The sequence below is a fragment of the Occallatibacter sp. genome, assembly GCF_036502485.1.
Taxonomy (GTDB): domain Bacteria; phylum Acidobacteriota; class Terriglobia; order Terriglobales; family Acidobacteriaceae; genus Telmatobacter.
Genome location: NZ_DASXYM010000018.1, coordinates 1 through 57671, shown reverse-complemented (window position 1 = coordinate 57671; position 57671 = coordinate 1). Strand labels below are relative to the sequence as shown.

Annotated in this window: 47 protein-coding genes; 13 read left to right on the top strand and 34 right to left on the bottom strand. The window is 60.8% G+C overall.

Translation table 11 applies throughout. From position 1 onward, the window contains the following. Window positions 1-335 precede the first annotated feature (335 nt). The 3 genes from VGL22_RS03280 to VGL22_RS03270 all read left to right on the top strand — a co-directional run bounded on the left by VGL22_RS03280 (window position 336) and on the right by VGL22_RS03270 (window position 6424). Window positions 336-2171 carry a proline--tRNA ligase gene (locus tag VGL22_RS03280; RefSeq protein ID WP_465265450.1) on the top strand — a complete coding sequence of 612 codons (1836 nt, stop codon included), beginning with the start codon at window positions 336-338 and terminating at the stop codon, window positions 2169-2171. A 178-nt stretch (window positions 2172-2349) separates the two neighbouring features. Continuing rightward, a complete protein-coding gene (locus VGL22_RS03275) occupies window positions 2350-4782 on the top strand; it encodes a transglycosylase domain-containing protein (protein ID WP_465265449.1) in 2433 nt (810 codons plus the stop codon). 196 nt (window positions 4783-4978) lie between these two features. Further along, window positions 4979-6424 (top strand): alkaline phosphatase family protein, encoded by a 1446-nt coding sequence (locus VGL22_RS03270; RefSeq protein WP_465265448.1) that lies wholly within the window; start codon window positions 4979-4981, stop codon window positions 6422-6424. 563 nt (window positions 6425-6987) lie between these two features. Here the strand turns inward: VGL22_RS03270 and VGL22_RS03265 are convergent. The 14 genes from VGL22_RS03265 to VGL22_RS03200 all read right to left on the bottom strand — a co-directional run bounded on the left by VGL22_RS03265 (window position 6988) and on the right by VGL22_RS03200 (window position 24423). Then, window positions 6988-7827, bottom strand: a complete 840-nt coding sequence (locus tag VGL22_RS03265) for a tetratricopeptide repeat protein (RefSeq protein WP_465265447.1) — start codon at window positions 7825-7827, stop codon at window positions 6988-6990. Between the two features lie 214 nt (window positions 7828-8041). Further along, a complete protein-coding gene (locus tag VGL22_RS03260) occupies window positions 8042-8470 on the bottom strand; it encodes an ExbD/TolR family protein (RefSeq protein WP_465265446.1) in 429 nt (142 codons plus the stop codon). Between the two features lie 50 nt (window positions 8471-8520). After that, window positions 8521-8958 (bottom strand): ExbD/TolR family protein, encoded by a 438-nt coding sequence (locus VGL22_RS03255; protein ID WP_465265445.1) that lies wholly within the window; start codon window positions 8956-8958, stop codon window positions 8521-8523. A gap of 48 nt (window positions 8959-9006) precedes the next feature. Further along, the gene (locus tag VGL22_RS03250) at window positions 9007-9453 is read right to left on the bottom strand and encodes an ExbD/TolR family protein (RefSeq protein ID WP_465265444.1); all 447 of its coding nucleotides are present in this window, start codon (window positions 9451-9453) and stop codon (window positions 9007-9009) included. A 143-nt stretch (window positions 9454-9596) separates the two neighbouring features. Next, the gene (locus tag VGL22_RS03245) at window positions 9597-10343 is read right to left on the bottom strand and encodes a MotA/TolQ/ExbB proton channel family protein (RefSeq protein ID WP_465265443.1); all 747 of its coding nucleotides are present in this window, start codon (window positions 10341-10343) and stop codon (window positions 9597-9599) included. 242 nt (window positions 10344-10585) lie between these two features. Then, window positions 10586-11308: an energy transducer TonB gene (locus VGL22_RS03240; protein ID WP_465265442.1), complete on the bottom strand. Its 723-nt coding sequence runs from the start codon at window positions 11306-11308 to the stop codon at window positions 10586-10588. Between the two features lie 169 nt (window positions 11309-11477). Further along, window positions 11478-12464 carry a protein translocase subunit SecF gene (gene secF, locus VGL22_RS03235; RefSeq protein WP_465265441.1) on the bottom strand — a complete coding sequence of 329 codons (987 nt, stop codon included), beginning with the start codon at window positions 12462-12464 and terminating at the stop codon, window positions 11478-11480. Between the two features lie 160 nt (window positions 12465-12624). Beyond that, complete coding sequence (gene secD / locus VGL22_RS03230; RefSeq protein WP_465265440.1) at window positions 12625-14238, bottom strand: protein translocase subunit SecD; 1614 nt, start codon at window positions 14236-14238, stop codon at window positions 12625-12627. 88 nt (window positions 14239-14326) lie between these two features. After that, entirely contained in the window at window positions 14327-14656 is a 330-nt protein-coding gene (gene yajC / locus VGL22_RS03225) for a preprotein translocase subunit YajC (RefSeq protein WP_465265439.1), read from the bottom strand. 354 nt (window positions 14657-15010) lie between these two features. Next, on the bottom strand, window positions 15011-15640 hold the full coding sequence (locus VGL22_RS03220; RefSeq protein ID WP_465265438.1) for a hypothetical protein: 630 nt from the start codon (window positions 15638-15640) through the stop codon (window positions 15011-15013). 208 nt (window positions 15641-15848) lie between these two features. Further along, window positions 15849-17318 (bottom strand): Asp-tRNA(Asn)/Glu-tRNA(Gln) amidotransferase subunit GatA, encoded by a 1470-nt coding sequence (gatA, locus tag VGL22_RS03215; RefSeq protein ID WP_465265437.1) that lies wholly within the window; start codon window positions 17316-17318, stop codon window positions 15849-15851. Between the two features lie 45 nt (window positions 17319-17363). Further along, on the bottom strand, window positions 17364-17675 hold the full coding sequence (gene gatC / locus VGL22_RS03210) for an Asp-tRNA(Asn)/Glu-tRNA(Gln) amidotransferase subunit GatC (protein ID WP_465265436.1): 312 nt from the start codon (window positions 17673-17675) through the stop codon (window positions 17364-17366). An 83-nt stretch (window positions 17676-17758) separates the two neighbouring features. Beyond that, a complete protein-coding gene (locus VGL22_RS03205) occupies window positions 17759-22705 on the bottom strand; it encodes a choice-of-anchor D domain-containing protein (protein WP_465265435.1) in 4947 nt (1648 codons plus the stop codon). Between the two features lie 413 nt (window positions 22706-23118). Then, window positions 23119-24423, bottom strand: a complete 1305-nt coding sequence (locus VGL22_RS03200) for a deoxyribodipyrimidine photo-lyase (protein WP_465265462.1) — start codon at window positions 24421-24423, stop codon at window positions 23119-23121. 180 nt (window positions 24424-24603) lie between these two features. Here VGL22_RS03200 and VGL22_RS03195 point away from each other — a divergent pair, with 180 nt between their 5' ends. Together VGL22_RS03195 and VGL22_RS03190 are read left to right on the top strand one after the other, a co-directional pair. Further along, on the top strand, window positions 24604-24999 hold the full coding sequence (locus VGL22_RS03195) for a DUF302 domain-containing protein (protein ID WP_465265434.1): 396 nt from the start codon (window positions 24604-24606) through the stop codon (window positions 24997-24999). Between the two features lie 200 nt (window positions 25000-25199). Next, the gene (locus VGL22_RS03190) at window positions 25200-25580 is read left to right on the top strand and encodes a hypothetical protein (RefSeq protein WP_465265433.1); all 381 of its coding nucleotides are present in this window, start codon (window positions 25200-25202) and stop codon (window positions 25578-25580) included. Between the two features lie 8 nt (window positions 25581-25588). On the opposite strand, the gene VGL22_RS03185 is transcribed toward VGL22_RS03190, so the two are convergent. The 14 genes from VGL22_RS03185 to VGL22_RS03120 form a co-directional block, all read right to left on the bottom strand. Then, window positions 25589-26053 (bottom strand): hypothetical protein, encoded by a 465-nt coding sequence (locus VGL22_RS03185; RefSeq protein ID WP_465265432.1) that lies wholly within the window; start codon window positions 26051-26053, stop codon window positions 25589-25591. 151 nt (window positions 26054-26204) lie between these two features. Next, the gene (locus tag VGL22_RS03180; protein ID WP_465265431.1) at window positions 26205-26576 is read right to left on the bottom strand and encodes a cytochrome C oxidase subunit IV family protein; all 372 of its coding nucleotides are present in this window, start codon (window positions 26574-26576) and stop codon (window positions 26205-26207) included. 10 nt (window positions 26577-26586) lie between these two features. Next, window positions 26587-27339: a cytochrome c oxidase subunit 3 family protein gene (locus VGL22_RS03175; RefSeq protein ID WP_465265430.1), complete on the bottom strand. Its 753-nt coding sequence runs from the start codon at window positions 27337-27339 to the stop codon at window positions 26587-26589. After that, window positions 27329-28993 (bottom strand): cytochrome c oxidase subunit I, encoded by a 1665-nt coding sequence (locus tag VGL22_RS03170; RefSeq protein WP_465265429.1) that lies wholly within the window; start codon window positions 28991-28993, stop codon window positions 27329-27331. The genes VGL22_RS03175 and VGL22_RS03170 overlap by 11 nt, the downstream gene beginning before the upstream one ends. After that, complete coding sequence (coxB, locus tag VGL22_RS03165) at window positions 28990-30096, bottom strand: cytochrome c oxidase subunit II (RefSeq protein WP_465265428.1); 1107 nt, start codon at window positions 30094-30096, stop codon at window positions 28990-28992. Before coxB ends, VGL22_RS03170 begins: the two co-directional genes overlap by 4 nt. Window positions 30097-30100: 4 nt before the next feature. Further along, complete coding sequence (locus VGL22_RS03160) at window positions 30101-31036, bottom strand: SCO family protein (protein WP_465265427.1); 936 nt, start codon at window positions 31034-31036, stop codon at window positions 30101-30103. Window positions 31037-31076: 40 nt separating this feature from the next. Then, entirely contained in the window at window positions 31077-31733 is a 657-nt protein-coding gene (locus tag VGL22_RS03155) for a hypothetical protein (RefSeq protein ID WP_465265426.1), read from the bottom strand. Next, window positions 31720-33021, bottom strand: coding sequence for a hypothetical protein (locus VGL22_RS03150; RefSeq protein WP_465265425.1), 1302 nt, complete (start codon window positions 33019-33021; stop codon window positions 31720-31722). Before VGL22_RS03150 ends, VGL22_RS03155 begins: the two co-directional genes overlap by 14 nt. Window positions 33022-33039: 18 nt before the next feature. Then, on the bottom strand, window positions 33040-33801 hold the full coding sequence (locus tag VGL22_RS03145) for a c-type cytochrome (RefSeq protein WP_465265424.1): 762 nt from the start codon (window positions 33799-33801) through the stop codon (window positions 33040-33042). A 44-nt stretch (window positions 33802-33845) separates the two neighbouring features. Further along, window positions 33846-34388 carry a DUF3341 domain-containing protein gene (locus VGL22_RS03140; protein ID WP_465265423.1) on the bottom strand — a complete coding sequence of 181 codons (543 nt, stop codon included), beginning with the start codon at window positions 34386-34388 and terminating at the stop codon, window positions 33846-33848. A gap of 67 nt (window positions 34389-34455) precedes the next feature. Then, entirely contained in the window at window positions 34456-35886 is a 1431-nt protein-coding gene (nrfD, locus tag VGL22_RS03135) for an NrfD/PsrC family molybdoenzyme membrane anchor subunit (RefSeq protein ID WP_465265422.1), read from the bottom strand. Window positions 35887-35961: 75 nt separating this feature from the next. Further along, the gene (locus VGL22_RS03130) at window positions 35962-39120 is read right to left on the bottom strand and encodes a TAT-variant-translocated molybdopterin oxidoreductase (protein WP_465265421.1); all 3159 of its coding nucleotides are present in this window, start codon (window positions 39118-39120) and stop codon (window positions 35962-35964) included. 44 nt (window positions 39121-39164) lie between these two features. Continuing rightward, window positions 39165-40034 (bottom strand): cytochrome c3 family protein, encoded by an 870-nt coding sequence (locus VGL22_RS03125; protein WP_465265420.1) that lies wholly within the window; start codon window positions 40032-40034, stop codon window positions 39165-39167. Window positions 40035-40460: 426 nt separating this feature from the next. Continuing rightward, window positions 40461-41084, bottom strand: coding sequence for a YqaA family protein (locus tag VGL22_RS03120; RefSeq protein ID WP_465265419.1), 624 nt, complete (start codon window positions 41082-41084; stop codon window positions 40461-40463). Between the two features lie 219 nt (window positions 41085-41303). On the opposite strand from VGL22_RS03120, the gene VGL22_RS03115 reads away from it, so the two are divergent. Genes VGL22_RS03115 through VGL22_RS03105 form a run of 3 tightly spaced genes read left to right on the top strand, consistent with a single transcriptional unit; the run spans window position 41304 to window position 45184 of the window. Continuing rightward, the gene (locus VGL22_RS03115) at window positions 41304-42380 is read left to right on the top strand and encodes an energy transducer TonB family protein (RefSeq protein WP_465265418.1); all 1077 of its coding nucleotides are present in this window, start codon (window positions 41304-41306) and stop codon (window positions 42378-42380) included. A 50-nt stretch (window positions 42381-42430) separates the two neighbouring features. Continuing rightward, window positions 42431-42937, top strand: coding sequence for a DUF1697 domain-containing protein (locus tag VGL22_RS03110; RefSeq protein WP_465265417.1), 507 nt, complete (start codon window positions 42431-42433; stop codon window positions 42935-42937). A gap of 42 nt (window positions 42938-42979) precedes the next feature. Then, complete coding sequence (locus tag VGL22_RS03105; protein ID WP_465265416.1) at window positions 42980-45184, top strand: S9 family peptidase; 2205 nt, start codon at window positions 42980-42982, stop codon at window positions 45182-45184. A gap of 441 nt (window positions 45185-45625) precedes the next feature. Here the strand turns inward: VGL22_RS03105 and VGL22_RS03100 are convergent, their stop codons facing one another. Beyond that, the gene (locus tag VGL22_RS03100; RefSeq protein ID WP_465265415.1) at window positions 45626-46387 is read right to left on the bottom strand and encodes a hypothetical protein; all 762 of its coding nucleotides are present in this window, start codon (window positions 46385-46387) and stop codon (window positions 45626-45628) included. A gap of 231 nt (window positions 46388-46618) precedes the next feature. Here VGL22_RS03100 and rpmI point away from each other — a divergent pair, with 231 nt between their 5' ends. Then, on the top strand, window positions 46619-46816 hold the full coding sequence (rpmI, locus tag VGL22_RS03095; protein ID WP_465265414.1) for a 50S ribosomal protein L35: 198 nt from the start codon (window positions 46619-46621) through the stop codon (window positions 46814-46816). A gap of 179 nt (window positions 46817-46995) precedes the next feature. Beyond that, window positions 46996-47367: a 50S ribosomal protein L20 gene (rplT, locus tag VGL22_RS03090; protein ID WP_465265413.1), complete on the top strand. Its 372-nt coding sequence runs from the start codon at window positions 46996-46998 to the stop codon at window positions 47365-47367. Between the two features lie 95 nt (window positions 47368-47462). Here the strand turns inward: rplT and VGL22_RS03085 are convergent, their stop codons facing one another. From VGL22_RS03085 to VGL22_RS03070, 4 genes are all read right to left on the bottom strand, one after another. Further along, window positions 47463-49679: a diguanylate cyclase domain-containing protein gene (locus VGL22_RS03085; protein WP_465265412.1), complete on the bottom strand. Its 2217-nt coding sequence runs from the start codon at window positions 49677-49679 to the stop codon at window positions 47463-47465. 326 nt (window positions 49680-50005) lie between these two features. Next, complete coding sequence (gene infC, locus VGL22_RS03080) at window positions 50006-50653, bottom strand: translation initiation factor IF-3 (protein WP_465265411.1); 648 nt, start codon at window positions 50651-50653, stop codon at window positions 50006-50008. A 103-nt stretch (window positions 50654-50756) separates the two neighbouring features. Then, window positions 50757-51200, bottom strand: a complete 444-nt coding sequence (locus VGL22_RS03075; protein WP_465265410.1) for a hypothetical protein — start codon at window positions 51198-51200, stop codon at window positions 50757-50759. 772 nt (window positions 51201-51972) lie between these two features. Further along, on the bottom strand, window positions 51973-53376 hold the full coding sequence (locus VGL22_RS03070; protein ID WP_465265409.1) for a MiaB/RimO family radical SAM methylthiotransferase: 1404 nt from the start codon (window positions 53374-53376) through the stop codon (window positions 51973-51975). Window positions 53377-54276: 900 nt separating this feature from the next. Between VGL22_RS03070 and VGL22_RS03065 the strand changes: the two genes are divergently transcribed. Then, window positions 54277-55197 carry a methyltransferase domain-containing protein gene (locus VGL22_RS03065; protein ID WP_465265408.1) on the top strand — a complete coding sequence of 307 codons (921 nt, stop codon included), beginning with the start codon at window positions 54277-54279 and terminating at the stop codon, window positions 55195-55197. A gap of 130 nt (window positions 55198-55327) precedes the next feature. Beyond that, window positions 55328-56506, top strand: coding sequence for an MFS transporter (locus tag VGL22_RS03060; RefSeq protein ID WP_465265407.1), 1179 nt, complete (start codon window positions 55328-55330; stop codon window positions 56504-56506). Between the two features lie 23 nt (window positions 56507-56529). On the opposite strand, the gene VGL22_RS03055 is transcribed toward VGL22_RS03060, so the two are convergent. Continuing rightward, window positions 56530-57156, bottom strand: a complete 627-nt coding sequence (locus tag VGL22_RS03055; RefSeq protein ID WP_465265406.1) for a TetR/AcrR family transcriptional regulator — start codon at window positions 57154-57156, stop codon at window positions 56530-56532. Between the two features lie 62 nt (window positions 57157-57218). On the opposite strand from VGL22_RS03055, the gene VGL22_RS03050 reads away from it, so the two are divergent. Further along, the coding region (locus VGL22_RS03050) for a hypothetical protein (protein WP_465265405.1) at window positions 57219-57671 on the top strand (453 nt) is incomplete at its 3' end.

Genomic DNA, 57671 nt, shown 5'->3' with positions numbered 1-57671 from the left:
GCTCACACTGCGGGCGCTTCTCGGTATCGGCTTGGCAATCGGTTTCGTCTCTCTGTCGCTCGATTCCAAATTGATTCAGATCTTGGATGGCACAAATCTCGATGGCTCGACACAACTCAGACGGTACGGGACCGCTTACGTGGAGATCAGACCTGGTTCTTCCTGGATCTCTACTGCTTACCCAAACCGTCTCCCTCCTGAGCTTTCGACAAGCCGCCGCCCGCAAACGGAATCGCCCCAAACCCGCGACTGCCCAGCCCAACATTTAAAATAGGCACTGTCCTTCATCGCCCTGCGTCCGCCCAGCGCGGACGGGAAAGCCAGCACGCGCCCTTATGCATCGTTGGTCCAAGCTCTTTGTTCCCACTCTCCGCGAAGCCCCGTCTGACGCCGAAGTCGCCAGCCACAAGTTCCTGTTGCGCGCCGGCTACATTCGCCAGGTCGGCGCCGGCATCTACAGCTACCTCTTCCTCGCCCAGCGATCCATCAACAAGATCATCGCCATCGTCCGTGAAGAGATGGACAAGATCGGCCAGGAGTTCCTCCTCCCCGCGCTGCTCCCCAAGGAGCCCTGGGAAGAATCCGGCCGCTGGACCGGCATGGGCGACAACATGTTCCGTCTCAAGGACCGCAAGGGCGCCGACCTCTGCCTGGGCATGACCCACGAAGAAATCATGACTGCCATCGCCCGCGGCGAACTGCGCTCTTACAAGCAGCTTCCCCAGATCTGGTACCAGATCCAGACCAAGTTCCGCGACGAGCCGCGCCCCAAGTCCGGCCTCCTGCGTGTGCGCCAGTTCATCATGAAAGACGCCTACTCCTTCGACCTCAAACCCGAGGGTCTCGACGACAGCTTCAACAAGCACGATCAGGTCTACCGCACCATCTTCTCCCGCTGCGGACTCAAGTTCGTCGCCGTGGAAGCCGATTCCGGCGCCATGGGTGGCTCGCAGTCCCAGGAGTTCATGGTTTACACCGACGCCGGCGAGGACCTCATCGCCTCCTGCCCGGTCTGCCACTACGCGGCCAACGTGGAAAAAGCCATCTCCCGCCTCGAGCCCGTCACCGAAATGGAGCCCACCGGCGAGGGCACACCTGAGCTGGTCCACACCCCCGGCTGCGCCGCCATTTCCGACGTTGCCGCCTTCTTCAAAATCTCCCCTGCCTCCGACATCAAGTGCGTCGCCTACATGGTGATGAAGCGCGGCTCCGCTGACGCGAAACAGGGTGACGCGAAATCGAGCCCGAAGGAAACCTGGCACGGCGTCGCCGCCTTCCTCCGCGGCGACCACCAGGTCAACGAAACCAAGCTGCTGGGCGTTCTGGGCGGCGCGGAACTCCGCCCCATGGTTGCCGAAGAGCTCCAGCAGTACTTAAACGGTCCGGCCGGATACCTTGGGCCCGTTGGGCTTACGCCCTCTGCCGTCCCGCTCGGCGAAGGCGTGACCGTGATCGTCGACAAGTCACTCGAAAACCGACACAACCTCGTCTGCGGAGCCAACAGGATCGACTACCACCTCCGCAACGTTGTCCCCGGCCGCGACTTCTGCTGGACCCTCGCCGCCGATATTCGCAGCGTCAATGAAGGCGAAGCGTGTCCACACGTCGACGAATCGGGCGCAACCTGCTCCGGCCGCCTCGTGGTCGGCAAAGCCGTCGAAGTCGGCCACATCTTCAAGCTCGGTTACAAGTATTCCGAATCCATGGGCGCCCGAGTCCTCGACCCCAACGGCAAGGAAGTCACTCCCATCATGGGCAGCTACGGCATCGGCATCGAGCGCATCCTCACCGCCGCTGTAGAGCAGTCTCATGATGCCAATGGCTTCTGCCTTCCCGCCAGCATCGCCCCCTTCACCGCCGTGATCACCGTAACCAACCTGGCCGACGCCGCCCTCAGGGAAACCGGCGAAAAACTCGCCGCACTCCTCGACACCGCAGGAATTGATGTCCTGCTGGATGACCGGGACGAGCGTGCCGGCGTCAAATTTAAAGACGCCGATCTCGTCGGGATCCCCTATCGCATCAACGTCGGCAAAAAAGCCGCCGGCGGCGTGGTGGAACTCGTCTCGCGCGCCAAGTCCCAAAGCACCGACGTCTCCATCGACCAGGTGCTGCACGAGCTAAAAACAAGGATCGCTGAGGAGAATCTATTGGAGACCGCCGCAGAGTAGCGCATCAAGACAAGCTATCAAGTGTTCAGGTTCTCAGTGTTCAGGTGTTCAAGGAGACCTGACGAACCCGACCACCTGATCACTCGGTCACCTGATCACTCGGTCACCTGACCACCCGGCCACTTGATCCCATGACCACCTGGCACCTGAAATCACCCCTCCCCCAGGAGCAGCCGCAATGGCGCTAAAAATCAAATTCCGAATGCCCAACTTCCGCAACACTGGATGGGGCCCATGGCTGCTGCGTATCTTCCTTATCGTGGTCGCGGCCGGCGCTATCACCGTCCTCAGCGTGGGCGGCTACTTCTACTTCAAATACAAAGGCGTCGTCGACGCCCGCCTGCAGCAGCCGCTGTTTAAAAACACCGCCAAAATCTACGCCGAGCCCCGCGAAGTCCGCCCCGGCCAGAAGCTCTCTGTGCGCCTCGTTGCCGACGAGCTCCGCCAGGCCACCTACACCCCGCAAGGCCAAGGCAAAGCCTCGCCCATGGGCACCTACCGCGAATCCGCCAGTTCCATCACCGTGTTCCCCGGCCCGCAGTCCTACCACGCCGAAGACTCCGCCACCATCACCGTGAATGACGGCGTGGTCGATAACATCGCCGACGACAAAGGGCAGGCCCTCTCCAGCTATGAGCTCGAACCCGTCCTCATCACCGGCCTCAGTGAAGACGCCAACCGCACCAAGCGCCGCCTCGTCACCTACGACCAGATCCCTCAGAACCTGGTCCACGCCGTCCTCGCCATTGAGGACCGCCGCTTCTTCGAGCACTCCGGCGTCAACTACTTTCGCCTCGTTGAAGCCGTCGTCCGCGACATCGCCACCGGCCAGAAACAGCAGGGCGGCTCCACCCTCACCATGCAGCTCGCCCGCGGCTTCTTCCTCACGCCGGAAAAACGCATCAAGCGCAAAATCATCGAGATCGTCATCACCTTTCAGCTCGAACATCGCTTCAACAAGAAGCAGATCTTCGAGCTCTACGCCAACCAGATCAACCTCGGCCAGCGCGGCAGCTTCGCCATCAACGGCTTTGGCGAAGCCTCCCAGGCTTACTTCGGCAAAGACGTTCGCCAGCTCGATCTTTCCGAGTGCGCCCTTCTTGCCGGCATGATCCAGCGGCCTAACTACTTCACTCCGTTCCGCCACGCCGACCGCGCCATCGAGCGCCGCAACCTCGTGCTCGACTCCATGGTTGAAACCGGCGCCATCACAAAGGACCAGGCCGAACGCGCCAAAGCCGAACCCCTCCACCTCTCCCCCGCCTCCGTCGACGCCTCCGAAGCGCCCTACTTCGTCGACCTGGTCCACGACCAGCTCCTCCAGAAGATCGGCGAGCGCGACGCCAACCTCGAGGGTCTGCGCATTTACACCACCCTCGATCCCGACCTGCAGCGCATCGCCACCAACGCCGTCGATTCCATGGCGCACATGGTCGATGAGCAGGTGGACAAGCTGCACACCAAGCGCGTGAAAGTGAAGGGAGAGAAGGCCGCAGTCGTAGAGAAAACCGGCAACTACGTCTATCCGCAGATCGCGCTGATCGCCCTCAATCCCCACACCGGCCAGGTGCTCGCACTAGTGGGCGGCCGCAGCTATGGAACCTCCCAGCTCAACCACGCCGTCGCCCACCGCCCCACCGGCTCCATCTTCAAGCCCTTCGTCTACGCGGCCGCGTTCGCCACCGCCGTCGAAGGCACCCCCCTCGAGGGCCAGGACCACCTCTTCTCGCCCGTGACCATGCTCAATGACCAGCAGACCACCTATGAGGTCGGCGACCAGGAGTACACCCCGCGCAACATGCACGGCGAATATCACGATCAGGTCACCGCCCGGTACGCCCTGCAGTGGTCTCTGAACAATGCCACCATCTCGCTCGCGTCCATGGTGGGCTTCGATCGCGTCGCCGCCCTCGCCCGCCAGGCCGGGATCAAATCAGCGCGCGGAACCCCTGCCATGGCTATCGGCGCCTATGACGCCACTCCTCTGGACATGGCCGGCGCCTACACCGTCTTCGCCAACGGCGGCATGCACATCGATCCGTGGATGGTCGCCAGCGTCCGCACCTCCACCGGAGATATCGTCACCGACTACACCCCCACGACCCGCCAGGTCCTCGACCCCCGGGTCGCCTACCTCACCACCAACATGATGGAAGGCGTGCTCAACGGCGGCACCGCCGGCCGCGTCCGCACTACCTACGGCTTCCGCGCCCCCGCCGCCGGCAAAACCGGCACCAGCCACGACGCCTGGTTCGCCGGCTTCACCTCCAACCTGCTCTGCATCGTCTGGGTCGGCAATGACGACTACACCGACATCAAGTTGGAGGGCGCCCACGCCGCCGCCCCGATCTGGGCCGACTTCATGAAGAAGGCCACCGCCCTCCCCCAGTACTCCGATACCAAGCCCTTCACGCCCCCGGACGGCGTCCAGATGGTCAACCTGGACAAGACCACCAATCTTCTCGCCGACCAGGCCTGCACCGACGACTACCAGGCCGCCTTCCTCGACGGCACCGCCCCCACCGACACCTGTGACCACCCGCCCGACCACCGCAACGTTTTCCAGAAACTCTTTGGGCTGGGCAGCCCCACCCCCAAACCCGGCAACTAACTTAGCGCCAAGGCCAGCCGGGTGCCCGTCCTGACTTGTTAGGGCGGGAGGGATTCTGTCTCACGGAGGTAGCCCCGCCCTTTACCGCATTACCCCTGGTTCACTAACTGTTGATTCATCCGTTATCATTATGGGGTATACCATGTCTAAAGAGTTATACATAGCAAGCTAAAACCTTACAGGATGGCCTCCCCCAATGCCTTCGAAAGTCTCCTATCTCGTCGTGTCTCTGCTCGCCGGATTCGCCGGACTCGCAACCGCCCAGAGCGTCCCACGTTCCTCGCACGTCTGGATGATCACCGAAGAAAATCACAGTTACGAGGACGTCATCGGCAACACCCAGATGCCGTACTACAACCAGCTCGCCCAGAAGTACGGGCTTGCCACCCAGTTTTACGCCAACCAGCACAGCTCCCTTCCCGCCCTCATGTGGCTCGTGGCAGGCGCTCCCATCGAGCCGAACAACGACACCATCTCCTGCCACCACACCCAGGACAACATCGTCCGCGAGTTGCTCAACGCCGGCTACACCTGGCGCTCCTACCAGCAGAACCTGCCTTACGCCGGGTTCCAGGGCCTTTACGGCCCCGGCCTGCTCTACTACCGCCGCCACAACCCGCTCATTGACTTCAGCGACGTGTGCCCCGGCACCGGCCAGGCCATCAACTCCGTCCCCTATGCGCAGATGGCCGCTGACTGGGCCGACAACACCGCGGTCAATTACGCCTACATCACCCCCGACTCCGACGAAGACGCCCACAACGGCACCCTAGCCGGCGCTGATCAGTGGCTCCAGGCCAACGTCCCCGCCATCCTTGCCCGCCCTGAATTCCAGGCTGGCGGCGACGGCATCCTTTTCATCGTCTGGGACGAAGGCACCCTCTACACCGACAACCGCTGCTCCGCTACCGACGCAAACGGCTGCGGCGGCCGCACCGCCACTCTCGTCATCGGCCCCCGCGTGAAGCAGGGCTACCAGTCAGCCACCCTTTATCACAATGAGAGTGTGCTCAAAACCGTCTGCGTCGCCATGGGCCTGTCCACCTGCCCCGGCGCCGCCCAGAACGCCGCCCCCATGGCCGACTTCTTCACCACCACCAGCACTGACGCCACTCCCTCAGACAGCGTGCTCATCTCCACCCCCGGCAGCGGAGCCACCATCACCGGTGCCGTCCACCTCATCGCCAACGCCGATGAAAGCCAGCCCGTCAGCCAGGTCCAGGTCTGGGACAACGGTTCCAAGCTCGGCGTCTACGGCGCGCAGGTCGACACCATTTACAACCTCGCGCCCGGCAAGCACACCACCGTCGTCGCCGATTTCGACGCAAGCTACCAGCCCCTTCACCAATCCACCGTCACCTATACCGTCGAGGCGCTGGCAGATGGCGTGCAGATCATCTCACCCACCGCCAACCAGAACCTCGGCATGACCACCGTCAACGTCGTAGCCCATGCAAGTGAGTCGGTTCCCATCAGCCAGGTGCAGGTCTGGGATAACGGCGAGAAGCTCGGCTGGTACCCCGGGGCCGATGTCAACCAGTACTACTCGCTCACCCCCGGAGCCCACGTCGTCACCGTCCTTGACCTTGACAACCAGTTCAATCTCCTTCACCTCTCCACCGTCTTCTATATCGTGCAATAGCGGATCGAGGACGATCGGTTATCCACATCGTTCCTCCACCAAACCCGGGTGCCCCATCCTTGCCGCGTGTCGGTTATTGCGGCCTGGATGGGGATCCCGGCTCCCCACCCAGCCCTCCTCCCGCCGCCTGCTCTCGTTCCCCTGCGAAACACCGGTCAAGCCGCCAATCCCGCCCTACTACCTTCAAAATCAAATTCAAATATCGTCTCTTAGCGAGTTGGCCGAAGGAGCGAGTTAGCGAGTCAGCCTTAGCTGGGCATTGGCGGTGCGCCAGGGTTCGTGCCGAAGTTGACTTCAATCCCGCCCTGGCAGAGCCAGGGACGGGGAACCCGCAACCTTGGACGGAATGAAAGAAACGGCCCGCCGGTTTGAGGCCGGCGGGCCGTGGTTTTTCAGATCTAAAAGCAGGACGGCAGAACGCGTGGTTACTTTGACACGTTTCTCAGATATCGCGTCCAACTCCCACCTTCGCCCTTGGGATCGCACACCGTAAAAGCACTGTCCACAAACACAACGACCCCCGCCGAAGCGGGGGCCATTGGTGAAGCGAATTGTGGCGCGTCTTACTTCATGTTGCCGCCTGAATCCATGACGATGCCGCCAGCGTTCTTCTTTTCCTTGGCTTCTTCGTTGGCCTTGCGGGTGCCCATGGCCTTGGCACTCCACTCCTTGGCTTTGGCGACGTCATCCTTCACGGCGTTCGCATCCTGATAGTCCACGTCCGCCTTGCGGCGATAGGTCAGGTTCAGATACGCCATCGCATCGTCGTAGTTAGGACGGTTTGCGACTGCCTGGTTCAGGTATTGCAGGCCTTCGGTCACCAGCGGCTCGTTCACCTGCTTGATCTGCTCCAGGACTTTCTTCGGCGCTTTCACGTTGCCTTCGCCGTCGTCATTCACGCCTGCTGGAACCAGCAGCTTCAAAGTGTTTTCGTGCGCCTTGGTCCAGTCGATCACGCCGATTGTGTACGCAGCCTCAGGATCCTTCGGGTCCACCGCCAGAACCTTCTTCTGCCACTGCTCTGCGTCGTCAAGCTTCTTGACGCTGAAGTAAATGGCCGCGATCTGCTTCAAGCTGTTGACATCGTTGGGGTCCTTGGCCAGCACTTCCTGAAACATGCTGATGGCCTGCTGAGCGGTCTTCAGGTTGTCGGGAGTGTCCAGTCCAGGCACCACGTTCTGCGCGAGGGCGGTCGCCAGGTAGCTCTTCGCCATTGGAAGACTGGGATCAAGTTCTGTCGCCTTCTGAAAGTGGCCGATTGCCTCTTCGTAGCGAGCAGCCTTGTAGGACTCCACGCCCTTGTTCAGCTGGTCGCGAGCGGCAAGACGGTTGCACCCGCTCATGGAAATCACCATGCCGCCCAAGGTAACCGCGAGAGCAATAAGTCGTGCGGGTTGATTCATGTCTCTATCCTTCTCCTTCAGGTCGTGCCTCTACCTTGCGCGCCTGGAACTCGTTCACGCTTGCAACCGCCCACTCCCGCAGCCTGAGCCTGCCGCCGGTATTCCGGGGAGGTGCAGCAACATCCAAAACCAGGGTGAAAATGAATTGTACTCCTGTTGACGCCCACTTCGTGCACGCCGTGCTGCAAGACCGCGGAACACTTTCCCAACGATCCTACAGCCCTTGCATAGCCTTGGGCGTCATCAACCCAACACGTTCGATGCCGGCCGCATGGCTGATGTCCATCGCTTCAGCAACTTCACTGAAGCTCAGTTGATCGTCAGCCTTGATGAAAAGCACACGCTGCGCGCGGTTGGCGTAAATTTCCGCCAGCTTGGCGCGCAGGTCCCTTAACTGGATTTCCTGCTGGTTGATTCTGAAGATGGCGGCGTTCTGACCGCTCTTCAGAATTTCCAGCACAACCGTGCTCTCCAACTGCGGTGTGCCTTGTGTTGCCGGCTGCGGCACTGAAGCCGATTCGCCCCGCGGAGCGAGGGGAACGATCACCATGAAAATGATCAACAACACCAGCAACACATCAATCATCGGGGTTACGTTGATTTCCGATTGCATCGACCGCATGTCAGCATTGTCCATCGTCATGGCGCACACTCCCTTCTCCCGGTTAGGGGACTGCCGCACACCGCCGTACCTTACTGGCCCTGCATGATCTTGGGCGTCATGATCCCGATGTGATCCACGCTGGCCGAGTGCGCGATGTCAATGACCTCCGCAATCGCAGCGAAATTCACATCATCGTCACCCTTGACGAACATGACCTTCTCCGCGCGGTTCGCGTAGATCTCCGAGAGCTTCGCCAACAGGTCGTGCTTGGTTACGTCGGTCTCGTTGATTTTGTAGTTTAGATTGGCTCCGCCCTTGCCCAGTACCTGGACGACGATAGTGCGGTCGTTCGGCTGGGTTTGCTGCGGGTTCTTCGGGGGCTGCGGCACCAGTGCGTCCAGGCCCTTCGGCGTAACCGGCACAATCACCATGAAGATGATCAGCAGCACCAGCAGAATGTCGATCATCGGAGTGACATTGATGTCGCCCATCGCGCCAGCGCCACCACCTCCGCTTGTCATTGCCATGGCTTCAAACTCCTCGGTTGCTCAATCTCGTTTGTAGGCCGGTCGGGCTCATTCGCCCCCGGCCGCGGCTCCTGCGGCTTCGCGCTTCTGCGTCAGCAGACCCACTTCTTCCACACCCGCTGTCCGCACCGCGTCGATTGCATCCTCGACAGCGCGGAATTGGGCTCGGGCATCAGCACGGACATAGATCGTCTTCCCGGGCTTGTCAGCCAGTTTGTCGCGCACGCGGGAGCCAAGCTCCGACACCGCAACCTTGTCCTGGCCCAGAAACACGCCGCCGTCCCGTGTAATTGCAACTACGATAGCGTCTTCCTTGTCGGCATCCGGCATTGCGGTGGGGTTGTCCACCTTCGCCATGTCGACCTGGACTTTGTTCTGGAGCATCGGGGTGATGACCATGAAGATGATCAACAGCACCAGCATCACGTCCACCATCGGCGTCACGTTGATGTTGGAGTTGACCTTGGATCCTTCATTCCTAACTGCGATTGCCATAGTCTGGCTCCGTACTCAAGATTTTCTTCCGGAGGTGATCCGGCTTACCGGGGCATCAGGCTGCCAGGGCCAAACTCGCGGGTGGGAAGGTCGCACCCTCCCACCCTTCAGAAAGGATCCCCGCTCAAGCTGACGGCCGTTCGTTACCGCTTATGGCTCTGCTTGATGAAGTAGTCGATCAGTTCGCTCGAGGAGTTGTCCATCTCCACGTCAAACGATTCGACACGGCCGGTGAAGTAGTTGAAGGCCATAACCGCGGGGATGGCGACGAGCAGACCGAAAGCCGTGGTGACCAGGGCTTCCGAAATACCGCCGGCAACCGCGCCGATGCCCGAAGTCTTCTGGGTGGCGATGGCGTCGAACGCGTGCAGAATGCCGACGACCGTGCCGAACAGTCCGACAAACGGAGCTGTCGAACCGATGGTGGCCAGAACCGAGAGGCCCCTCTTCAGCTTCGCGTGCACAATCGCTTCGGCACGTTCCAGGGCGCGCTGCGAGCTCTCGATTGTCTCTTCAGTAGCCATGCCCTGAGAAACGCGGAACTCCTGCAGGCCGGCCGTCACAACTTCTGCCAGGTGCGACTTCTTGTTACGATCGGCGATCTTGATCGCCTCTTCAAGCTTGCTGTCCTTCAGCGCACCGGCAACCTTGGGCGCGAATTCACGCGACTGCTTGCGGGCGGCAGAGAAATACAGGTAGCGGTCGATCATCACCGCCAGCGACCAAATCGACTCAATAAAGAGAACGATCGCCACCGACCGGGCCATCCAGGCCATGTGGTTCCACAGCCCGATGGGGCTGAAGCTGACTGTGCCGCCTTCTTCCTGGAAAATTGCCAGGCTGGAGCTGACCGTATGCGAAGCAAAATGTGCGAGCTGAGCGAGAATCACTTGAATCGTTCCTCCTAAGGAGTTTGCTTGTGTACTGCGGCTGAACTACGTTGCGACGGCATTCAGAGCACGTTGAGATTAGGAGACCCTGAAGAGGTGCAGGACTGACGCCCTAAAAGCACCCGCTACACCCTCAACTGTTCCGGAAATGCTGATGTGAGGAATACGGTCGGATAGAACCGCATTCAGGCCAAAAACGTGCGGCCCTTTTACGTTAGATGGGTAAAAGGGCCGCGGAGTTCTCATCCACCGAGGCTGAAGATCACATTGATTGTGGTTTCGACCTCGACGGGCTCATTATTCAGCAAGTACGGACGATACCGCCAAGTCCGCACCGCGTCCATAGCCGACTGCTGCAACATTGCCGGACCGCTGATGACACGCAGGTTCTCAATCGTCCCACTCTTGGAAATAGTCGCCTGCAGAACCACCGTACCGGAAACGCGCGCCGCCTTGGCGATCGGCGGGTAAACCGGCTGCGTCTTCTGAAGAATCATGCCCTGGGCCACACCAGCCGAGATGTTGACCTTCTTGGGGGCCTCGGCCTTTACTTTGGGAGCCGGGGTACCGGAGAACAGACCGCCAATCACACCACCGGCTGCTCCGCCCAGACCTTCCATTCCGGCGACACCAAAGCTCGACGGCGGCGCTTCTTTTTCCGCCACGTTCTTGATGTTCTTGGGAATCTTGGTGGGGGCGACGAGTTGGTTGTTCATCATCTCCGACTGCACATGGACAACGTGCACCGGTGCGGCCGGCGGCGGCGGCGGGGGCGGGGGCGGCGGAGGTGGCGGAGCCACCAGCAGCGTCGTCATCATCGCCTTCGGCAGCGCCTCGGGGTAGATCAGCGGAATCAGGATCAGAAGCACGAGAATCGAGCCGTTGATCGCAAACGTCGCGACCATCCAGTACCTGCTCTTGCTCTTGATCCTGCCGCCGGATTCAAATGTGGAATCTTCAAACATGGCCAGCCTCGAATTCGGGTGTTGGTTTCCACTTATTTAGACACCGAGGAGACGGCTAATGTTCCCGGCGCCCAGACTGCCTCAAACCAGTGCGTTCCAGCTATATCAGAAGCACGCTCTGTGGTGCAAAAAACCGCGGGAGAAACAACTCTCAAAACGACTGCGGGCCCTAGGTGCGGGCCCGCTTTGCTGCCGGAAGAACTACTGCCTTGCCCTGGCTCGCCCGCGACTCCTGCCAGGCCACCAGCATAGGCGCGGCAATTGCGATGGACGAATAAGTTCCGATGAGAATACCAACTACCAGGGCGAATGAGAAACCTCTTAATACCTGCCCGCCAAAAATATACAAGGACAGCACCGTCAGAAATGTCAATCCCGAGGTCAGGACTGTCCGGCTCAACGTCTGATTAATGCTGCGGTTCACTACCTCGGGCAGCGTTTCGCGACGGCTCAACCGCAAATTCTCCCGAATACGGTCGAAGACCACGATGGTGTCGTTCATGGAGTAGCCGACCAGCGTCAGGATGGCCGCGATGACCGTCAAGCTGATCTCCTGACCCGTCAGAGCGAAAAAGCCTACGGTGATCAGCGTGTCGTGGAAGCATGCCACCACGGCCGCCACACCGTAGATAAGCTGAAAGCGGAACCACAGGTAAACCAGCATGCCGAGGAGCGAGTAAAGCGTGGCCAGCAAGGCCTGCCGCACCAGTTGGTGGCCTACAGTGGGACCCACGACGTCGACCTTTACGCCATTCTTGGCGTCGAACGGATTGTTGTAGTGGGCCTGGAGCGCGCCGACGATTGCCTCTCGGCCCGCATCCAGCGAGTTCTCGTTCTTCTGCTCGGGCAGGCTGATCAGAACTTCATTGCGGCCGGCTTCGCCGCCGAAGGGCTGGATCTTAGCATCGCGGATCCCCGCCGCATCCACTGCCTGACGGATTGCGCCGATGTCAGGATGATTCTGGAACTGCACCTGCACCTCGGTGCCGCCGCGGAAGTCCACGCCGAGCGGTACAGGGCTGTGCAGGCCGTCCACCGTGTGCACCCAGTTATAGCCCATCTTCGCAATGCCGGCCACGCTGAAGACGAGGCTGAACGCGAGGAAGTACCACTTCTTGCCCAGCCAGTCGATATTTACGCCATGAAAAAATTCCACTTGAATCTACCCTTCCTGGAAAGGCAGGAATAGGGAGTAGCGAACAGGGAGTAGAACATCGCTTCTCTCACCCAACCCGCTTCCTTAGTTCCTGCTCATCAAATCTCGGTACCGGAGTGGGTTTTCCTATTCCCCACTCCCCAATTCCTGATCCTTGCACTTAAATCGACACCATCTCGCCGGCCTTCATCTTGTTCAGGTGCGCGTCAAAGATGGTGCGCGACACAAACACAGCCGTAAACAGGTTCGCCAGCAGACCGAACGTCAGCGTGGTGGCAAAGCCCTTCACCGGTCCGGTGCCGAACAGGAACAGAATCGCCGCCGAAACGATGGTGGTTACGTGCGTGTCCACAATCGTGATCCAGGCGTGCCCAAAGCCCTGCTCCACTGCCGCCGAGGCTGCTTTACCCGCCCGAATCTCTTCGCGGATGCGTTCAAAGATGAGCACGTTCGAGTCCACGCCCATACCGATGGTGAGGATCACGCCGGCGATGCCGGGCAGCGTCAGCGTTGCCCCCACCCAACCCATGAATCCCAGGAGGATCAGCAGGTTCAGAATCAGCGCCAGGTCGGCATTGATGCCGGAGCCCTTGTAGTAGACGAGCATAAAGCCCATGACCACCAGCATTCCCACAATCGCGGCGGTCACGCCTTCCTTGATGGAGTCGGCGCCCAGCGAGGCACCCACTGTGCGGGTCTCGATTTCGTTGAGGGACGCGGGGAGCGCGCCCGTCCGAAGCAGCTTCGACAGAGCCGCCACTTCGTCCTCATTGAAGCTGCCCTCGATGTCGCCCTGGTCGTGGATCGGGCTCTTGATGCTGGCCACTTCACGCACCGTGCCGCCCATGACTACAGCCATGTAGTTGCCGACATTGGCCTTCGTGTAGTCGTAGAACTTCTCGCCGGCGTCATTGGTGAGCGTGAAGCGCACCATGCGCTGGCCCGTGTCAGGATTTACCGAGGGATCCGCCGAGCGGAAGTCACTGCCGGCCACCACCGCCATGCGCTGCAGCACGTAGAACTCGTCGCCGCCCTGGCCGCCGATCCTGCTCGACGAGGGAACAATCACGTCCTCCGGCGGCAACGCTCCACCCACGCTCTGCAGTGCGGCCTGCTCGCTGGGGAAGGGAGACGATCCGACCACGGGGTGAATCTCGAGCCGCGCTGTCGACTGGATGATGCTCTTCACCCGGTCCAGATCGGAGATGCCCGGCAGTTCAACCAGAATCTGGTTCGCGCCCAGGTTGTACTCCTGGATCACCGGTTCGCTCACGCCGAGTGAGTCCACTCGGTCGCGGATCGTCTCGATGGCCTGCGCAACCGTACGCCGTTCCAGCTCCTGCTGCACATTCGGCTTCATTTTCAACGTCCATGTGCCGTTAGCGCTGCTCACGTCATACTCGGTGCCGTACTTGCTTTCGAGCGTGGATCGCACAGTGCTCGAAGCCGTGGGCGCCGTGCCCTCGATCACCACCGTCGAGGGCTGGTTCGGATCAGGCTTGGACACGCGGTTGAACACCAGATTTGCCTTGCGCAGGTCCTGCTGCACGCGCGCCACCAGGTTGTCGGTCTCCGCGTTCACCGCTTCTTTCACCTGCACCTGCAGGATCAGGTGCGCGCCGCCCTTGAGATCAAGACCCAAATGAATGCGGTTCGTAAGAGCGTCGGTGATCGCCTTGCCGCTGACCCCTTTGGGAATGCCGAAAATGCCATACAGGCAGATCAGCAGCACCGCAATGATCAGCCCTAGCCTGCCTTTGAGATTCTTCTTCATGGTTCCAATTCTCTTGTGTAATCGAGGTTGGAGCGCCGACAGCGCCCGATACTTTCACTGCAGTCCGCAGAATCCCCGGGCTTTGTTACTAGCCCGCTTCCTGCGTCGTTACTGAAGCAATCGAGCTTTTGGCAACTTCCATCTTGATGCCGTCCGGCGCCACCTTAATGATCACCGCGTCATCCTTGATGGAAAGGATGGTGCCGCGAATGCCGCCCGATGTCGTGATGCGGTCCCCGGACTTGATGCCCGACAGCATCTCCTGCCACTGTTTCTGCTTCTTTTGCTGCGGCCGGATCATCAGAAAATACATCACCGGGAGAATCAGCAGAATCGGCAGCATGGTAATCAAGCCGCCGCCGCCCGCGGGCGCAGCCGCGAAGATTGCCAAACTGGTTGCCGCCAACTGTGTTGCCACACTCATCCTTTACCGCCAGGCTTTCGCTCAGGCTGAAGCAGACCAAGGCTAAAGCCCGGTGCTCCCTTGAAATTTGTCTCCGGGAATGATTCTCACCCGCGTTACGGGTCGAGACGCGGCAAGAGGGGTGAGCAGACGCCAATTACGCATCCTAATCCATACCCCGCCACCGACGGCTTCCTGTTCGACACAGCTCCCCTCTGGAGGAACTCCGCATCCGGAAAACTGCGGCTTTCACTCACGTTTTGCCGGACGAATCCCCAGAAGGATGCCTGTCAAGATAAGATACGCGGAGCCTAGGGCGTGTCAAGAAGACGGCGCAAGCCAAACCTGCGACTTTCGCGTCTTTGCTCATCATTGAGCTTGATTCTTCTTGCCCGCCTGGGCCTCCGCCTCGTCCGCCGAATCCTCGACCAGCACCGCCGATCCCGCCACAATCTCGAAGCTCACGGCGTCCTTTCCCGCAGGACGAAACGTCACCCGGAGCGGATCCCGCTGCCACTCCGGCTCGTCACAAACCGGCCCTCCCGCCCCTTCGAATCCTTCCAGTTTCCTGCTCAGCACCGGCTTGCGGGCCGCCAGTTGGGCGACCACCGCATAGAGATTTTTTCCGGTGGAAGTCAACCCGCAGTATGCGCCGTAATCGCGAAACCAGCTCACGTGGCTCACGCCGGGATCGTAGTCAGGCAGCTTCAGGGCCAGCACATGCCCTGTGGTCCGGTCAACCAGCAGCCACGGCCCACGCTGCCAAACCCAGCGGTTTTGCGCCGCCTTCTCCCCGGGCAATTCATCATTAAGACGAATTGCCCGCCGCACCACAAAACTGCGCGCCGTCACCTCATGGGCCTCGCCGGTGGTCCACTCTTTTACATCGCCATCCACCACCAGCGGCCGGATCTTCAAGGAGTCCTCTCCTGCCATCGCCCCCGCGGGGTCACCAACCTTGGAGTACGGCACCTTCTTCACCGCCCCCAGACCTACCATGTGGACCTTCCTGGGTGCAGCATCGGCAACAGAGATGGTTAAGAGGGATGCGGCCAGCGCACCAATCATGAGACAGAAAACCGGGACCACGCGCATCGCGAGTCATACCCTTCTCGACCTCACTCACGGGGAAAGACGATCTGCACCGCAGTTACTGCTTCAAAGCTTCTTTGATCACCGACACCAGACAATCTGATCACCGCAAGTCTTACAGCCCGGCTGCCTCCACCGCTCGCGCCACCCTGAACGCCGTGGACTCCTGCAAATGACTTGAGAGCACCTGCATCCCGACCGGCAGTCCCTTCGGCCCGCTCCCGCCTGAAGTCGTCCCGCACGGAACTGAAACTCCGCAGATTCCTGCCAGGCTTGCCGTCACCGTGTAGATATCGGCCAGATACATCGACAGCGGATCGCCGGTCTTCTCGCCGAGCCTGAATGGCGGCATCGGCGAAGTCGGCGTCACAATCGCATCTACCTCGGCAAACGCGCGCAGAAACTCCTCCGCCAGCAATCGCCGCACCTGCTGCGCTTTGCCGTAATACGCGTCGTAATAGCCCGCTGACAGCGCATAGGTGCCGAGCAGAATGCGCCGCTTTACTTCGGCGCCAAATCCCTCGTCGCGCGAACTCCGGTACATCGCGCTCAGCGTCTCCGCTGTATTCGAGCGGTGCCCATAGCGCACACCATCAAACCGCGCCAGGTTCGCGCTGGCCTCCGCCGTGGCGATCAGGTAATAAGTCGGAATCGCATACTTCGTATGCGGCAGCGAGATCGGCTTGATGCTGCATCCGGCCGCCTTCAGCGAATCGATTCCCTTCTCGATCTGCGCGCGCACGTCCGCATCCAGCCCCTCGGCAAAATATTCCGCCGGCACACCGATGCGCAGGCCCTCGGCGCCAATGTCACTCTCCGCCGCATAATCCGGCACCGGCTGCGGCGAGCTCGTGGCGTCCATCAGATCGTGCCCCGCGATCACGCCCAGCAGCGTGGCAGCGTCGCGTACATTTGCCGCAAAAGGGCCAATACGATCCAGCGACGACCCGAAAGCAATCAGCCCGTACCGCGACACGCGTCCCCATGTGGGAAGCACACCAACCACGCCGCAAAAACTCGCCGGCTGCCGGATGGACCCGCCGGTATCCGTGCCGAGCGTGGCCACTGCCATGTTCGCCGCCACAGCCGCCGCCGAGCCGCCGCTCGACCCACCCGGAACCCGCTCCGGATCCACTGGATTCCGCACGGGGCCGTACGCCGAGTTCTCGTTCGACGATCCCATCGCAAACTCATCGCAGTTCAGCTTCCCCAGCAGAACCGCCCCAGCCTCTTCGAGGCGCGCCACCGCCGTGCAGTCGTACGGCGGCTCATATCCCCGCAGAATTTTCGACCCCGCGGTCGCCGGAATTCCGCGCATTGTCAGCACATCCTTGATGCCCACCGGCACGCCTGCCAACACCGGCAGCGGGTCGCCCTTCGCCGCCATCGCATCCACGCGGGCAGCCTGCTCCATCGCGCGCTCTTTCGACAGGCTCAAGTACACGTTTAGCTGCGGATTGACCGCCGCAATGCGGTGGTAATAGGCCGCGGCCAGATCGGCAGCCCTGGTCGCGCCGGACTCAATTCCGCAACGCATTTCAGCCAGCGTCTTCGGCTTTTCCGCAAATGTTTCAGCAGTCTTCATCGGCTGACCCGGCACCTGCTCCTTGTTGTTCCCAACTGCTTGCCTCTATCTCTCAATCACCTTCGGCACCTTGAAGAACGTTCCATCCGTCTCCGGGGCCTGCGCCATTACTTCGCCGCGGTTCAATGAGGCGCGCAGAACATCCACGCGCAACTCCCCTGCTCCGCCCGCGCCCTCCAGTTCCGTCACCTGCGACAAGGGCGCAACGCCAGTCGTATCAAGCTGGCTGAGTTCCGCCACATAGTCCAGGATGGCGTTCAGATCCCTGACCATGCCAGGCTTCTCTTCCGGCGCCAGTTCCAGGTTGGCCAGCTCCGCAACCCGCTCCACATCCTGAACTGTAACTTGATCCGCCATTCGTACGCTCCGCTTGAAGCTCAGTATAGCGGGAGGCCTGCTCTTCTCCGCTGACAGCGCTGACTTCGCCGGCTCCGCTCTATCTAGTCCACCACCAGCGTGAGATTCACCGCATGCTGCACGCCGTTCGAAGTGATCGTCACAGGGATCGTGTAGCTGCCCGGCGCCACGTTATGCTTGGTCGGCGGAGGGGGCGTGCTTCCACCGCCGCCGCCAGCGCCCGCACAACTGGCGACTGCCCCCACGCACAGGGCAAGCAACATCGCGAGCCATAGCCCACGCCGTCTTCGCCACGCCAGCGGGACCAGCAACAATCCAAACCCAAACGACACCGGCACCACGGCTCTGCGCCACGCCGGCCACTCCAACTCAGCCGAGTTTTGGGACGTTGTAACCTGCACTACAACCTGCCCCGGCACGTTCGCAGCAATCGAGAGGCTGGATGGATTGAAAGCGCACGCTGCGTACTGCGGAAGCGCGCCACACTGGAACGTGAACGTGCTCCCCGATCCAACCCGCGACTCCACGGCAAGCGTGTAGCTCGCCGTCTGCCCACTGCTCACCGTCTGGCTCGGAGACCCCGACATGGTCGACGTGAAGTCATATCCCGTCCCAGAAAGTGGAACCACCAAGCTGGCCGGTAGTTCAGTCGCCGTAATCGACAACGTCCCCAGAATCGATCCCGCCACTGCAGGTGTGAACACAACGTTCGCCGTGCACTGTGCATTCGCTGCAAGGGACGCCACACACGTGGTGCTCGCAATTCGGAAGCTCGACGAAGTGGTCAGCGCGAATTGGCTCAACGCCACCGAAGGGCTGGTATTCGTCAGGGTTACGGTAATGGCACTGCTTGTCGTCCCTACACCGGCAGTGGGGAAACTCACCTGAGCGGGTTGTGCGTACAATCCGCCCGTCAATCCGCCCGTACCGCTCAAGGCCACCGTAGCCGGCGTAAGCACGGACGTCGACGCGACAGCCAGTGCGCCGGTCAGAATGCCGGTCTCCCTGGGCGTGAAGAGGACCTTCGTTGTGCAGCTTGCCCCGCCCGCCAGCGTCCCTCCGCACTGGTTCTGCGTGAGGCTGAACGGCCCCGCCGCTGTCACTGTCAGCCCCTCCGCACTCGTCTGCCCGGTGTTCGTCACCGTCACCGTTTGCGCGTCGCTCCTCTGTCCCAATGCGGTCGCACCAAAGATCAATTGCGAGGGCTGCGCTCTCAATCCCGCGGCAGATTGCCCATTTCCGCTGAGCGGCACGTTCGCCGGCTGCACCTGGGCGGTCGAAGAAGTAACGGTGAGCGTTGCCACCGCAGTGCCGCTCGCGGTGGGTTTGAAGGTCACCTGCACCGTGCAGCTTTTGCTCTTGTCCAGCGTGGCCCCGCAGGTCGTCGTCCCGCGGGCGAAGTTCGCCGCCGACGGCCCCGAGAGCTGAAACCCGACATCGCTCATCGCAGCTCCGCCCGTGTTGCTGACTGTCAGGGTCAGGGGAGCGCTCGTCACGTCCACCGGCTGAGCGTCAAACGTAAGGCTCACCGGACTCACGGAGATTGTCGGCGGCAGCAGGCCGGTGCCTGAAAGCGCCACCGTCTGGGTGTGCAGAATATCTGTTACGGTCAGGGTTCCCGTCTGCGCGCCGGTGGCCGTCGGCAGATAAACCACATCAATCGAGCACGACGCGTTAGCCACCAGTTGCGTCGAGCAGTTATTTGTCTGGAGAAAAGGCGCGCTCACCGTCACCGCAATCCCCGTGAGCGGATTCCCCCCGCTATTAGTCAAAGTCACGGTTTGTGCGGTCGACTTCACGCCTTTGATGGTGGCAGGAAAACTCAGCGACTCCGGACTCAACCCATCCCCCGGCGGCGCCGTACCCGTCCCCGAAAGCGTCACCGTCTGCGTGCCCGCCGCGTCCACCATTGTGAGGGCACCGCTTGCCGCGCCGGTTTCAGCGGGCTTGAAATTCACTACGATCTGGCAATCCGCATGCGCGGCAAGCTGGGCCGCGCAGCCGTTTGTGGCAATCACGAAAGGTCCCGTAACTGTCACGCTGCTGATCGAAACCTCGGCACCGCCCGCGTTTTCAGCGGTAACCTGCCTGTCCTCGGAAGTGGCGCCCGTTTCCACGTCGCCAAAATCGAGAGTTGCCGGCTGCAGGTTCACCTCAGGCGCCGCCACTCCTGTACCGCTCAGCCCGATTGTTATGTCACCCCCGCTCAGATTCCCGCGGATCGTAAGCTGGCCCGTCCGGCTTCCCATCCGCGTGGGCGAGAACGTCACCTGGATCGTGCAACTGGCGTCCACATCGATGCTTAATCCTTCGCAGTTGTTTATCTTGGCAAAGTCCCCCGTCACCGTGACCAGCGCGGGCGTCAGGGCGATCGGCAGGGTGTTAGTCAACGTAATCGTTTTGGCATCGCTGGTGGTTCCCTGTCCTTGATCTGCAAACGCCAGCGAGGCCGGCGATACGGTCGCAGTGGTCATCTGCTGCCCCGCCGTCAGCAGAGGAACCTGCCAGATGCCCCGCCCATACGTTCCCGCCACCAGCACGTTTGGCTTCGCAGCCGCAGGGGAGGCGCTCAGCGTGATCACCGGCGACAGCGGCAGCCCGGTTCCATAGGCAAACCAGCATTTCACGCCGTCGTCGCCGCATGTAGAGGCAGTCTGAGTGGCGTACACGCCGACATCGCTCGCCACGTAAACCGTGTTTGCGTCCACTGGATCCACCACCAGTGCATTGGCGGGCGCATAAGGGTGATTCGACGTGATGTTCTGCCAGTGCGCTCCTGCGTCGGCAGATCGGTAAATTGTTCGAATGGGGAGCGGATTCGCAAAGCCAGTGATCGTCACGTAGACCGTTTTTCCGCTCGTGTCGTGCGGGTCGACCGTGATGTTCGAGATATCCAGGCTGTACGCGTTGAATACGGTGCTGTCGTTGAGCACAGGGCTAAAGGTCAGCTCTGTCCAATCCGACCACGTGCCGCCAGAATTCATTGTGGCTTTCAGCAAGTGGCCACCCAGGTTCGCTCCGCCGTCCTGGCTTCCGAACGTCCCCGCGTACACCACCTCTCCGCCCCCGGCAAGCGCCATAGCCGCCACGGATCGTATCAGGGCGTTGCCCGAGCAATAACTCCCGCTGGTTCCGCTGCCCAGCATCGATGTGATCGCATTCGCCGAGGTCCATCCGCCGCCACCGACCGAACCCCGCCACAATCGGCATGTGGCCACAATCAACTGATCGTGATCCAAAGGATCTACCAGGAACGGAGCCGGTTGGGTCATGGTGAGACCGTCGCTGCCAACGTCCGCATTCGACACCACCGACACGTCTCCAAAGCTCGCCTGCGTGCATGCGTCGGCACTCGAACACAAATGAATTGAGACCCCCGCGCCGTTGTTCACATACCACCTGTCGGGAGCCGCGCCGTCGATCGCCACCGGGCCGCCTTCACCGCTCAGAATCTGCGGCCACTGAGCCACCGGTGCACTCGTGCTCTTCACGCCTGCCGTTCCGTTCGCGCCCAGACCAGCCATAAGCGTGTATGGCGACGCCACCACCTGGGACATGGTTTCCACTTCGGCCAGCGAGCCAATAGCCCCATTCAGATTCTGGAAATGATCGGCGTCGCTCGACGAGCACGCCGGCCCTGTCTCGCTGATGCCGTCTTCCGATCGCCAGAGGCCGCTGTCGTTTCCAATCATCACCTCCAGTGGATTTGCCGTGTTCCACTCGATCGCATGCTGATACTCGCCCACGTGCGCGCTCATACATTTCGTCGAATTGGTCACATTGCGCCACGTGCATCCGTCCCGAAGGCTGCACTTCCATAAATCGTTAGCGCCCGCCAGCAGCACGGTGTCCGTGTCGGAAGGGAGCGCGGCCAAAGCCAGGTCATAGTCGCCATTCGGAACCGTGTGCACGCCTTGGGTCGTGGCGCTCTGCAAGGAAGACGTGCTCACCTGGTTAGCGAAGGCAATCGTTGTATTCGCGCACGAATCGCCGCTGGCGGCGCAGGCATCTCGCCATAACCCCTGATCCTGGTTGTTCTCATCGACCGTCCACGCAAACGTATCGCCGGTTTCAGGATTTACCGCCAGCGCGCCGCGAAAGATTGGGCACGCGGGAGAGCCAATCGAGCCAGAATTGGTCGGACACAGCGCGGAAGTGAGCCGACTGCCCGGCTGAAATGCCAATCGGGTCCAGGTCACCCCATCAGCCGACTGGTAATACCCGTGAAAGCGCACCGATGCTATGAACAGCTTTCGGAAGCGATTCCAGACTACGGCCGTGGCCGCATTGCCCTCAATACCGGCAAACGCGTCTACCGGGCCCTGCACATCGAGCCCACCGCCATCCGTAATGGTGGCCAGATGCCAGTGCTGCCCGGCATCCTTTGAGTAGTACAGTCCCAAGTAGCTGTAGTTCGGCAGCCCGGCGTGCACCAAAGAGCCCTCGAACGATTGGGAAACCGCAGCCACAACCACCTGCGGATCCAAGGTGCTCCACGAAAACCCCGCAAACCCCTCTCCGCGAAAGCCATGGTCAACCGTCGAAAGCCCATCCATCTGGTCGGACGTGCCGCTGATCAGCTTCCAAGTCTTACCCGAATCGTCAGACCGGAGAAGCCCGGCTCCATAATATGAATCGAGCGCATCGTTCGGGTCACCGGTGCCCGCCAGCACCACTCCGGTGCCCCCAGGCTGCACCGTCAGGGCTCCGATGCTGATCGAGGCGTCGATGGCTGTCGCCAAGACCGAGGGCCGATCAGTCAGCGGCATGAACTTTACATCGGTGGCCTGAGCGGTGGCCGCGTTCGTGCTCAACCAGACCCCACCTCCGGTGGTTCCCACATACAGGGTGTTCCCGGTGCTGTCAGCCGGATCAAGCGCCAGCGAGGACACGCGCCCTGTCACCTGTCCAAAGCTTGGAGTGGCCACCGTCGCCGGCCCCAGCGCTTCCCAGGTCGCGGATGAGTCGGCTACCTGCGGTTGTGCCGGGGCGGCCACCCCAGTCATCCGCCGGCGAGGAATGGTGTGCATGGCCAGAAACCGCCGGGCGGCGGCGACCCGGGGTGGAACCGAGTTCGCACCCCGATTTGGCGCAGCACTCTGCTGTCCCGGGGCTACGCAGCACCACCCGAGGACCGCGGCCCAGGACACCACCAGCAATGCCGCATGCTTGCGATTGCAGACGGGTGTCTGGGGTCGGCATTCCCCCCTCGCCGCGGAAGAATTCAGTCTTTGAGCGCCCATGGGTCCTTGCATGCCGGGTCGCCACCGCCCCGCCGCCGGTCTGGGCATTGAGGTTGAGGCGCTCGAAAGATTAGCGCCCTCTGCGGTGCGTGAATTTGAAACCCGGAAAGTTGGCCCATTTTAGGACAGCGAAACGGAGCCCGCCTGTGATGCCCGCTACATCTGTGAGCCTGCTCACAAAGTTGGCCGGCGTGACGGTGCTACAGCGGGAACAGGGCTTCGTTCTGCCTCACATACTTCTCCGAATCGAACTTTCTCCCCGTCGACGCCCCCGACATGTAACGGACCGTTCCGAAGATTGGTCGATCGAACCAGGGGCGATCGTGCTTCCCCACGATAGCCCAGGCTATCCCGGCGTATCCATTCGGGTCCCGTCCATCCAGCTCGTACTTGTCGTTCAGAACCACTGCCCAGTCAAACGCGGTTGCGGGATTTGGCGCCCACTCCAAAATCTTTTTGGCCCAGTACATACGCATGTAGTTGTGCATCCAGCCGTCTCGAACCATTTCCATCTGTGCCGCGTTCCACAGCTCGTCGTAGGTATGCCCCTGTTCGAGTTCGGAAAGGGAATACCTTCGCGGCCGCAGATCGCCCGCATGCTCCTCCAGCGTGCGACGCGCCCAAGGGTCGGCGCACTCCCAGGAATCGTAGCGCTCGTTGTGCCGCACAAACAGTACACTCAGCTCCCGCCACCCAATTAACTCATTCAGATAGCTCTCCGACGCGCTTGCCCGAGCTTTGCCTTGTTCCACTGCCCGGTTGACCTCCAGAGCGATCCTGACCGGCGCAATATTTCCGAAATGCAGATAAGGCGAAAGCCGGCTGGTGCCCTTTACCTCAGGCCGGTTGCGCTTGTCCTCATAGCGCGCCAGTTCACGATCTGCGAACTCAGCGAGCCGCAATCGGGCCGCCCGGGCGCCGCCGGTGAACGTGTCTACCGGCCCTACTGAACGGTCCAGCTTAGTGAACCCCAGAGTAATGTCTTCGGCCTCCGGATAGCTCTCGATGCGCTTCTCCGGCGCCCAGACCCGCTCTGGCTTCAGGTTCTCGGGCTTTACAAGGAATTTTGGCAGCTCGCGTTTCAGGTGAGGCCGGAAATGATGCAGCAGGAAGTAGGTCCTTCCGAAAACCCGGGAGGGCACCACCACGTCTGCGTCCACCGTCCAATATGGAATCCTGAGCTTTTTCGCCAGTACCCGGCGCCACCGCTCCGGCTCCCGGCAGGGGTTCTCATCGCCCACCAGCATGGCGGCGTTCACTTCCTCCAGAAACCGCTCCAGAGAGCCATCCGGATGCCGCCGCAGCACAAACCCGACGCCGCGCTCAGCGGCCTCCGAAGCCACATCGCGCAGTCCTTGCGCCATGAAGTGATAGTGGCGCAGGTTGGCATGCGGATAGTTGGGGATGACAGAAAAGAACACCACCACCGGCAGACCCAGCTGATTCCCCGCCGCAATCGCAACATCCAGAGCGGCGTTATCTTCGATGCGCATAGACCGCTGCATCCAGTAGACAACGCAACGGCCATCCCGTCGCGGCGCCCCGGCCCTGCGTACCGCCACGCGGGGATGTTCGGTCAAACGCTCTAGATCCGCGGGTATGCCTTCGCACCGGTTCAATCAGAAACTCCCAGCATCCTCGCGCCTAACCGTACATCCCATCGTTACGTCCCGAGGGAGGATCCCGTGGAACCAATCTTTAGAAACGGCATCCAGAGCCGTCCCAGCAAGCACAGCGTCAATGAAACCGTCGCCCGGATCCGGACGACTCTTGAAGCCAAAAAGGTGACGGTTTTCGCCATCGTCGATCACAGCGGCGAAGCGTTGAAAGCGGGCCTGCAGATGCCCGACACGAAGCTCATCATCTTCGGCAATCCGGCAGCAGGAACCCCTCTGATGCTCTCCGCACCCAGTACTGCCCTCGATCTTCCACTCAAGCTCCTGGTTGCAGAAGACTCGAAGGCCCAAGTCTGGGTTTCCTGGAACGCCCCGGATTATCTGCGCGAACGCCATGGGTTCAGCTCGGATCTTGTCGGAAACATCGGCGTCGTTGAAAAGATCGCCACGGAGGCCGCCTCCTGAAGCATGGACGTCCCCGTGGCAGTTGATCCTGCAAAGTACTCTTCTTTCATTGTCTGTCTGCGTGGCGCTGACTGGGATCAAGTTTCGAGCGCGGTTTTGCCCATTGAAAATCTTGGCGCGTAGGGTATCACGCAATGAAAGTCTCTTGTTGAGCACTCCCCTGCGCCAGTTCATCCACGCGGATGATATGCTGCAGCGGAATGGAGACTCCAGCGGCTCAATCAGAAACTGCGCAGCGTCGGATCGCGCTGCAACACGCAGAAATCCAGACCGACGCCACGAGCGTGCGACGGACAGCTCAGTTCACTGACGGCTCCAGGGGCGCCGTCACCATGCACTGGACCGAGGTGACGCGAGTGGCCGCGTTCCAGCGTGATGTTGTCACCCATCCCGTCGCCTGCGTTGCTGTGAGCGTCCCGGGGAATGTAGTTGTCCTTGACGAGTCGATGCGCGGCTGGCAGTCACTCCTCGAAGGCCTGTCCGCACACATCATCGGCTCCGCGAGATTCGCGGCCTGGTCCGCATCCGTCGCTCGCCAGGGATCCGACGCGCACTGGACCGTTCTCTTCCCTGTCGGCTGATAGAGACGTCAGGGTTGAACCGGAGGCTCTGACCACACTCGTTCCAGCTCGATTGGCTGCGCATTGGCCGGCGCACCCGCGCCCTCAATCTTAAGCGTCGCCCTGGTCTCGGATTTCAGCGTCATTGCCCATTCGATCTCGTCCGCCCCGTCCTTTTCCACGATGTGCAGTACCTGTCCCTCCAAGACAGTGCGCACCACCGGCGATGTGCCTGTCCGCGCATCAGCCCGCGTGATTCGCCCCTCCTCATTCATCCCCAGCGACTCATTGGTGAGGCTGCCTGTCAGCCGCCCGTCCTGTTCTTTGAGAATCATGGTGGCAAAGTGCTTCTCTTCGAACATCAGGTTCCACGTCCCGGCAAAGCTGCGCAGAGCCGGCAGCGCCGACGCACCCTGTGCGTAGACCATCGGCTCATTCAGCATCGCAGGGCCGGCACCCAGCAGTCCCGCAGCGCCCAGCGCGACTATCAGCAACCCTCTCCGGCCTCTATGCATATGCACCTGCGCCGCAAACACCCTGAGCATACGCCTCGCCGCCGCCCATCTCCACCCTTAAATCAACACAAACAGAAAGGCCGCCATCCGGCGGCCTCAACTCTGTAACTGTGTCTGTCGTTCCGTTCCCCTACCACCGTCCCCACGCGCGCGTCGTGTAGTCCGCCAGCGTCAGAGCAATCAGCACCAGGAAGGTGAACAGCCCTGAGAACACCGTTAGCTTAGTGAGCTTCGAACTGTACTTCACGTGCATGAAGAACAGCACCACGAGGGACGCCTTGAAGCAGGCAATGGCCAGCGCCACAACCGGGTTGAACGCCCCCATGTCCCAAAACGAGGCCCAGACCGTGAGGCCGGTCATCACCAGCAGGGTTGCTCCCACAATCATGTACACGGTGGGCGGCACAACATGGTTCATCGAGTCGTGCACGTCCTGCTCGCCCGGATCGTGGTCGTGCCCGGTGCCGGAATGGTGCTGCATATCATCGTTATGTTTGCTCATGGTCGCGTCCTTATGGGTGCCTGCTGATCAGATACAGCAGCGGGAACAGGAAGATCCAGATGATGTCGACAAAGTGCCAGTAAAGGCCAAAGTTCTCTACAAACGTGATATGGCCGGTCGTGTACGCATCGGCTCGAGCCCTGATGATCATGTACCCCAGCAGGCAGATACCGATAATCATGTGCAGGGCGTGCATGCCCGTCATGGCGAAGTACAACGAGAAATACAGCTCGGTGTGCCGCGCCATGCCGACATCCAGCGCCTTATCTTCGGGATACTTGTCGTGAACCTCTTTGTCTGACGCAGGATTGGTGAACGACTGCAGGCTGTAGTGCAATCCCGGAACGTGGTGCTTCTCGAATTTCTCGCTGTACTCGATGTACTTGATTCCAAGGAAGACCAACCCCAGCACAAACGTCAGCACCAGGCACAGCACCAGGCCGCTCTTTTTCCGCATCTCCGCGCACCACACGCCCATGGCCATGGTGAACGACGACGTGATCAGCACGCCCGTATTCAGCGTTCCCCAGAAGATGTTCAGCTGGTGCGACGCAACAACGAAGGCTGGGTAATACCAGTTCCGGAAGATCAGGTAGGAGGTAAACAGCCCACCGAAGAACATGATTTCCGTCAGCAGGAAAAGCCACATGGCGAAGGCGGTGGTGTCCACCTGCTGTTCCATGCTTGCAAAGTGGTGCTTCTGATACGGCGGGTGCTCGTGCGCCGTATGTGCGCCATGAACCGTCACGGTGCTATCCGACACTGGTTACCTCTTTCTCTTTTTTCTCGAGCCACTCATAGTCGTACGCGTCGTGATCCACGATGGGGATTTCAGGGAAGTTTTCCGTCAAAGGCGGAGACTGAATCTGCCACTCCAACCCCGTTGCCTGCCAGGGATTATCGCCGGCGATCTCGCCATACTTCAGCGACCACGTGAGATACAGAATGGGAAGCAGGTAGCCCACACCAAGGATGGTTGCGCCCGCGGTGGAGAACACGTTCAGCACCTGGAACTCAGGCGGGTATGCCGCATAGCGCCGCGGCATGCCCAGCGTCCCCAGCAGGAATTGCGGGAAGAACGTGAAGTTGAACCCGATGAACGTAATCAGTGCCGCGAGCTGCGAAATCTTTTCGGGATACATGCGTCCCGTCCACTTCGGCCACCAGAAGTGAATGCCCGAAAGGAACGCCATCAGCATGCCGCCCACCATCACAAAGTGGAAGTGCGCCACGATGAAGTATGTTTCGGTCAGATGGATGTCGGTGCCGGTCGACGCCAAAAACACGCCCGTCAACCCGCCGATTGTGAACAGCCCCATGAACCCGAACGAATACAGCATCGGCGTCTCAAAGGTGATCGAACCCTTGTACAGCGTGAACGACCAGTTAAAAATCTTGATCGCCGAAGGCACCGCCACCAGCATCGTCAGCAGGCTGAACACGAGCGTGGAGTAATTCGAAACGCCCATGATGAACATGTGGTGTTCCCAGACGAAGAACGCGAACACGGCAATCGCCACGGAACTGAACGCCACCGCCGTATACCCAAACACGCGCTTGCGGCTGAAGGTGGACACAACCTCTGAGATAACTCCCATGCCCGGTAGAATCATGATGTACACGGCCGGGTGCGAGTAGAACCAGAACAGATGCTGGAACAGGATTGGGTCTCCGCCCTTGGACGGATCGAACACGCCTATTCCAAACGCGCGCTCCAGAACCACCAGCACCAGCGTGATCGCCAGAACCGGAGTGCCCAGCACCATCAGGACGCTGGCCGCATAGTTCGACCACACAAACAGCGGCAGCCGGAACCAAGTCATCCCGGGCGCGCGCATTTTGTGAATCGTGACGATGAAGTTCAGCCCCGTGAATACGGAGCTGAATCCCGCCACGAAGATCGCCAGCCCCGTCGTGATCACGTTGGTGTTCACGTAGTGCGTGGAGAGCGGCACAGTAAATGTCCAGCCCGTATCCACGCCGCCCGTGATCATTGAGTACAGCACCATCACGCCTGCAATCGTGTAGAGATACCAGCTCAGCAGGTTGACCTTCGGAAGTGCCAGATCCTTGGCGCCAATCATCAATGGGATAAGGAAGTTGCCCAGTGTGGCGGGCACGCTCGGCACCAGGAACAGGAACACCATGATGATGCCGTGCATTGAGAACACCTTGTTATAGGTGTCCGCCGCCATCAGATCGCTTTGCGGCGTCAGCAGTTCCAGCCGGATAAGGCCGGCCAGCGAGCCGCCGATCGCGAAGAAGAACGTAATTGAGATCAGGTAGAGCGTCGCAATGCGCTTGTGGTCACCCGTAAGGAGCCAGCTCATCAGGCCGTTCTCCTTCGTCAGGAAATTGACCTTCGGGATCCTGGCCGTGGACTGGTCGGGAAGTCTAATGATTGTATCGGTGCTCATCGTTTCACCACTCCCTGGCTTGAAGGCGCCTGCTTTGCGGTCCCCGCCCCGCCGGCTCCCTGGCCCGCCGGTGTTGCCTTGCCCTCGGATTCCGGCAGCAAGGTGCTTGTATTCAGCGTCTGCTCAACGCGGTAATTCGTGTTCAATGATTTGATATATTCCACCAGTGAGATCACGCCGTCTTCGCTGATCTGGCCCTGGTAGGTTGGCATGATCGGCGCAAATCCCTGCGTCACGTGATCCGAGGGATTCAGGATTGCATCTCTCAGATACGCCTCATCCGCAAGCTGTGTGCCGCCGCTCGCCAGCGTCAGGTGCGACCCATACACGCCCGCCAAACTCGGGCCGCGGGCGCCCGCCTGCCCATTGTGGCAGGCATTGCAGCTGAGGCTGGCAAACAGCCGCTCGCCGTTCTGCGCCAGGCTCATGCCGCTGGTCGATTCCGACAGCCACTTCTTGTAGTCGTCCGGCGTGAGCACCACAATGTCACCAATCATGGCCGAGTGGTTGGTGCCGCAATACTGCGTACAGAACAGGTGATATGTGCCAGGCGTCGTGGCCTCAAACCACACATTGGTGTAGCGCCCCGGAATCGCTTCGCGCTTTACGCGAAATGCCGGGATGGAGAAGCTATGAAACACATCCTGCGAAATCAGCGTCAACTGAACCGCACGCCCCGTGGGAACATGCAGGGAGTTGATCTCGTGCTGGCCGCCCGGATGCTCTGCCTTCCACATCCACTGCTTGCCCACCACATAGATATTCATGGCGTTCGCCGGGGGCGTGTAGATGCGGAAATAGATCAGTGCGCCCCATACAAACATGATCAGAAACAAGCCGAGCGGAATGATCGTCCAAGTCGCCTCAAGCAGCGTCGAGCCTTCGATCTGCACGGCGACCGGGTGACGCTTCTTGCTGTACAGGATCGAGAAGCTGACCAGCAGCAGGATCACTATCGTGAGCCCCACCAGGCTGACCAGGACCATGAAGAAGTACAGCGCGTCCATCTGCGGCGCAATCTTCGACGCCTCCGGCGGAAACAGCGCGAAGTTCGTCATCCATTTGACGAGGAATTGCCAGAGTACTTGGCTGATGTGATCCATTCCGTTATCCGTTCACCTTTTTGCCTGTGCCTGTTCCTGTGCCCTGCTTGTCGTTCGCCTGTTCGAGCCGGTGATCGCGGCGGAACATGAGGAACATAAAACCGCCCAGCGAAACCATCGTTACCAGCCCGCCCAGTTGCACCACCCGCGCCACAATGAGCGAATGCTTGTTCGAACCCGGGTCGTAGTGATAGCAGTAGGTCAGAATGTTGTCTACCGGCGAGCCAATCTTCCCGTGCGAGGTCTCCACCAGTCCCAGCCGAAGATCCTTCGGCGAATACTCCACGCCCATGTAATACTGCGCCAGCTTGCCTTCGGGAGTTACCAGCTGAATGGCGCTGGCATGCGCAAACTGCGTCAGCTTCCCATCCGGCCCGGGAATCTTCACGTACCCGAAGCCAACAGCTTTCGTCAGAGCGTCGATGTTCGGCTGCGTTCCCGTCAGAAAGTGCCACCCATCGGCTGTCTGCGGCTTTCCGTAGCGCTTCACGTAGCTGCGCTTCTTGGCCGCCGCCAGATCAGTACCCTCGCTGGGATCGATGCTTACCACCACAATGTTGAAGTCCCGGCCGGGAACCTCGTCCACCATGAGCAGTGCGCTCACCAGGCCGTTCAGCTCTTCACTGCACAGCATCGGGCACTGGTAATAGACGAGCGCGAGAATCGCCGGCTTTTTCCCGAAGTAATCCGCGAGCTGCACCTGCTTCCCTGCGTCGTCCGTGAATGACAGGTTCAGCGGCAGCTGCTGATTCAAATGCTGCTGAATTCCGACCTTGTCGAGAATCCGCGCTTTTTCATTCGCAGGGCCCGACTGCTTGTCGCCATAACCGGAGACCTGCCCGATAGCTGGCGCCATCGTCGACATCCCCAGCACAATCGCGGCGGCAGCGCTCAGCGCTACCGTACGCAACTTCTTCCGGATTGTGCCCATGCACTTCATACCGCAACTCCCTTGGTGCTGATGCCTGATCCGCGTTGCTTTACTTCTGATTCGGAGGCCGCTCTGCGTGAGCGCCTTCGCCACGTTCCTGTTCCAGTTCATACGCCGTGCGCGCAAACCCAGTCGTCAAAGGCGCCTGCACCACCGGCTGCCGATCGCCGGCCATCAATGTCCCGTTCTGCGGCGGCGGGGCCACCGGCAATCCGCGCTGCGCAATCAGTTCCATCGCGCGCTCTATGGGAATCCTGACCTTCCCCTGCTGCCCATCCACCCGCGTGTAGTGCTGCAGAAGCAGATCTTCGCGCGCGTGCAGGTCGGTCAGGTCCTGGCCGCCATCCCCGCTGTCTGACTGCAGGCGCGGCGTGGGAAACTGTTGCGTCAACTCTGCCACTTTGTTCTGCAGTTCAGGGCTCGACGGCATGTTGCCCAGCTGGCGAATCTGCACATCAGCATCTTTCGTCCACTTGGTATTCGGCCCGTCTTCCTTGTTCATATAGGCGTTGAAAGCCTTGCCGATGCCCCAGCAAAGGATCCCCGTCACCGCCACGAAGATGCCCAGAGCCGTCAGAAAGACGATGATGCCTGATGTCTTTACGTCTGACCGCTCATACCCATGCGACGCATCGATCTCGCCTTTGCCGTGGGGCGGCAGATGTTCGCCGTGCGACGGCAACTTGTTGTCTTCATGCAGTGGCATGTTCAGGCTCCAGAATCTCCGCCAGATGCGGATCATTGACTTGCACCAGCGGCCGCGACTTCAGGTTCATGCAATACACCACCGTCCAGAACGAGATCATGGCCGCCGGCACCGCAATGTACTCGAGAATTCCCCAGCTGAAGTGCAGGTTGCGCGCTGCGTCCCGGAAGTTCGGTTCAATCAGCCAGAACATGTCGAAGCACCGTGCGAAGATCATCCACTGGCACAGCCGCACCAGACGCTTCTTGTTGCGCTTGATGTCGCGCGAAAGCAGCATCGAGAACGGAATCACCCAATGGAAGATGAAGTCCAGCGTGATGATGATGCCCCAGTCCCCGCGAATACGATCCAGGTACCAGTTGATCTCTTCCGGTAGATTGCCTGACCAGATGATCAGCCACTGTCCGAACGCGAGGTAGATGTTCAGCATCACGAAGGCGAACGTCATCTTGCCCAGATCGTGCTGCTCCACCGGCCGCAGAATCGTTCCATACGGCTCGCTTTTCGACAAGTTGATCACCGTGATGATCGACAACGCGAGCACCGAGTAGCCCTGTCCCACCAGGAATAACAGCCCGTAGATCGACGAGTACCAGGTCACGTCCATCGACATCACCCAGTAAATCGCCGCCGCGGTCATGGTGAGGGAATAGACCACGATTCCCGGTCCGCTGATGTTTTCCAGTTTCTTAATCCAGAACGGCGTTGTAGCCGGCGATTCCGTATCGCGCTTCAAGCTCAGGGCGTTCAGGCGCCAGGTGTAGTAGCCCCAGATGAGGAAGCAGATCACGCTCACCACGACCATCGTTGTGGGGTTCAGCATCGCGTGCTTCCACTGGATGCAGTGATCGATTGCCTCCACCTGCTCCTTGGTGATCTGGCCCAGGTTGAACGCCTTGTCCACCAGGCCGTGATTGGCCCACATGAAGAGCCGGCCCTGAAATACGGCGATTGGAATCCAGAACACAAAGACCAGCCAAAGCGTGCGGCTCATCGCCTCCAAAGGCCTGCGCAGCAGCAGACCCCATTTGCCGCCGGAGCAGTACTGCACCATCAGCAGTGCCAGCCCGCCCACGCAGAATCCAAACGTGATCATCAGGCCCAGGTCCCAAGCCCTCAGCAGATGGTCCCAGCCCAGTTGATCCTGCGCCTGCCCCAGGAATCCGAGGATGACTGCAACGATAGCGAATACGATTCCGACAATGAGCGCGCGCGTCTGCCACGCGCTCACCATGGGCGGCGCGTTTAGATTAGCCGGCAGCGTCTTGGCGTGTGATGTGTGAGCCATTCCAGTTCCTTCTGATTCTTACTTCGTGGCGCCTGCGGTGGCCTTGCCCTTGTTGATCTGCACCGGATCCGCCGTGTTGGCCGGGCCCATTGCCGGAGTGCCTTCCTTCTGCGCCGGCCCCTGGTTGGAATACACCGCCGTCTCCGGCAAATTCCATGGCTGCGCAAACGATGCGGGCAGCTTCTCCGCGTCGGCCACGTCCTTCAGGCTTTGCACCTGCGCTCCCGCGGGCACGTCACTGGCGTTGGCCGCCTGGCTAAGTTGCAGCGCGCGAATATACGCCGCCACCGCCCACCGGTCCTCCGGAGGAAGCTGTGCCGAGTAGTCCGGCATCGCCCCGTACCCATGCGTCATCACGTAGAAGTAGTGCGACAGCGGCTGCGCCCTGCGCACCTGGTCGTGCAGATTGGCTGCGGGCTTATACCCGCGCTGCACAATCTCACCCAGCCCGTTGCCTACCCGCGAGTGGCAAGGCGTGCAGTAGATGTTGAACCGCTCTTCTCCGCGCTGCAGCACTTCCAGCGTTGCCGGAAACGGCAGCTGGTCCTTCTCTTCGCGATAGCCGTTCGCGCCCTGGACCACACCCGTGTAGTAGTAGCTGTCTTCATTCAACTGACCGCGCGCGACGCTGTTTACCACCTGCGTCCGCGCCCCGCGCCCATCGGCGAAGAACTCACTGCCGCGCTGCGGAAACATCTTCGGCTGGTTATGCATGTCCTGGCGGCACCCGGCGAGAAGGAGCACAGCCGAGACACCGGCGAAAGCCAGGCCGCGGAGCACGGGAGCCTTCTGACCTCTGATCCCTGATCCCTGATCCCTGTGCATTAGTACTCCACCTCCACAACCGAGACGGGCTGCATGCCTTCCAGATACTTCCTCGATTCCAGCAAATCGAACTTGGGGTCCAGCGCCTCCAGGCAAAGGAAGAACTTGTCGTCACTCGCTCCATTGCGGAAATTCGGCGCATTGAACAGCGGATGATAGAGCGAGGGAAGCCCGTTCAACGCCAGCATTCCAAACGCTGCCGACAATCCGGACCACAGAATCGTCCACTCATACGCCGGTATCACAAACGCCGTCCATGAGTAAGTGGGGCGCCCGGCAATGTTCAGCGGATAGGCGAGAGTCGAGATCCACGTTTCCAGCAGAAACATTGCAGCCAGGCCCATCAATCCGCCGATCAGCGTAATGAGCGGCACCTTGTTGCGATGAAACCCGATGGCCTCTGCAGCTTCCTCCAGCGGATACGGCGAGTAGCAATCCAACCGTCGCCACCCGTCCTGCCGCGCCTGGCGGGCCGCTCGCACCAGATCGCTCGGGTTCTCGAATTCGGCCAGCAGGCCGTAGGTTCCTTCACGAGGAGGCATTAGCGCTTCCCTCCCAATTCATTTTTGCTTCCTGGCGCGCGCGACTTGAAGGCTTTCCGCAGCAGCATTAGTGATCACTCCCCGCCGCTACTTTGGGCTTGATCTTCGCGCCCGGCAGCATCAGCTTGATTTCATTCATGGGAATCATTGGCAGGAAGCGCACGAACAACAGGAACAGCGTGGTGAACAGTCCCAGCGTCCCCACGTACGTCATGTAGTCCCACTTGGTGGCGCGGTAGGTGCCCCACGACGACGGCAGGAAGTCGCGATAAAGGCTGGTCACGACGATCACAAAGCGCTCGAACCACATGCCCGTGTTCACCACGATGGAAATGATGAACATGAACGTGATGTTGGTGCGCAGCTTGCGCGACCACAGAGTGGTCAGCGGAATCGCCAGGTTGCAGGTGATCAGCACCCAATAGGACCAGCCGATCGGCCCGAACACGCGGTTCCAGAACATGAACCATTCCCAATGCGACGCCGAGTACCACGCCATGAACGCTTCCATGCCGTAGCCGTAGGCCACAATGAAGCCCGTCGCCAGCATGACCTTGCCCATGTTGTCGATGTGCCGCTCCGTCACCAGGCCTTCCAGGTGATAGAACTTGCGTAGCGGAATGGCCAGGGTCAGCACCATGGCAAAACCCGAGTAGATAGCGCCGGCGACGAAGTAAGGCGGGAAGATCGTGGTGTGCCAGCCCGGCAGCACCGCCACCGCGAAGTCGAAGCTGATGACCGTGTGTACCGAGAGCACCAGCGGCGTGGCCAGGCCGGCCAGCAGCAGCGATGCCGTCTCATACCGCATCCAGTGGCGCACCGATCCCCGCCAGCCCAGCGAAATCAATCCATACATGTACTGGGCAAAGCGCGTCTTCGATCGATCGCGCATGGTGCCGAAATCCGGCACCATGCCGATGTACCAGAACACCACCGAGATCGTCGCATACGTCGATACCGCGAACACGTCCCACAGCAGTGGGGAACGGAACTGCGGCCACACCGTCATCGTGCTCGGGTAGGGGAACAGCCAGTAACCCAACCAGGGACGACCGACGTGGATCAGCGGGAACATGCCCGCGCAGACCACGGCGAAGATCGTCATGGCCTCGGCAAATCGATTAATGGAGTTTCGCCAGCCCTGCTTGAAGAGCAGCAGAATTGCCGAGATCAGCGTTCCGGCGTGGCCAATACCGATCCACCACACGAAGTTGATGATAGCGAAGCCCCACGCCACCGGGATGGTGATGGCCCAGATGCCCACGCCCACCAGAAACAGCCAGGTGACCGCGACGAGCAGCAGTACGGCAATGGCGCCGAAGATGCCGAACATCGCAAACCAGCCCAGAGGCGTATGTGGCGTGAGGACAATGCGCGTGATCTTGTCGGTAACAGACTTGAAGGTCTGTCCCGGCTCCAATACCCGGAATTCCCCCGTTGCGGGGTCCACCCACCGCGCGTACTCGGGGCTGTTCGGTTTCAGGTCGCTCGTTGCCATTATCGAAGGTCTCAGTTCTCGGTTGTCGGTTCTCGGTTTCCGCGCTTAAGGGTGTTGGGGCCTGCTCCCTACTCCCTATCCTTTATGCTCCACCGGCGTCTCTTCCAACTCCGCGTTCGGATTCACTACCGCGGCCACATACGTTGTCCTTGGCCGTGTATTCAGATCTGCAAGCACCTGGTAGGTACGCTCGTCCGCACGCAATTTCGCCACCCGGCTGTCCTTGTCGTTGATGTTGCCGAACGTGATCACCTGCGCCGGGCAGGCCTGCTGGCAAGCGGTCTGGATCTCGCCATCGCGAATCGCGCGGTTTTCCTTGTCGGCGGTGATCTTCGCTTCCTGGATACGCTGGACGCAGTAGCTGCACTTCTCCATTACGCCGCGGCTGCGGACCGACACATCTGGGTTCCGCATCAGTGCCAGCGTCTTGTTGTCCCAGTCATACACGTCGGAGTACAGCAGGAAATTGAAGCGACGCACCTTGTACGGGCAGTTGTTGGAGCAGTAGCGCGTACCCACACAGCGGTTGTAGACCATCATGTTCAGGCCCTCCGGCGTGTGCACCGTGGCGCCCACCGGGCATACCTGCTCGCACGGTGCGTTCTCGCAATGCTGGCACGTCATCGGCTGGAAGTGCGCCTTAGGTGCAGCCAGGTCGCCTTCGAAGTACGTGTCGATGCGCAGCCACTGCATGTTGCGGCCCATGCGCACCTGATGCTTGCCCACCACCGGAATGTTGTTCTCTGCATAGCAGCTTACGATGCATGCGTTGCAGCCCGTGCAGCTGTTCATGTCAATCGACATGCCCCATGCGTTGTCTTTGTACACCCAGTTGGGAAACAGCGACGTCCCCATCTCGGTCTTCTCGTGCGTTTCACCCTCGTTCGCGAAGCCGGGATGCTGCTTGTACTCATCCAGCGTCGCGTAACGAATGATGCCGCGCTCGTTGATCGCCTCATTGCCTTCGAGCGAGTGGTTCGCTCCTGCGTGCTCGCCGCCGCCTTCGCCGCCGGCCGCTTCCCCGCGATGATCCTGGTAGTGGCTTTTGGTAATCGCCACGCCCCACTTGCCGTCCACCTTCTTGATTGAACCCGTTGAAGCGAACGGCGCGTAGGAAGGACGAATCAGGTACGCGTTGAATCCCGCACCACCCGCCACTCGTCCCACCTGACGGCCATAGCCCAGGTACACCGTAACTGAATTATCGGGATGACCCGGCGCAACCACCACCGGCGCCTTCACCTTGCCATTGCCCACCGAAATCTCGACGATGTCGTCTTCTTCCAGATTCAGCTTGGTCAGCGTGGCACCGGAAACAATCGCCGCGTTATCCCAGCTCAGGTTCGTCACCGGCTTCGGCAGTTCCTGAAGCCAGCCCACGTTGCCCAGACGCCCGTCATACACATTCGGATCCGGCCGGAAAATAATCTCCAGCGCATCTTTCGACGACGGTGCCGGCACCTGTCCCTTGAATGCGCTCTCGCCAGCGCCCTTCGCCTCGAAGGCCGTATCGGCGATCCAGCCGTCATGCAGCGCCTTGCGCCAGCCCGTCTCAAAGTCACCCTTGATCGTTGACTTCCACGTCTCGCGTACCGCCGAGTAACTGCTCAGCAGCGGGTCATTCAGAAGCACCTGCAGCACATCGTGTGCGCTCTTGCCGCCGTAAAGCGGCTCGATCATCGGCTGCACAATCGAAACTGTGCCGTCGTAGCTGCGCGCGTCTGACCACATCTCCAGCGCGTGCGCCGCGGGAATATGCCACTCCGCAATCTGCGCCGTCTCGTCCACATGCGATCCGAGATGCGCTACGGTGCTTGCTCTCTCAAACGCGTCGGCAAAATTCAAGTCTGCAGGCGCGGTATAGATCGGATTCACATTCAGAATCACAAGCCACTGAACCTTGCCCGCATTCAGATCCGTCACCAGCGACTTCAGGTCGTCGATTTGGTCGCTGGGCAGCGGATTTACCGGCTGGCTCGCAATCAGAACCGTTTTGCCCACATTGCCTAGCGCCTGATTCATCGCCGTGGCCAGCGCTGTTACGGATGGATCCGCATAGAATCCCGGAATCACCGCGCTCTTGCCCGCGTGCGCCTTCAGGTCCTTGGCAACAGCCTGAAGAAACTTCTGCTGCTCGTCGCTCCAGGTATAGCTCGAAGCCGGCACACCGCTGGCACCCACCGCTTGCGCCAAGGCCGCCGCAAAGGCGGGCACCTCGCTCGCACGCAGCGGAATCCGATGCTCCGCCTTCAGACCTGTTGTGGTCGGCGAACTCTCCACCGCGTACAACCGATTCAGATTATTCGGATCCTTGCGGCGCTGCGCGTAATCGCGCACCAGCTTGTGGAATCCCGGATACGTAGCGCCCGAAAGGAAGTCTGCATCGAGCGAAACAAGCACGTCCGCCCCGGACAGCTCATACCGCGGCACCACGCCGCTCGCGAAAGCCGTCCCCGCCAGCGCCGGGTCATACTGCACCAGCTTGGCCTTCGGATACGCCTTCTGCATTTCCTGCCACTGCCGCGCCAGAGTCGGCGAGGTAATGGTCGTGCTCAGAAAGTAAACGCCGGTTCCGTCCTTGGTCGCGCTCACTCCATCGCGGAACTTCTGCGCGAAGTCGCCCCAGGAGCTGTTCTCGCCGCGATACATTACCTTCTGCGAGCGATCGGGATCATACAGATCCAGCAGCGAGCCCTGCGTAAACACATCGCTCGAGCCCTGGTTATAGGGATGCTCCGGGTTGCCATCAACTTTGATCGGGCGATACTCGTCACTCTTCACCAGCACCGGAATCGCCCCGGTCGGGAACGGGTTCGCCGACGCAAAGAAGTTCGGCTTACCTAAAACGAGGTCTTCCGGCTGCTTGACGTAGGCCATGATGGGTTCGTCAGGCTGCTTGGTGCAGCCAGCAAGCCCGGCCAGCGCCATCGACGCGCCCATCAGCTTCATGAAGCCGCGCCGCGACACCGGATCGACCCACTCTTGCGCCACGGACGGGAACTCCCGTTCCACCGCCTCTTGAAACTCCGGCGTGTTGGCCAGTTCATCTACGCTGCGCCAGTACTTCTTGCCCTTTACGCCCTTCAACTTGGCGCGCACTGCGTCCAGCGTCAGAAACTGGCTAGCCGGCTCGGTATTCCCACTCGAACAGGTACACCCGGTCCCGCAGCAGGACTGCGCCAGATTCTGCGGGGCTTCAGCCCCTGAGCTACTGCCTTTTTGTTCTTGACTCACGATCTGCTCTTTCCCATCCAAGTCGGGGTTCCACTCACGCTTACTCATCGATGGCAAACCTCGCAGCTGGTCAGCTCTTGCGGAGTGCGGATCTTGTAATGCTGCAGCAGGAAATGTCCCAACTGATCCTGGTTGGTAAACTTCTCGTAATTCGCGGGCATCGGGACTGCCGCGCTTTGCACATCACCCGTGGGCGCCTTCGCTTCAGGAGAGCTGTACGGCGGACCAGCCTGCAGCGCCGCCATCTGCGGTCCTGCTCCCGACGGATCCTTCGTGACGCAATCTAACTGCTGCGCCGTCGGTCCCTGTTGGGACTTCACAGAACACCACACCGGGTGCTCGTCATTCGGCGCTTCCCACGCCATGTTGTAGATCTGGCTCGTTGGCCGCAGATTCTTTGACGGGTTACGGTGGCAGTCCAGGCACCACTCCATCTGCAGCGTGTTCTGCATATACATCAGCGGCATCTGGTCGACGCGCCCGTGGCAGCTCGCGCAGCCAATGCCCTTGTTCACGTGAATGGAGTGATTGAAGTAGGCAAAGTCCGGAAGATCGTGCACCCGCGTCCAACGCACTGACTGGCCCGTGGCCCAGCTATGGCGGATCGGCTCCAGCAGCTGGGCATTGGTCCAGATCTGCGCATGGCAGTTCATACACGTCTTGGTCGGCGGGATCCCCGCGTAACTCGACTTCTCCACCGTCGTGTGACAGTACTGGCATTGCAATCCCAGTCCCTGCACGTGGTGCTTATGGCTGAACGGAACCGGCTGGTCCGGCCGCTGCCCCTGCCGAGTCACCCATGGGGAACGCTGCAACTGATCAAGCGTTACGCCCAGGGCAATAATCATCAGCCCCGACAACACAAGGCTCATGCGGGCCAAAGCGTTGGAGCTGCGGTCAAATATCTGCGCCATTGAATACGTTCCTACTCTGCTGCGCTGAGTTTTGGGATTTGCTGGGGTTGGGTACTTAGTACGGAACCGCTGTGCGGGCGATCACATACCGATTTAAAAGCTTCATCTAGAGTCAGAAGATCAATGTGGAGAACCTGACTCCGAAAAACAAATATAGCAGCCGACCCCTGTGCTCTGGGTGCCCGGGCAGGTACTATGCGCAAAAAAAGTTTGTGGAAATGGGCCCTCTAATCCACTGAAAACAAAGAAACTTGTGATAGGGCCCGATCGAAGGTGAGAAACATCGCGCCTCCGAGAGCGAATATCTCAGAGACTGGTACGATCATCCCCACCGTACCACGATACGACCTTGCTTCGTCAATGGAGTCGAGGGAATGCATGGGTCGGATGTGCGGGGCCTTACCGAACAGAAAAGCAGCCCAAATTTCACCGGCTCGTATCCAGTCCGCCACTCTTGCGCTTAGCCATCCACCACCATCCAAAGCCGAGCGCCGCCAGCCCCACCACCACGATGAAGGCTCCCAGCGCGTGCCGCTCCACGATGGTCACGGCGCCGGGCCCCAGTTTCAGCACCAGCAGGCTCAGGATGAGCCAACGTACCAGGCGCCCACAGAACACCGAAACCATGAACACCCAGATCGGGATTTCGAAGACGCCGGCAGCAAACACGAAGAGCTTCCACGGCGTCGGCGGAGGCAGCGCTGAAGGAATTGCCACCGCCAGGAACTCCTGTTTTTCGAAGCGGACCCGCAGCGCATCGAATTTTTTGCGGTTTACTCTTTTCAGCAGGAACAGTTCCCCGCCCGCGCGTCCCAGCATGTACGGCAGAAGGCCCCCGATCGCCGAGCCCAGGGCCGCCATCACGCAATAGAGCCAGAAACGCCCCTGATCCTTCCACACCCAACCGGCAATCAGCAGATCCATCGGCACCGGGATGGTTGACGAATCCATCAGGGCGACTGCCCCTGCGCCCAGGACGCCAAATTTCAGGATGGCGGGCAGAAGCACAAGGTTCCACTTCGCCATCAGGTGCGCAAAAAACTGCTTCAAACCGGTTCCCTTTCAGCCTTTTCCAACGTCCATTCAGAAAGACCATTGTACGTTGCAGAAGCTTTGGCTCCTGTGGTCCGCCGAGGTCACGCACTGCGGCTCTCATTCCTGTTCGCTGGCCGGTTTTGCCGGATTTGAAAGGAATGAGAGAATAAACGAAAGGACTCAAACGGAGCCCGGCGCTTAACCCTTTGCGTCCGCCATGCTCCCGCCGGACGAATGCCCCTCAACGTAGTGCCAACCAGAGAGAACGAGCCCACCGAGCCCGCGGGCTCCCCGCACCTCAGCGCTCCCAACCCGGAGACCTCCCCGGAACCAGACTCGCGTCCGGAACGGCAGAACCAACCGCGGAGCACGTCGCGCTGGGTGGACTTCGACACACACGAACTGCTCGAAATGATTGGCGAGCTCGAAGACGAGCGCCGCTGGGCACGCCTGCGCGAAGGCATTCTCTGGGCCATCCTCTTCCACATTCTGCTGCTGTCGTCCATCACCTGGATCCCGAAGTACGTTCTTAAGGTGCCGCCGGTCATCGATCCCTTTGACGCCATCAAGCAGCGCAAGGATCTGAAGTATCTGGACCTCCCGCCAGACCTGATCTCGAAGTATCAGCCGAAGGTGGAGGTCAAGCCCGTGGAGCCCAAGACCGTTCAGCCGCACCTGGACAAGAAGACTCTCGAAGCGCTGAACAAACCGACGGTCCCGCAGGCGCCCGAGCCCCCCAAGCTGGAGCAGCCCAAACCCGAGGTGCAGCAGACGCCACCGCCCGTCCTGCCTCAGCAACAAACGCAATCGCAGGTAGAGGCTCCGCAGCCCAAAGCAACGCCCCGGCCCAACTTCGCTCTGGGTTCGCAGAACCCGGCCGACCAGCTCAAGGAAGCCATGCGCGGCGCCTCGCGTCCGGGCTCCGGCTCGGAGATACCGCCAGGAGCGCTCACCAGACACCCGGGAGCGGGCGGCGGGGCCACGATCCTTTCCGACACGCAGGGCGTGGACTTCAGCCCCTGGCTGCAGCGCTGGTACTACGAAACGGAACACACCTGGGATCCGCTGATCCCGGATGAGGTCAACCCGCCCATTCTCAAGCAAGGCCAGGTGCAGATCCGCTTCAAGATCGGGCCCAACGGACGCATCATTGACGGCAGCATGGTCCTCGAGGGCCGCAGCGGCGATACCGCGCTGGACCGAGCCGCCTGGGGTGCGCTCACCGGCTCGAATTACCCGCCGCTACCGCGCGAGTTCCACGGACCATACCTCGAACTGCGTGCCGCCTTTATGTACAACATGCGCCCGTAACGCGGGTCAATGAGGAATTCATCGCAACCTTGCGAGGGGAAGGTGACGTGATGAAATACGTAGCGCTTCTGCGCGGCATCAACGTAGGCGGCTCCGGCCTTTTGCCCATGAAAGATCTGACCGCGTTGTGCGAAGCGCTGGGTTTCGCAGACGTGCGCACTTACATTCAAAGCGGCAACGTGCTCTTTGAAAGCAAGCTGCAAGAGGCGAGGACGAAGAAGCTCCTGGAAGATGCCCTCGAGAAGCGCATGGGAAAGAAGATCAGCGTGATGGTCCGCACGGGTGCCGAGCTCGACCAGATCCTAGCTGCCAATCCTTTCGCTGACAAGGAGCCTGCCAAGGTGGGCATTGCCTTCCTCAACGCGGCGCCGCCCGACGATTTGCTCTGGAAAGTCGTTGCGCCCGACGGCGAACAGGTTCAACCCGGAGCCCGCGAAATCTACGTCTACTACCCCATCGGCATGGGCCGCTCGAAGCTCAAGCTGCGCGCTCTCGCCGCCGCGACCGTCCGCAATGCGAACACTCTGGCAAGGCTAGCCGCGATGTGCGGGGTCTAGCTCTGCCACGTTTTTTCCTGACGCGAACGTCATGAACTCGCGATGTATTCTTGGGCCATGCTCTTCAGCCGCTCCTTCCCTGTATCACTCTCTTTGTGCGCTGTGTTGACCATCGCTCCCGCCGGCCTTCTCGCGGCTGATGACGCCAAACCCGCCGAACCGCACTTTCCCACGACGGAAGACCTTCGACACCTCAAGGGCATTGGCGGCCCGCAGCTCTCGCCCGATGGGAAGCAGATCCTGTTCGTGGTCAGCGACAGCACGGCCGACGGCGCCAAATCGCACATCTGGGTTGTGAGCACCAGCGGGGACAAAGAGTCGCTGCGCCAGCTCACCTTCTCGCCGCCGGCCGACAAGCGCGGCGAGCGCGCGCCGCAGTGGGCGCCCGACGGCTCCGCCATCTTCTTCCTCGCCCATCGCGGGGAGCACAACCAGCTTTTCCGCCTGGACCTGCGCGGCGGTGAAGCCATGCCGTACGAGCTGAAGGTCATGGCCGCAGTCGACGAGTCGAAAGCGAAGAATGCTATTCCGCCGCCCGGAAGCGAAAAGAAGGACGCTGCGAAGGCCGACCAGAAGAAGCCAGAGTACAAGAAGGCCGAGGAAAAGAAGGACGAACCTCTACCGATCGACATCAATGGGTACGCGCTTTCCATGGACGGCAAGATGCTGGCCGTGTGGGCGCGCGATCCCGAAACACCGGGCGAGAAGAAGCAGAAGGAAGCCAAGGCCGATGCCGAATGGGTGAACCATGACCAGCACGGCACGCGACTCTACATTGCCGCGCTCAAGGCGAATGACCAGATCGACGGCGAACTCAAAGTTGCCGGCATCGAGCCGGACGTCCGCAGCGCTGTATGGTCACCCATCGACAACCGCCTGCTCGTGACTACCGAGCCGCCCAACGACCTTGAAGATCTCGGCCCTGCCGGACAGGCCTTCCTGCTCGACGCCGCCAGCCCTGACAAGCCGCAGAAGCTGACAGCGATCCCGCCCACGATCGGCCGTGCAGACTTCAGCCCCGACGGCGACACGATTCTCTTCGCCGCTCTGACGCCGGAAGACGCGCCGCCCGGCTACGACGAGCTTTTCGCTCTGCCGAAGAAGTCGTCGGGCGAGAAGATTATTCGACTGTCCTCCGGATTTCCCGGCCAGCTCAACGGCGGCGTCCTCTACGCCACGGCCGATGGAGCGCTCATCAGCCAAGCTGGTATCGGCACGCGCTCGGTCCCGGTGCGACTCTCGCTCGACGGCAGCAAGCCGCCTCAGCCGATCGATCTCGGCGCGCCGGTGATCACCGGTCTCAATACCAACCGCAAGCAGACTGCCTGGGTGTGGCTTGCAGAATCCGGCGGCCAGCCGGAAAAGCTGTGCACCGCAGCTAAACTTGGCGATCCCTGCAGCGCGCTGCCCATCCCGGATCTCGCACCCGCCGGACTCAAGTCCGTCGAACCCGAGCTGGTGAAATGGCAGGACGGCGCGTTCAACGTTGAAGGCTTGCTGTACCTCCCGCCGCAAGCGAAGTCGGGCAAAGTCCCGCTCATCGTGGATGTCCACGGAGGGCCTTTCGGCGCGTTTGAGAATCGGCACGATCCCTTCGCGGACTTCCTTGTAGGGCACGGCTGGGCGGTGCTGCGGCCGAATCCGCGCGGCTCCTCCAACTACGGCGTGAAGTTTGGCGCGGCCAACAAGAACGACCTGGGCGGCGGCGACTATCAGGACATCATGGCAGGTGTTGATTTCGTCCTCGCCCACTACCCGCTCGACTCCGCGAAGATGGCGCTCATGGGCTATAGCTACGGCGGCGAGATGGCCGGCTTTGTGGAAGGCAAGACGGATCGCTTCAAAGCCATCATCTCCGGCGCGCCGGTGATCGACCAGTTCAGCGAATACGGCACGGAAGGCGGCTCGTGGTACGACCGCTGGTACTTCGGCAAGCCGTGGGAGCACATGGAAGATGCGTGGAAGCAGAGTCCGCTTTCAGGCGCCGCTCATGCGAAGACGCCGTTCCTGCTGCTGCAGGGTCAGGCAGATACCACCGACCCGCTCGGCCAGGCGCAGGAGATGTACCGCGCGCTGCGGCAGGAAGGCGTCCCTGTCGAACTGGTGACTTATCCGCGCGACAATCATGGGCCGCTGGCGGGGGCGATGTTCGGGCGTCCGGTTCCTGAACCGTGGCACGGGTATGACGCGCGGCAGCGCGTGATCGAGTTCCTCGACAAAGCTTTCGGAGTAGGCGAATCGAAGTAGCGGCCAGGGTCTGGTGTGTGCGGGCGTGCCGGGAGAAGAGTTGCCATGAGCTACTTCGAGCCCGCCTGCGCGCCCGAGCTTAGTTACTCATATGCAAACTTTCAGTCTTTTTCAGTTGCCAGACGGGGCGGTGTGATTCGCTGAATATTCGTCTTTTATTCGGGTTTGGGGCGAAGATTGCGGCGGTGTTCATGTCTTTATATAAATCGTTTGTATTCTTATGTTTATAAGATATTTTCCCGGAAGATTTTTGCAGCGAATGGGGGTGAAACCCTATTAGTTTTATGGTAAACAGATCACCACAGCCCATGAGCGGGCAGTGTTGTGGATGCGGGATGGCTTTGGACGGTTCCATAGGCCGAGGGACGATTGTGCACCCGGTTGAGCCTCGGGGACTGTGCCGGCGATCACAAGACAAGCCGGCGTGCCGACCGGTTGGGTCTAATCCGACAATCTCGAGGCATCTTCCGGCTTTGGCGGCAGGGGCAGGACAATGAAGCCCTCGCGCCATTGACCATCTTCGCGTCGCGGAGGGGTTCCCACGATGCGGGCGCCGTCGTAATTCCGAACTTCCAGTGCGATCCCTGGCAGGCCGCCCACGATGGCCTGGAGCTGATCGTGATTGGGCGGGCGATTGACTTGAAGGGGAACGACCGCGTTCAGCGCGGCGAAGGACGTGGCCAGGTCGCTGACGCGCGCGCGGCGTTTGGAGGCCAGTGCTTTGAGGCCCAGAGCCTTCCAGGCGGCGCAGGGGTAGCTCTCGACGAGCACACGCTCGTGTCCGTGGGTCGGTGCGGCGGTGGTGTCGAGGCGCTTCCAGCCGCGCCGGCACAGGGCGTCATAGACATCGACGCAGAACTCGGCGAAGCCGCGGTAGGTGCTGGGTTTTACCATGCCGGGCGGTCCGGTTTTGGCGGCGGTGTTCAGGATCCGCTCACTGGTTCGGGCATGCGCGTGGCCGTTGGTCCGCGATTTCCAGGCCTGGGGGCCGTCGAGCATCAGGACGCGGATGTTGCGCAGGTTGCAGAAATGATTGAGCCGGCCAGCGAGGATATCCGCTTCGACGGGGCCGGGGCCGTTGCCGCCGTCGTCCCAGGTGAGGATCTCGCAGTGGACGGCGGAAGTGCCGGCGGGTCGATCCAGAACCACCAGGCCGAGGTCCGTCCAGCGGCGAAACGCCAGGTCCACGCTCATGATCGCCATGAGCCCAAGGTACGCCTGTGGCCACGGGCTGGAAAGAGGTGCACGTTGCCGTTGCGGTGCAGTGCGGCCGGATTTGGGACGATGCCGGATTGGGAGCGGGGGTGCTTCTCGTCGGCACGAAACCGCTTCTCACGGTATACTGATCAAAGCGCCCAGCGCGCGGGGAAGTCCCTGTGTACTGCGGCATCTCTGAGGGCGTCTCCAGACGTCACTCGAAAAAGAGAAAGAAAAATGCCCAAGTTGAAGACCCATTCGGGCGCGGCCAAGCGCTTCAAGAAGACCGGCACCGGCAAGATCGTGCGGGGCCACACGAAGACGCGGCACATTCTTTCGTCGAAGTCGCCCAAGCAGAAGCGCAAGCTCGGTAAGAGCGCAATCGTTTCTGACGGCGATCACGCGAAGGTAGCGCGCATGATCCCCTACGCCTGATTGGTGCGTTCGCCCTTAACGGGGCGGCACATCCGGGCCTCTGTGGAGGGGCCCCCGGCAGCCGGTTTTAGAAGGGCCGCCGCGTGATCCAGGCTTGCAGTCGCGAGTGAAGAGGCCGAATCGCATGATTCTCCTGCCTCCAGCCGCGTTAGTCCACTTAACCAAACGGAGAAACACAGATGCCCCGCGTAAAACGCAGTACCAAGCGGAATGACCGCCGCAAAAAGATTCTTAAGCGCGCAAGTGGTTACTTCCTTACGAAGTCGAAGCTGTATCAGGCAGCCCAGGAAGCCGTAGAGCGCGGCCTGAAGTTCGCCTACAAGGGTCGCCGCGAGAAGAAGCGCCAGTTCCGTTCGCTTTGGATCGTCCGCATCTCGGCTGCCGCCAAGCTCAACGGCACCAGCTACTCGCAATTCATCAATGGCCTGAAGAAGGCCGGCATCGAGCTGGACCGCAAGATCCTGTCCGACATCGCCGTGCACGACGCAGCCGGCTTCACCAAGCTGGCCGAGCAGGCCAAGTCCGCGCTGAGCACGACCGCCGTAGCCTAAGCACAATTCAGTCGCATGCAGAACGGCCTGAAGCTCAAGCTTCAGGCCGTTCTGCATTCAGGAATAGAGTGCGGCAGTGTGCGCGGGACGGGCTCTTATACGAGTGTGCCGTGGTCAGACGGCGAGGACATGCTCGCCCGCTGGCGCGCTTTGAGGCGTTTCACGCGGTACATGCTGGCATCGGCGCATTCCAGAAGCGCACCCGCCGTATCGGCGTCCTCGGGATAGAGGGCGCAGCCGATGCTGGCGGTGGCCTGGATTTCGGTTCTATCGAGGCAGAACGGGCTGTCGAAGCAAGCCTGGAGCCGCAAAGCGATCTCGCTGACCTCTTCACGACTGTTCACGTCGTTCACCAGTACCGTGAATTCATCTCCCCCGATGCGGGCAAGAAGATCGTTGGAGCGAAGCTGGTGGCCCAGGCGGAGCGCTGTTTCCTGCAGATACTGGTCTCCGATTTTGTGGCCGAATTGGTCGTTGACCAGCTTGAAATCGTCCAGGTCGATGTAGATGAGCCCGAACCTGCCGCCTGCCTTGCCGTGTTTGTCGACCATCGCTTCCAAGGCGCGATCGAAGGCGAACCGGTTCTGCGCGTTGGTCAGTGAATCGAGTTCCGAGCGGCGCACCAGCTCCGAATATCTTCCGCCTGTCTCGATGGCCAGTGACGAGAGGCGCACCACGTTTTCGAAGGCATCGTGTGCAATGCGATTTATTTTTCCATGGCTCAGGAAGCCGACACAGATCCTGCCCAGGGAGGTTCCCGAACGAGCCGGGATCGATTGCGTGACGATCTGCAGACCGGAGCGGTTTGTAGGCTCGGGGAAGTTGCCGAAGGTTCCTTCCAGTTCGATTTCAGCCCAGCAGAAGTCGGCTTGCAATTTGAACGAGAGGAGCTCGGTAATTTGCACCATGGTTTCAGACAGCGGAATGGCGTTGTTGATGCCGTCGATGACGCGGGTGCGCCAGCGTTCGACAGCGGTGGCGCGCGCGGTGTCCTGCCTGCGGAGCTTACGTTCCAGCAGGACCGCCTTGACCATGAACACGGAGACCAGGATCAGGAGCAGCCCGAGCAACACGGCCAGGTTACGGACGGAGATGATGGATGGTCCGGCCAATACCGCGATGTCCTCCTGGGAGCGAAGCAGCAGATGGAAAGCCACCTGGCCGCGGAACTGATCGCCGCGGTCCAGGACACAGATTCCTGTGACGCGAACGCGGGAGCCCAGGGGCACATCGCGCATGGGGGCGAGGGGGAGGTTCAGGCCGCGCTCCGGATGGCGATAGATGGCGGAGAACACGTGCCCGCCGGAGGCGATGACGTACTGATCCTGGGCGGCCTCGCGCACGCGCATGATCAGCTGCCCTTCCACCGAGACAAGCTCGAAGGGGTGTGTGCCGGATGCCAGCTGGGCGGGATCGAGGTTGGCGACGCTCAGCGCGACGCTGGATTTGACGCTTTCGATCTCTGCCTTTGTGAGCACAACAGAACCATTGCGCACATCGGGAAAGCCGGAGGCGAAGGCGTGATTGCCGACGGCATGCGGCTCTTCGCTGAGGGTGTCGACCCAGAGCGCGCCGGCGCCATCCTGCAGAACCATGGCTGCGCCGGGTTGGTAGTACGTGATGGTGCCTTCGACCCGGACGCGTTCGGTGCGGTCATCGATGTTGAGCTGGCGAAGGATCTCATCGAATTTGCGGATCGCAAGCTGGCGGGGGCTGCGAGGGGCGGGGGCCACGATGCGCAGATCGGAGGGCGACGGCACCTCCAGCAGGACTCCGGTCATCTGGTTCTTGCTGTCGAACCTGCCGGCCACGGCGCCGGTGATCTCAACAGTGCTGTCCAGCAGCGGCAGGAGATCAGTGGCAGTGGCTCCGTTGGCGACTTGTGCCTGAATGGCTCCCCCGGGCATGAGGAGATCGAGCATCAGGCTTTTTCTGGGGCCATCGGTAAACACGTTGGCGGCTCGAACCATGGCGCGCACGGTTGCGAGGCGGCAGTCCAGATCCGCATGGATGAGTTTGTTGAAATCCGCGAAGACCGGTTGCGGGAGGGCGTCGTGCTTCAGGATGGTGACGCGGCTGGCCAGGATCTCCGGACGGAAGCTCGCGCGGGTGGTTCCCTCCACCAAGACGCGGTCGCCGGCGGTGACTTGCGAATCCGTGGTGGTTTCCACGTAGATGGCGGTGTCGCCATCCTGCACGAACAGGTCGATGTTGCCTTTTTCGTAGTAAGTGGCCGAGCCTTCAAAGCGCACAGGGAGGGAGTGGGCAGCGGTTTCATTGGAGATTGCGTGCACGGCAGCGATCGAGGTCAAGGGTTGCTGGGCGCGCGAGGATAGGACAGCGAGTAGACAGAGGCTCGCCAGCCGTACCCCCAGATTGAACCGTGGACGATGCATTCTCGATGAGTGACCCAATACTTCTGACCGCTATGTCACTAATATCGGCCTACTTGCCCGGAACGCAAATGCGACCTGTTGGTGATTACTCACCCGGAAGTTGCACATTGCGGGGAATGCAAGCGGTTCAGGGGAGGGTGGCGAAGTGGTTCGCGGCGGGGTTGGATGTGTCTCGCTTCTCCTGTGGGGCGCAAAAAGCCGCCTGGAGAGGCGGCTTTTTGGATGAGCGTCAGGTGGGCGGACTATTGTGCGGCCGGTGCGGTTTGCTGCGGCGAAGGCGCGGGCGCCTTGGGCTTGGGCTGCTGCTCCTGCTTTTTGCTGGGCGCCAGGATGGCGTGCAGCGTGGTGCCTTCCATGCGGGGCATGAATTCGACCACGCCGGTTTCGCCGATGTCCTGGATGAGGCGATTGATGATGGCGTAGCCGAGTTCGCGGTGCGCCATCTGGCGACCGCGGAAGCGGAGGCTGGCCTTGACCTTATCGCCTTCCTGGAGGAAGCGAACGGCCTGATTCTTTTTGGTTTGGTAATCGTGTTCGTCGACGGTGACCGAGAACTTGACTTCCTTGAGGGTGATGACCTTCTGCTTTTTGCGGGCGGCGCGCTCACTCTTTTCCTTCTCGTAGAGGAAGCGGCCGTAGTCCTGGATACGGCAGACGGGCGGGACGGCATTGGGAGAGACTTCTACGAGATCAAGCCCGCGCTCGCGAGCGATCTTCAGGGCCTCAAAGGGGGGCAAAATGCCAAGTTGTTCGCCGTTTTCGTCGATGACGCGGACTTCGCGCGCGCGGATACGGTCATTGATGCGAATAAAGGACTTGGCTGCACGTTTATCGAAAGCGATGGTACTCCTCCCGGAAGGGTCCGCGCGGCGGGTGTAGCCGGATGGCACAGAAATGCCGCCGTTTTACGGAACGCACCCTGAGTATAACATTGGACCGGTTGCGTTTGCGCCCCGGGCGGCTCCGGGGCGCAGCAAGCAAGACAGAAAGAACCTAGGCAGGCAGGCGATTGGAGATGGATGGGTGAGCCGGAGCGCTGCGAACCGAGCGCTTGCCGATGAAGATCTCGTCCACCACCAGGCGGGCGTTGCCTTCCAGATCGACGAATCCGACGCGGCGTTCCTCGCACATGGCGCGATCCTGCGCGGACATGCGCGGCGTAATCAGGACGGGAGTGGCGTCGCCCTTTTTGCTATCGGCGCTGGTACGCAGCTTTTCGAGGGCCCTCCTTACGCCATCGGGTTCTCGATCGGCGATACTGCAAACCAGTTTGTGGTTGCGGCCGAACACGTCGATATCCGCCAGGATGTCGGTCTTGCGATGGGCCGGCTGGAACTTGATGTCGCGCGTCTTTATGGAGGACACGGAGTGTAAAAGAGCGCCCAGGGCCTCAGCCGCCTTGGCTTCCATTTCGTTGGGTACACGGTGTGTCTTCATTGCCATCTCCTTGGAAGTAGGTGGTTCAGGGGACAGCCTGGCTGCCGTGAAGGGGGAGGCTGATCCCGTGGTGCAATTGGTGCTTGAAGTTGCTAGCTGAGAGCTTTCAACCGCCGGCAAAACGCCCGCGGGACGTACGCTTCAGGCCACTGAACTCAATCGATTTGGTCGGCCTTGCGCCGACGCCAACGATTGCAGGGTGAAGCTATTTGTACCCGATTGCACCAAGTTCAGGGCAATCGGTGCACCCTTCCGTCTTTCCCGAAGTACTTTGAATTTCAGCCATTCGCAAAGCCGCGGATCGTTTATTTCCGGACTGCCGTCCCAGAAGCCAGTCGGCAGGGGGCACTGAATCTGGAGGTCATCCAGCCGCAACTCCACCGCATGCATGCTGCGAGGGAAGTAGCGCCTTGCGTTTGCTGTGCCCACGCGAAGTCCGAAGTTGTTGTTTCCGTTGCTTTGCGTCCTGACGACCATTGACTTACCTCAAATGAGCGACACGCGAGGTCAGTTCGGGGGATTACGGTCGAATCTGGGAAGCGGTAAGATGGCGTACTTTGGATGAATGTTCCGGGGCCCCGTGTAGCTCCGCGTTCCCACACACCAGACTGTTTCAATGCTGCGCCAGTTTTCGGCAGGTGTCAAGTCAGGTCGCGCTAAAGCCATTTACCTGAGCAAGATGCCGAGAAGCAACTTAGGCCCGAACGAAAGATAGGGCGAATAATACAAGTGCATTCTGCCCCAGTGTTGCTTTGATATACGGTGACGGAGGTCACACCTGAATGATTCCGACTACGGCCCCGGCAGCGCTCAGGCCGGTGACCTGTACGGTTACGAAGGAGTTAGCCGCTAAAGACCCTTCCAGTTCAACAGGCAGAAAATTGTCGCTCAGCGCGGTGGTGAGGTTTTTCATCCTTAATGCCTCAGGGGTGTGCAGAGTGATGCACTCCAAGGGCCCGCCCACGAACGAACTGCGATGGGCGCGGGACTTTTCGGAACCGAGAAGGCGCAGAGCGGCCATGCGCTGCTCGACGACGGCGGCAGGCACCGGCGTCCGGCGGTGGAGGTCCCAGCCGGGGGTTCCGGGGCGCGGCGAGAACGGAAACAGGTGCAGGTAGCCGAAGGGGTGGGAGCGGATGAAGTCGGCGGTCTCCTGGAACTCGCCGTCAGTCTCGCCGGGAAAGCCGACCATGACGTCGGCGCCGAGGGTGAGGCCGGGGCCGGCGGCTTGGCGCAGGGCGAGGACCTTCTCGGAGTAGTGCCAGGGGCGGTAGCGGCGGTGCATGCGGCGGAGGACCGAGTCAGAGCCGGACTGGAGCGGAAGATGGGCATGGCGGGCGAGGCGGACGCCGCCGAATTCGCGCAGGAGCGAGATCAGTTGGGCGTCCCAATCCATGGGTTCGATGGAGCTGAGGCGCAGCCGGGGCAGGTCGGTTTCAGCGAAGATGCGACGGACCATTTCCGCCAGCGAGTGGCGGGATTCGGACGGGTGGGGCGGCAGGTCACGTCCCCAGCGTCCGAGATTGATCCCGGAGAGGACCAGTTCGTTGCCTCCTGCGTCGACAAATCCGCGCACCTGCGTGAGGACCTTGTCTTCCGGAAGGCTGCGGGAGTTGCCGCGGGTCTGGGGGATCACGCAGAAGGTGCAGCGGTTGCCGCAGCCCTCCTGAATCTTGAGGTTGGGGCGGGTCTGAGCGCCGGGAGCGAGCTGAGCCTCCTCGAGGAAGGAGTGGGCGAAGTGGTCGTCAGCCCAGATGGGGGCGAGTGCACCGGAAGTGTCCGCCACGTTGCGGATGGGAACGAAGGACTGATGGAGTGCAGGCTGCGGATCACCGGCTGCAAGGCGGGTGACGATCTCAGGGGCGAGAGCCTTGTGGCTGTTGCCGATGACCGCGGCGACGCCGGGCAGTCCGGCGAGTTCTTCCGGAGCGCGCTGGGCATAGCAGCCGGTGACCACGATGCGGGCTTCAGGATTGAGGCGGTGGGCACGTCGAACGTAGGCACGGGCCTCGCGATCGGCCTCCGCGGTGACGCTGCAGGTGTTCACGATGACCACATCGGCTTCAGATGGCTGGCGCAGGGAGTGCCCTGACGCGCGCAATCGCTCGGCGATGGCTTCTCCATCGGCGCGAGCGGCGCGACAGCCGAAGTTTTCGATGTGGAAGGCATTCGGCACAAGTTGATTGTACCGGCGTAGTCAGAGAACATGGGTCAGCTCGCCTGGGGGAGACGTCAGGGATGCCGGAACCGCAGAGGGTTGGGAGAGGCTGACATTCGCTTCGCTGCAGAGGCGGAAGAATTCTTTGCCGCGGCGTCTCGGCCGGCGACTTGGTTGGGTTCTCGGCTAACGTCTGCGGGCTCGTCAAAACGATCTTCTTCCCGCACCCTAAACACGGAGATTGCTGCGAGGGTGGCGGAGATGATCACCAAGGGCGCGGGGACCAGCCAGAACAGGAACCACTTATGCATGAGCCCGAGGCCTGTCGATGACACCAACGAGATGATGAATCCGGCGAAGGCATTCCCTCCGATCCGATCCCACGTGTCATAGCTCTGATCGCTTAACGATTCCAATTCATCCAGCATTCCCATGTCTCCGACGTCGCACGCATTGTGTTGAAGGGTCACCCAGTGGACTCAGAGGACTCCGTTGGGATGAATGGCAGGGCGCCGTGTACCGCGACCGGCCGAGGTGTTGAGAAGCCGTGATGCCCAACGGCAATCGGTTCTCATAGCAAGACACACCGGGGCCGCGGGAGCAAGTCACCTGACGATATTCGCGGAAGCATTTCTTGCGCGCTGTGGCGGCGGTCACATATGCCGGTGACGAAGCGAGAGCCCTTCTTAATGGTGTGCGCGAATGTGGGGGAGCGTGCTGGTCCACTTTGTTTGCGCAGGTTGAGGGATGCTGCGTCACACGGTCCGCATGACCGTTTCCGGTTCCGGTGTGATGACTGTCACGATCATGTGAGGCAGGCCGGAACATAATGCAATTTTGTGAGATTTCCGGAAGCTGGGGACCCCCTGTCCGGAGTAGGACACCGAAACGCAGGCAACACGAGCCGACGCCCTGGTCGTGCCGCTCACAATGTTGCTCGCTGAGTCTTCAACGATCCGGCTATCAACAGGAGCTCAAATAATGCTTCAAAAGACCCTGGCCTCCACTTCGCGGCTCCTGCCGTATAAGGTGCGTCGTGCATGCAACCTCATTGGACTCGACAGCTCAGTGAAGTTTGGAACCGATTCTGTTTATCACCAGAAGTATGACGAGGAGAGCCTGCGCGAAAAGCGATTTTTCAATTTCGGCGCGGGAGGATTCAAGCATCATTTCTGGTCGAACATCGAAGCGGCAAATTCGTACGATGACGTGTTCGCCAAGCAGGTCGATGTGGAATTTGATTTCACGTCCAGGGACAGGCTGCCGGTAGACGACAACTGCGCCGAGATTTGTTATACGAGCCATGTGGTCGAGCACCTGCGTGACCGTCATGTGGAGCATATCTTCGGGGAGGCCTGCCGGATTCTGAAGCCGGGCGGCATATTTCGCGTTACTTGTCCGAGTGTGACGCTAGCATGTCTGGCGGTTGAAACCGGCGATCTGGAGTTCTTCAAGGCACTTATCGGCACCCAGAGACTCTCTACCGATCTGACTGTGGATGTCGGGCTCGCGTTCTATATCTCACGTCAGCTCGTTTTGCCGGAGATCGGCCGCTCGCAATGGGATCTGCCGGGCTTCATGGAATTGAGGAAGGAAAGAGGCAGAAACGGCGCCCTGGATTATCTTTGCAGTTTGAGCTGGGACGAATATCAGAAGACCAACCCGGTTCACATCAACTGGTGGGATGAAGAGAAGATGGTGCGCATGCTGCAGCGGGCCGGGTTCTCCCAGGTGTATGTCTCGGCTTACGGACAGAGCAGCGCGCTGGTGATGCGGGACACGAACCTGTTCGACAATACGCACCCGCAGATTTCTCTGTTTGTCGAGGCACAGAAGTAGGTGTCTTCGGGGTGCGGGGATGGTTGAAGTGTGATGGGTTCAGGATCGTCGAGCGATATACTGGACCTTGAGAGTCGCTCATCCTCCAATTACGTCTCCTGACGGAGACTCTCCTCGTTCAGCCATGTCTGTGAGCCATGCAAAGGCAGCCGAGCGCGCCAGCACGCGGCGGATCATCGGGTACGTTTATTTCACCTTTGTGGTCTATCTGGCCATTGGGCTGCCGCTGGCGATCCTGCCGGCGTATGTGCACTTCCGGCTGGGGTTCAGCGCGGCGCTGGCCGGGCTTGTGATCAGCATCCAGTACATTGCCACGTTTCTGAGCCGCCCATGGGCAGGGCATATTTCGGATCACCAGGGAGCGAAGGTCTCGGTGATCTGGGGCATGAGCATGTGTACGGCTTCCGGGGCGTTCCTGCTGGCAGCGACGCTGCTGCACGGGATGCATTGGATAAGCATGACCGCGCTGGTGCTGAGCCGGCTGGCGCTGGGCGTGGGCGAGAGCCTGGGCTCAACGGGCGCAACTCTCTGGGGCATTACCGCGGTGGGGCAGGAGCATACCGCCAAGGTGATCTCCTATAACGGGATCTGCACCTATGGGGCGACCGCGCTGGGAGCGCCGCTGGGCGTACTGCTGGAGAACCACTTCGGGCTGGGAGCTATCGGGATCCTCACTTTGGCGCTGTGCGTGGCGAGCGTGTTTCTGGCCATGGGGAAGAAGCCGATGGCGGTGATCCATGGGGAACATCTGCCGTTTGCGAGCGTGCTGGGGAGAGTGGCTCCGCACGGGGCAGCACTGGCGTTGAGCGGGCTGGGATACAGCGTGCTGGCGACGTTTGTGACGCTTTTCTATGTGAGCCGCCACTGGGAAGGCGCGGCGCTCTGCCTGACGGTGTTTGGGTTTGCGTTTATCGCCTCAAGGCTGGCGTTCATTCATACCATCGACCGGTTTGGCGGATTCGCGGTAGCCATTGTGTGTCTGGTGGTGGAGTCCGTTGGCGTATTCCTGCTGTGGCGGGCGCAGTCCGCGGACATGGCGCTGACGGCCGCGGCGGTGACGGGATTTGGATTCGCGCTGGTGTTTCCGGCACTTGGCGTGGAGGCGGTGGAGCGCGTTCCGGAGAAGAACCGCGGCACGGCGCTGGGGGTGTACACGGGATTCTCGGATGTGTCGTTTTTCCTGGTGGGGCCGACGGCCGGCGCGGTGATCGGAACGTGGGGATATGCGAGCGCGTTCCTGTTCGCGTTTGCGAGCGTGGTGGCGGCGCTGGGGATTACGGTGGGGCTGGCGAGGGCGGCACGGGGCTGACGTTCAGTGACCCGGCGGCGGGGTCAGGCCAGTTCGCCGATTCCCGATCCCGCCAGGCGCGCGAACCGGATCTGCATTTCAGCGGGCGATTCCGGGGTCTTGGACTGCAGTGCGTGAAGGGTTACAGCCAGAAGCGTGGAGACGACAAAGCGGGTGACGAGTTCGAGCGGAAGCCGGCGGTCGATTGAGTCACGGAAGCCGGCGACGACCTCAACGCGCTCCTGCAGGGCTACCCGCACGACGCGGGCGCCCGAGCCTTCGCCGCCCGACATGATGTTGCGAAACAGCTGCGGGGCGCTGAGCACATGATCGAACAGAGCGGTGCAATCCAGCAGGTAAGGCTTTTCAGGGCAGGCCTTGAGAACGGGCAGGATGATGCGCGTCAATTGCGAACGGAGCAACTGGTCTTTTGACTCGTAGTGTGCGTAGAACGTGGCTCGACCCACGCCGGCCTTGAGCGCAATGTCGCGCACGGTGATGGTGCGGTAAGCGTGTTTAAAGAGCAGTTGCACAAAGGCGTGGTCGATGACAGCGCGGGTACGCTGAATACGAGCATCGACGGGCGCGGCGGCACTGGCGGCAGCGCTCGCATGAGGGTTGGGGCGCTCATCTCCTGCATGTTCCGAGACAGCTTGCGATTTGTGTTTCATAAGTCCGTGCGCGCGCGGAATTGGGTTGAGCGGAGCGATTCGGCTCGTTGATGATCGGGGGCATGAGCTCTTTAGAGACGCCGCGCCGCTCGGCAGGCCCTTACGTGGTCCTGCTGTTTCCGCTGCTTTTCATCCTCGTGTTCGTGATGCATTTTCGGCATCCCGGCGATTTTTTTCACTTCAAGCTGCATTATGTACCGCGCGACCCTGCGACGGTGGTGGCGGCGCTGGTGCATGCGCAGAACCACTGGCCAATGTTCTCTGATCCTCACATGATCGGCTACCTGGGCCTGCCTCTGCTTCTGGTATGCGCGTTTGCGCTGTACCGCATCTCGCGCGTGCCGCGGCCACGGCTGAGCGCTTTGACGTTGTTCGTCACGGCTGCGGGGACGATCTACTTAGGGGGCGTGTTCGGGATGTGGACGGCGTTCTATCGGGGGCTGGGAGGCGTGGACCCGAGCCAGCTTGAAGGCGCTATCGCGACCTTCCGCGCCATGACGGCGCCGCAGGGTCCG

Coding starts and splice junctions, on each gene's coding strand:
- VGL22_RS03280 (WP_465265450.1), top strand. CDS start 336: ATGCATCGTTGGTCCAAGCTCTTTGTTCCCACTCTCCGCGAAGCCCCG.
- VGL22_RS03275 (WP_465265449.1), top strand. CDS start 2,350: ATGGCGCTAAAAATCAAATTCCGAATGCCCAACTTCCGCAACACTGGA.
- VGL22_RS03270 (WP_465265448.1), top strand. CDS start 4,979: ATGCCTTCGAAAGTCTCCTATCTCGTCGTGTCTCTGCTCGCCGGATTC.
- VGL22_RS03265 (WP_465265447.1), bottom strand. CDS start 7,827: ATGAATCAACCCGCACGACTTATTGCTCTCGCGGTTACCTTGGGCGGC.
- VGL22_RS03260 (WP_465265446.1), bottom strand. CDS start 8,470: ATGACGATGGACAATGCTGACATGCGGTCGATGCAATCGGAAATCAAC.
- VGL22_RS03255 (WP_465265445.1), bottom strand. CDS start 8,958: ATGGCAATGACAAGCGGAGGTGGTGGCGCTGGCGCGATGGGCGACATC.
- VGL22_RS03250 (WP_465265444.1), bottom strand. CDS start 9,453: ATGGCAATCGCAGTTAGGAATGAAGGATCCAAGGTCAACTCCAACATC.
- VGL22_RS03240 (WP_465265442.1), bottom strand. CDS start 11,308: ATGTTTGAAGATTCCACATTTGAATCCGGCGGCAGGATCAAGAGCAAG.
- secD (WP_465265440.1), bottom strand. CDS start 14,238: ATGAAGAAGAATCTCAAAGGCAGGCTAGGGCTGATCATTGCGGTGCTG.
- VGL22_RS03220 (WP_465265438.1), bottom strand. CDS start 15,640: ATGGTAGGTCTGGGGGCGGTGAAGAAGGTGCCGTACTCCAAGGTTGGT.
- gatA (WP_465265437.1), bottom strand. CDS start 17,318: ATGAAGACTGCTGAAACATTTGCGGAAAAGCCGAAGACGCTGGCTGAA.
- gatC (WP_465265436.1), bottom strand. CDS start 17,675: ATGGCGGATCAAGTTACAGTTCAGGATGTGGAGCGGGTTGCGGAGCTG.
- VGL22_RS03205 (WP_465265435.1), bottom strand. CDS start 22,705: ATGCACACCATTCCTCGCCGGCGGATGACTGGGGTGGCCGCCCCGGCA.
- VGL22_RS03200 (WP_465265462.1), bottom strand. CDS start 24,423: ATGCAGCGGTCTATGCGCATCGAAGATAACGCCGCTCTGGATGTTGCG.
- VGL22_RS03190 (WP_465265433.1), top strand. CDS start 25,200: ATGGAGACTCCAGCGGCTCAATCAGAAACTGCGCAGCGTCGGATCGCG.
- VGL22_RS03180 (WP_465265431.1), bottom strand. CDS start 26,576: ATGAGCAAACATAACGATGATATGCAGCACCATTCCGGCACCGGGCAC.
- VGL22_RS03170 (WP_465265429.1), bottom strand. CDS start 28,993: ATGAGCACCGATACAATCATTAGACTTCCCGACCAGTCCACGGCCAGG.
- coxB (WP_465265428.1), bottom strand. CDS start 30,096: ATGGATCACATCAGCCAAGTACTCTGGCAATTCCTCGTCAAATGGATG.
- VGL22_RS03160 (WP_465265427.1), bottom strand. CDS start 31,036: ATGAAGTGCATGGGCACAATCCGGAAGAAGTTGCGTACGGTAGCGCTG.
- VGL22_RS03155 (WP_465265426.1), bottom strand. CDS start 31,733: ATGCCACTGCATGAAGACAACAAGTTGCCGTCGCACGGCGAACATCTG.
- VGL22_RS03150 (WP_465265425.1), bottom strand. CDS start 33,021: ATGGCTCACACATCACACGCCAAGACGCTGCCGGCTAATCTAAACGCG.
- VGL22_RS03140 (WP_465265423.1), bottom strand. CDS start 34,388: ATGCCTCCTCGTGAAGGAACCTACGGCCTGCTGGCCGAATTCGAGAAC.
- nrfD (WP_465265422.1), bottom strand. CDS start 35,886: ATGGCAACGAGCGACCTGAAACCGAACAGCCCCGAGTACGCGCGGTGG.
- VGL22_RS03125 (WP_465265420.1), bottom strand. CDS start 40,034: ATGGCGCAGATATTTGACCGCAGCTCCAACGCTTTGGCCCGCATGAGC.
- VGL22_RS03115 (WP_465265418.1), top strand. CDS start 41,304: ATGCCCCTCAACGTAGTGCCAACCAGAGAGAACGAGCCCACCGAGCCC.
- VGL22_RS03110 (WP_465265417.1), top strand. CDS start 42,431: ATGAAATACGTAGCGCTTCTGCGCGGCATCAACGTAGGCGGCTCCGGC.
- VGL22_RS03105 (WP_465265416.1), top strand. CDS start 42,980: ATGTATTCTTGGGCCATGCTCTTCAGCCGCTCCTTCCCTGTATCACTC.
- VGL22_RS03100 (WP_465265415.1), bottom strand. CDS start 46,387: ATGGCGATCATGAGCGTGGACCTGGCGTTTCGCCGCTGGACGGACCTC.
- rpmI (WP_465265414.1), top strand. CDS start 46,619: ATGCCCAAGTTGAAGACCCATTCGGGCGCGGCCAAGCGCTTCAAGAAG.
- rplT (WP_465265413.1), top strand. CDS start 46,996: ATGCCCCGCGTAAAACGCAGTACCAAGCGGAATGACCGCCGCAAAAAG.
- VGL22_RS03075 (WP_465265410.1), bottom strand. CDS start 51,200: ATGAAGACACACCGTGTACCCAACGAAATGGAAGCCAAGGCGGCTGAG.
- VGL22_RS03055 (WP_465265406.1), bottom strand. CDS start 57,156: ATGAAACACAAATCGCAAGCTGTCTCGGAACATGCAGGAGATGAGCGC.